At 41.0% G+C, this 57,671-nt stretch carries 43 protein-coding genes, 4 tRNA genes, 1 rRNA gene and 1 other annotated feature (1 of these 49 running past the window's edge); of the genes, 41 read left to right on the top strand and 7 right to left on the bottom strand.

Translation table 11 applies throughout. The annotated features are described in order from the left end of the window. The 5 genes from OCV43_RS10305 to OCV43_RS10285 all read left to right on the top strand — a co-directional run. Nucleotides 1-1,867: ribosomal RNA gene (locus OCV43_RS10305) — 23S ribosomal RNA — on the top strand; it begins 1,030 nt to the left of the window's first position. Nucleotides 1,868-1,955: 88 nt separating this feature from the next. Beyond that, nucleotides 1,956-2,026 (top strand) — tRNA-Trp (locus tag OCV43_RS10300). A gap of 434 nt (nt 2,027-2,460) precedes the next feature. Beyond that, nucleotides 2,461-3,414 (top strand): magnesium transporter CorA family protein, encoded by a 954-nt coding sequence (locus OCV43_RS10295; protein ID WP_262624041.1) that lies wholly within the window; start codon nt 2,461-2,463, stop codon nt 3,412-3,414. 516 nt (nt 3,415-3,930) lie between these two features. After that, a complete protein-coding gene (locus OCV43_RS10290) occupies nt 3,931-4,158 on the top strand; it encodes an HPr family phosphocarrier protein (protein WP_117698613.1) in 228 nt (75 codons plus the stop codon). 251 nt (nt 4,159-4,409) lie between these two features. Continuing rightward, entirely contained in the window at nt 4,410-6,761 is a 2,352-nt protein-coding gene (locus tag OCV43_RS10285) for an ATP-dependent DNA helicase (protein ID WP_262624040.1), read from the top strand. Here OCV43_RS10285 and OCV43_RS10280 read toward each other — a convergent pair. Then, a complete protein-coding gene (locus OCV43_RS10280; protein WP_022243377.1) occupies nt 6,756-7,640 on the bottom strand; it encodes a LysR family transcriptional regulator in 885 nt (294 codons plus the stop codon). The genes OCV43_RS10285 and OCV43_RS10280 overlap by 6 nt on opposite strands. Before the next feature lie 178 nt (nt 7,641-7,818). Between OCV43_RS10280 and OCV43_RS10275 the strand changes: the two genes are divergently transcribed. After that, on the top strand, nt 7,819-11,622 hold the full coding sequence (locus OCV43_RS10275) for a phosphoribosylformylglycinamidine synthase (RefSeq protein WP_262624039.1): 3,804 nt from the start codon (nt 7,819-7,821) through the stop codon (nt 11,620-11,622). Nucleotides 11,623-11,651: 29 nt separating this feature from the next. Here the strand turns inward: OCV43_RS10275 and OCV43_RS10270 are convergent, their stop codons facing one another. Then, nucleotides 11,652-12,491 carry a Cof-type HAD-IIB family hydrolase gene (locus OCV43_RS10270; protein WP_262624038.1) on the bottom strand — a complete coding sequence of 280 codons (840 nt, stop codon included), beginning with the start codon at nt 12,489-12,491 and terminating at the stop codon, nt 11,652-11,654. A 169-nt stretch (nt 12,492-12,660) separates the two neighbouring features. On the opposite strand from OCV43_RS10270, the gene OCV43_RS10265 reads away from it, so the two are divergent. The 5 genes from OCV43_RS10265 (at nt 12,661) to OCV43_RS10245 (ending at nt 18,140) form a co-directional block, all read left to right on the top strand. After that, nucleotides 12,661-14,469 carry a bifunctional homocysteine S-methyltransferase/methylenetetrahydrofolate reductase gene (locus OCV43_RS10265; RefSeq protein ID WP_262624037.1) on the top strand — a complete coding sequence of 603 codons (1,809 nt, stop codon included), beginning with the start codon at nt 12,661-12,663 and terminating at the stop codon, nt 14,467-14,469. Then, nucleotides 14,466-16,886 (top strand): homocysteine S-methyltransferase family protein, encoded by a 2,421-nt coding sequence (locus tag OCV43_RS10260; protein ID WP_262624036.1) that lies wholly within the window; start codon nt 14,466-14,468, stop codon nt 16,884-16,886. Before OCV43_RS10265 ends, OCV43_RS10260 begins: the two co-directional genes overlap by 4 nt. 25 nt (nt 16,887-16,911) lie before the next feature. Then, nucleotides 16,912-17,763 carry a DegV family protein gene (locus OCV43_RS10255; RefSeq protein WP_262624035.1) on the top strand — a complete coding sequence of 284 codons (852 nt, stop codon included), beginning with the start codon at nt 16,912-16,914 and terminating at the stop codon, nt 17,761-17,763. 207 nt (nt 17,764-17,970) lie between these two features. Further along, a tRNA-Val gene (locus OCV43_RS10250) sits at nt 17,971-18,043 on the top strand. 23 nt (nt 18,044-18,066) lie between these two features. Continuing rightward, nucleotides 18,067-18,140 (top strand) — tRNA-Met (locus OCV43_RS10245). Between the two features lie 425 nt (nt 18,141-18,565). Here the strand turns inward: OCV43_RS10245 and OCV43_RS10240 are convergent. Next, nucleotides 18,566-19,060, bottom strand: coding sequence for a DUF6512 family protein (locus OCV43_RS10240; protein WP_262624034.1), 495 nt, complete (start codon nt 19,058-19,060; stop codon nt 18,566-18,568). Nucleotides 19,061-19,380: 320 nt separating this feature from the next. Here OCV43_RS10240 and ispF point away from each other — a divergent pair, with 320 nt between their 5' ends. The 10 genes from ispF (at nt 19,381) to OCV43_RS10190 (ending at nt 29,182) form a co-directional block, all read left to right on the top strand. Further along, entirely contained in the window at nt 19,381-19,920 is a 540-nt protein-coding gene (gene ispF, locus OCV43_RS10235; protein ID WP_117947785.1) for a 2-C-methyl-D-erythritol 2,4-cyclodiphosphate synthase, read from the top strand. Between the two features lie 79 nt (nt 19,921-19,999). Then, nucleotides 20,000-20,218: a binding site (T-box leader), on the top strand. A gap of 131 nt (nt 20,219-20,349) precedes the next feature. Beyond that, entirely contained in the window at nt 20,350-21,027 is a 678-nt protein-coding gene (epsC, locus tag OCV43_RS10230) for a serine O-acetyltransferase EpsC (RefSeq protein ID WP_022242902.1), read from the top strand. Nucleotides 21,028-21,058: 31 nt separating this feature from the next. Beyond that, complete coding sequence (gene cysS, locus OCV43_RS10225; protein ID WP_022242901.1) at nt 21,059-22,477, top strand: cysteine--tRNA ligase; 1,419 nt, start codon at nt 21,059-21,061, stop codon at nt 22,475-22,477. After that, nucleotides 22,462-22,923: a Mini-ribonuclease 3 gene (locus OCV43_RS10220; protein WP_262624033.1), complete on the top strand. Its 462-nt coding sequence runs from the start codon at nt 22,462-22,464 to the stop codon at nt 22,921-22,923. The genes cysS and OCV43_RS10220 overlap by 16 nt, the downstream gene beginning before the upstream one ends. Nucleotides 22,924-22,939: 16 nt before the next feature. After that, nucleotides 22,940-23,689, top strand: coding sequence for a 23S rRNA (guanosine(2251)-2'-O)-methyltransferase RlmB (gene rlmB, locus OCV43_RS10215; RefSeq protein WP_262624043.1), 750 nt, complete (start codon nt 22,940-22,942; stop codon nt 23,687-23,689). Nucleotides 23,690-23,701: 12 nt separating this feature from the next. After that, nucleotides 23,702-24,298, top strand: a complete 597-nt coding sequence (sigH, locus tag OCV43_RS10210; RefSeq protein WP_022242898.1) for an RNA polymerase sporulation sigma factor SigH — start codon at nt 23,702-23,704, stop codon at nt 24,296-24,298. A gap of 4 nt (nt 24,299-24,302) precedes the next feature. Then, entirely contained in the window at nt 24,303-26,474 is a 2,172-nt protein-coding gene (locus OCV43_RS10205) for a YhgE/Pip domain-containing protein (protein WP_262624032.1), read from the top strand. A gap of 19 nt (nt 26,475-26,493) precedes the next feature. Beyond that, the gene (locus tag OCV43_RS10200) at nt 26,494-26,886 is read left to right on the top strand and encodes a hypothetical protein (protein ID WP_199534332.1); all 393 of its coding nucleotides are present in this window, start codon (nt 26,494-26,496) and stop codon (nt 26,884-26,886) included. Between the two features lie 14 nt (nt 26,887-26,900). Next, entirely contained in the window at nt 26,901-29,042 is a 2,142-nt protein-coding gene (locus OCV43_RS10195; RefSeq protein WP_262624031.1) for a YhgE/Pip domain-containing protein, read from the top strand. Nucleotides 29,043-29,109: 67 nt separating this feature from the next. Next, nucleotides 29,110-29,182 (top strand) — tRNA-Thr (locus tag OCV43_RS10190). Between the two features lie 269 nt (nt 29,183-29,451). On the opposite strand, the gene OCV43_RS10185 is transcribed toward OCV43_RS10190, so the two are convergent. Then, a complete protein-coding gene (locus tag OCV43_RS10185; protein ID WP_262624030.1) occupies nt 29,452-30,195 on the bottom strand; it encodes a LytR/AlgR family response regulator transcription factor in 744 nt (247 codons plus the stop codon). Nucleotides 30,196-30,396: 201 nt separating this feature from the next. Between OCV43_RS10185 and OCV43_RS10180 the strand changes: the two genes are divergently transcribed. Both OCV43_RS10180 and OCV43_RS10175 read left to right on the top strand, forming a co-directional pair. Then, entirely contained in the window at nt 30,397-33,168 is a 2,772-nt protein-coding gene (locus tag OCV43_RS10180) for a DUF4097 domain-containing protein (protein ID WP_262624029.1), read from the top strand. A gap of 149 nt (nt 33,169-33,317) precedes the next feature. Next, complete coding sequence (locus OCV43_RS10175) at nt 33,318-34,073, top strand: tRNA threonylcarbamoyladenosine dehydratase (protein ID WP_022242242.1); 756 nt, start codon at nt 33,318-33,320, stop codon at nt 34,071-34,073. 73 nt (nt 34,074-34,146) lie between these two features. Here OCV43_RS10175 and pckA read toward each other — a convergent pair whose 3' ends face one another. Continuing rightward, complete coding sequence (gene pckA / locus OCV43_RS10170) at nt 34,147-35,751, bottom strand: phosphoenolpyruvate carboxykinase (ATP) (RefSeq protein WP_262624028.1); 1,605 nt, start codon at nt 35,749-35,751, stop codon at nt 34,147-34,149. Nucleotides 35,752-36,096: 345 nt separating this feature from the next. Here pckA and OCV43_RS10165 point away from each other — a divergent pair, with 345 nt between their 5' ends. Continuing rightward, nucleotides 36,097-37,254, top strand: a complete 1,158-nt coding sequence (locus tag OCV43_RS10165) for an exonuclease SbcCD subunit D (RefSeq protein WP_262624027.1) — start codon at nt 36,097-36,099, stop codon at nt 37,252-37,254. Then, nucleotides 37,251-40,430, top strand: a complete 3,180-nt coding sequence (locus tag OCV43_RS10160) for an SbcC/MukB-like Walker B domain-containing protein (RefSeq protein ID WP_262624026.1) — start codon at nt 37,251-37,253, stop codon at nt 40,428-40,430. The genes OCV43_RS10165 and OCV43_RS10160 overlap by 4 nt, the downstream gene beginning before the upstream one ends. Here OCV43_RS10160 and OCV43_RS10155 read toward each other — a convergent pair. Further along, on the bottom strand, nt 40,422-40,970 hold the full coding sequence (locus OCV43_RS10155) for a TetR/AcrR family transcriptional regulator (RefSeq protein ID WP_117840685.1): 549 nt from the start codon (nt 40,968-40,970) through the stop codon (nt 40,422-40,424). The genes OCV43_RS10160 and OCV43_RS10155 overlap by 9 nt on opposite strands. 298 nt (nt 40,971-41,268) lie before the next feature. On the opposite strand from OCV43_RS10155, the gene OCV43_RS10150 reads away from it, so the two are divergent. The 16 genes from OCV43_RS10150 (at nt 41,269) to OCV43_RS10075 (ending at nt 55,846) form a co-directional block, all read left to right on the top strand. Beyond that, a complete protein-coding gene (locus OCV43_RS10150; protein WP_262624025.1) occupies nt 41,269-41,454 on the top strand; it encodes a hypothetical protein in 186 nt (61 codons plus the stop codon). A gap of 237 nt (nt 41,455-41,691) precedes the next feature. Then, nucleotides 41,692-42,537, top strand: a complete 846-nt coding sequence (locus OCV43_RS10145) for a DegV family protein (protein WP_262624024.1) — start codon at nt 41,692-41,694, stop codon at nt 42,535-42,537. Between the two features lie 211 nt (nt 42,538-42,748). Next, nucleotides 42,749-43,249, top strand: a complete 501-nt coding sequence (locus tag OCV43_RS10140; RefSeq protein WP_262624023.1) for a hypothetical protein — start codon at nt 42,749-42,751, stop codon at nt 43,247-43,249. Continuing rightward, nucleotides 43,146-43,901, top strand: a complete 756-nt coding sequence (locus OCV43_RS10135) for an FtsX-like permease family protein (RefSeq protein ID WP_262624022.1) — start codon at nt 43,146-43,148, stop codon at nt 43,899-43,901. The genes OCV43_RS10140 and OCV43_RS10135 overlap by 104 nt, the downstream gene beginning before the upstream one ends. An 8-nt stretch (nt 43,902-43,909) precedes the next feature. Beyond that, nucleotides 43,910-44,269 carry a sensor histidine kinase gene (locus OCV43_RS10130; protein WP_117698596.1) on the top strand — a complete coding sequence of 120 codons (360 nt, stop codon included), beginning with the start codon at nt 43,910-43,912 and terminating at the stop codon, nt 44,267-44,269. Nucleotides 44,270-44,299: 30 nt separating this feature from the next. Continuing rightward, nucleotides 44,300-44,947 carry an HAD family hydrolase gene (locus tag OCV43_RS10125; RefSeq protein ID WP_227701414.1) on the top strand — a complete coding sequence of 216 codons (648 nt, stop codon included), beginning with the start codon at nt 44,300-44,302 and terminating at the stop codon, nt 44,945-44,947. 15 nt (nt 44,948-44,962) lie between these two features. Then, nucleotides 44,963-46,012 (top strand): GGDEF domain-containing protein, encoded by a 1,050-nt coding sequence (locus OCV43_RS10120; protein ID WP_262624021.1) that lies wholly within the window; start codon nt 44,963-44,965, stop codon nt 46,010-46,012. A gap of 52 nt (nt 46,013-46,064) precedes the next feature. Continuing rightward, complete coding sequence (locus OCV43_RS10115) at nt 46,065-47,132, top strand: lysozyme inhibitor LprI family protein (protein WP_262624020.1); 1,068 nt, start codon at nt 46,065-46,067, stop codon at nt 47,130-47,132. A 22-nt stretch (nt 47,133-47,154) separates the two neighbouring features. After that, nucleotides 47,155-48,144: a nucleotidyltransferase family protein gene (locus tag OCV43_RS10110; protein WP_262624019.1), complete on the top strand. Its 990-nt coding sequence runs from the start codon at nt 47,155-47,157 to the stop codon at nt 48,142-48,144. 12 nt (nt 48,145-48,156) lie between these two features. Beyond that, a complete protein-coding gene (locus OCV43_RS10105; RefSeq protein WP_262624018.1) occupies nt 48,157-49,527 on the top strand; it encodes a hypothetical protein in 1,371 nt (456 codons plus the stop codon). 463 nt (nt 49,528-49,990) lie between these two features. After that, a complete protein-coding gene (locus tag OCV43_RS10100) occupies nt 49,991-52,372 on the top strand; it encodes an SIR2 family protein (protein ID WP_262624017.1) in 2,382 nt (793 codons plus the stop codon). A 209-nt stretch (nt 52,373-52,581) separates the two neighbouring features. Then, nucleotides 52,582-53,607, top strand: a complete 1,026-nt coding sequence (locus tag OCV43_RS10095; RefSeq protein ID WP_262624016.1) for a hypothetical protein — start codon at nt 52,582-52,584, stop codon at nt 53,605-53,607. A 106-nt stretch (nt 53,608-53,713) separates the two neighbouring features. After that, the gene (locus OCV43_RS10090; protein WP_262624015.1) at nt 53,714-53,878 is read left to right on the top strand and encodes a hypothetical protein; all 165 of its coding nucleotides are present in this window, start codon (nt 53,714-53,716) and stop codon (nt 53,876-53,878) included. A gap of 298 nt (nt 53,879-54,176) precedes the next feature. Continuing rightward, nucleotides 54,177-55,325 carry an AlbA family DNA-binding domain-containing protein gene (locus OCV43_RS10085; protein ID WP_262624014.1) on the top strand — a complete coding sequence of 383 codons (1,149 nt, stop codon included), beginning with the start codon at nt 54,177-54,179 and terminating at the stop codon, nt 55,323-55,325. Nucleotides 55,326-55,475: 150 nt separating this feature from the next. Further along, nucleotides 55,476-55,700, top strand: a complete 225-nt coding sequence (locus OCV43_RS14040) for a tyrosine-type recombinase/integrase (protein WP_317246662.1) — start codon at nt 55,476-55,478, stop codon at nt 55,698-55,700. An 8-nt stretch (nt 55,701-55,708) separates the two neighbouring features. Continuing rightward, on the top strand, nt 55,709-55,846 hold the full coding sequence (locus OCV43_RS10075; protein WP_262624013.1) for a hypothetical protein: 138 nt from the start codon (nt 55,709-55,711) through the stop codon (nt 55,844-55,846). A gap of 594 nt (nt 55,847-56,440) precedes the next feature. Here the strand turns inward: OCV43_RS10075 and OCV43_RS10070 are convergent. Next, entirely contained in the window at nt 56,441-57,598 is a 1,158-nt protein-coding gene (locus tag OCV43_RS10070) for an IS256 family transposase (protein ID WP_262624012.1), read from the bottom strand. Nucleotides 57,599-57,671 lie beyond the last annotated feature (73 nt).

Here is a 57,671-nt window from a genome sequence, read left to right as displayed (position 1 = left end):
AGCTAAGGTCCCAAAGTGTGTGTTAAGTGGAAAAGGATGTGGGGATTCAAAGACAACTAGGATGTTGGCTCAGAAGCAGCCATTCATTCAAAGAGTGCGTAACAGCTCACTAGTCGAGAGTCCCTGCGCCGAAAATGTCCGGGGCTGAAACACAACACCGAAGCTGTGGAATCATACCTAGTATGATTGGTAGAGGAGCATTCTTAAGACCGACGAAGCTGTACCGATAAGGAGCAGTGGAGGGATAAGAAGAGAGAATGCCGGAATGAGTAGCGAGAGGAAGGTGAGAATCCTTCCGGCCGAATATCCAAGGATTCCAGGGTAAAGCTGATCTGCCCTGGGTAAGTCGGGACCTAAGGAGAGGCCGAGAGGCGTATCCGATGGACAACAGGTTTAGATTCCTGTACCACATATGGTCAGAACTGTGGGGACGCAGAAGGAAAGCATGAGCCAGGAATGGAAAGACTGGTACAAGCAGAGGGGATGGTGTGCTGGCAAATCCGCACACGAAAGTCCTTGCTGTGATGTGGAGCGAACTAAAGTAGCGAAGCATGCGGACCGGCTGCCGAGAAAAGCCGCTATTGTGCCATATGTGCCCGTACCGTAAACCGACACAGGTGGATGAGGAGAGAATCCTAAGGCCGACGGAAGAAGTATTGTTAAGGAACTCGGCAAAATGACCCCGTAACTTCGGGAGAAGGGGTGCCTGAGAAATCAGGCCGCAGAGAATAGGCTCAAGCAACTGTTTAGCAAAAACACAGGTCTATGCAAAACCGAAAGGTGAAGTATATGGGCTGACGCCTGCCCGGTGCTGGAAGGTTAAGAGGAGAGGTTAGCGCAAGCGAAGCTTTGAATTTAAGCCCCAGTAAACGGCGGCCGTAACTATAACGGTCCTAAGGTAGCGAAATTCCTTGTCGGGTAAGTTCCGACCCGCACGAAAGGCGTAATGATTTGAGCACTGTCTCGACAATACATCCGGTGAAATTGAAGTACCAGTGAAGATGCTGGTTACCCGCGCCAGGACGGAAAGACCCCATGGAGCTTTACTCCAGTTTGGTACTGGGATTCGGTACTGCATGTACAGGATAGGTGGGAGACGAAGAAGTTAGGACGCCAGTCTTAACAGAGTCGCTGTTGGGATACCACCCTTGCAGTATTGGGTTTCTAACCAGCCGCTGTGAACCAGCGGTGGGACAATGCCAGGCGGGGAGTTTGACTGGGGCGGTCGCCTCCGAAAGGGTATCGGAGGCGCTCAAAGGTTCCCTCAGAATGGTCGGAAACCATTTAAAGAGTGCAAAGGCAGAAGGGAGCTTGACTGCGACACCGACGGGTGGAGCAGGTACGAAAGTAGGACTTAGTGATCCGGTGGCATAAAGTGGGATTGCCATCGCTCAACGGATAAAAGCTACCCTGGGGATAACAGGCTTATCACTCCCAAGAGTTCACATCGACGGAGTGGTTTGGCACCTCGATGTCGGCTCATCGCATCCTGGGGCTGTAGCAGGTCCCAAGGGTTGGGCTGTTCGCCCATTAAAGCGGTACGCGAGCTGGGTTCAGAACGTCGTGAGACAGTTCGGTCCCTATCCGGCGCGGGCGTAGGATATCTGAGGGGAGCTGGCCTTAGTACGAGAGGACCGGGCTGGACGGACCACTGGTGCATCAGCTGGATACCAAATCCATAGCTGGGTAGCCAAGTCCGGAAGGGATAAACGCTGAAGGCATCTAAGCGTGAAGCCCCCCCCAAGATGAGATGTCCCTGTCTATAAGACAGTAAGACCCCTGAAAGAGTATCAGGTAGATAGGGCAGAGGTGGAAGCACGGTAACGTGTGGAGCTGACTGTTACTAATCGGTCGAGGGCTTGACCAAAGCAACTCGGAAACAATCTGTATGAAGTTTTGAAGGTATGTTACAAAACAAACCTATTGTGACGTACTTGTACGTCATTTTAGCATATAGGGGTGTAGTTCATCGGTAGAATAAGAGTCTCCAAAACTCCAGAGGAGGGTTCGATTCCTTCCACCCCTGTTCTTAAACAGAAAGTATATTTTATACTTTCTTTTTTTTACTTTACAGGAAATTGCTTTCCTGTAAAGTAAAAAACGCTCTGCGAGGATGCACACTGCGGCGTATAAGGTAGATGTCGCAAGCGACCGCCGCAGGCGCGAGAATGTGCCAAGGCACATTCTTTGTTATGCGAGTAGCGAGAAACTCGCAAAGCATGTTTCTCGTAGTTGTGTCAAGTATTCGTAAGAAGCTACCGGCAGACTTAGCATGAATTCACAAACAGCTATTAGCAGTAAATTTTGTATAAAAAAGAAAAGTGGTATAAAATAGACAAAGAGTGTTAAAATCTAAGAGAAAGCAATGAAAGAGAAGTTTTATAAAGGGCAGTCTACTGACATAGAAGAAAATATGTGATGAATGAAAACAGGATTGTGAGGAAGGGAGCTGTAAGAGAAATGAACAGGTATTGGTTGCATGCGGCATCAGGAGAACTTTCTTTAGCAAGGGATAATGGGAAAAATATAGAAAAGGAATCAGAACCGCAGATAATACTATTAAATATGGAAGAATTTCAGCAATTAGAAGGAAATTATCCGCATCGAAAGAATCTGATTAGCAGCATGCGTTTTATCCGCTATAGCAAAGTAGAGGCATTTCATGAATGTGTACAGGGGATTATACATGTACCAAAACAGGGAAGTAAAAAGGAAAAAGAGTTTTCCTTTGGCTTTTATCTCTTTGAAAATAAACTATTTTTAATAGAAGAAGATGAGGAATTACAGGAAATATTGGCAAAGGTCAAAAATGATATGTTTGATGGCTGCACACTTCATATGGTGTTGCTCTTTATTTGTAATGCATTAATTGACAATGATATTCTTTATCTGCAAAAGATAGAGGAAAATTTGGAGAAAGTAGAGGATGTTGTAATTAAGAGGATACCGGAGCATTTTAATGAAGTAATTATGCGTTATCGGAAGCAGCTTTCAGAGAGCCGGGCATATTATGAACAGTTGATGAATATGGGAGATTTCATGCAGATGTATATGAACCGGGAGTCTTTAGTAGAAGAGGAACAGGGCTGGGAACGCTATATGAATCGTGTGGAACGGCTGCATAATTACGTAGAGACAATCCGCGAGTATTTACAGCAAATCCGTGAAATGTATCAGACGCAGATTGATATTCACCAGAACCGGATTATGAGTATTCTGACCATTGTAACAACTCTCTTTTTGCCATTGACACTAATTACAGGCTGGTATGGAATGAATTTTCCGGGAATGCCGGAATTTCAATGGAAATATGGTTATCTGGCAGTAATCGGAGTGTCCGTTCTTCTTATTATTATAGAGATAGTATATTTCAAGAAAAAGCGGATCTGGATATCTTCGAAAGACGTAATGTAATGAGTGCAAGCGAGTCAACATACTTGCATGATTGACAATCAGTGAAATTAATGAGTGATACAATCACGTTATAATACACAAAATGTCCACTTATATGGAAAACAGCTGAATGTACGGAAAAAAGTGCAATAGTAAGTATTATGTAAATGTTATGTGTAGAAAGAAGTTTAGGAATAATGATGGAATTTGGAGCTTTTTTGAAGACTTTTGAAGGAATGCGAGGCTTATTACCTTATTTTTTGACACAAAAATTTGTGAAAAACGATAAAAAATATTGACTGAGTAAAAAAAAACTTGTAAATGTGACTAAAGTACCATAAAAAACGACAAAATGTGACAGGCAAACTGATTTTGGTAAGACCAAAATGGAGAAAAACAGAAAAATTTATTGTGTAAAATGCTCATAAAATTCATATACTAAGATGGTAAGCGAAAATTGACAAAAAAAAGAAATGATGTCATAATGCTCAAGAATCAAAAGTAAATCAGTTTATTTTTTTGAGGATGGTGAAAAAAATGAATGAAAAGAAAATCAAATTAGCTGGCACAGAAGAGGTTAGAGACTTTGTACGTGAGGCAGGAAAATGTGATTTTGACATTGATATTTCATACAATAGAGTAATAATTGACGCAAAGTCTTTTCTTGGAGTATTAAGTCTTGATCTGAATCGAGAGCTTACTGTTAAGTATGGCGGACATGATATGAACTTTGAGAATGTATTAAGCAAGTATGCAACTGCTTAAATGATGGCACAGGTTTTCTGGCAGCCAGAAAATACAGGTTCATAAGGTAAGAAGAAATACCGGGTAGCGGACAATTTGGATATTGTCTTTTCTATCTGGTATTTTTTTGTTATTATGAAATGAGAATAAGTTTTAATTCCTTTGAAGTCTGCTAGAAAAATGAGATTTTTCAAAAATTGATAAATAGAAAAAATAGTGAATAGCGTAAATAGAAATAAGTATAAGATGGGATGAAATGAGGTGACAGCGGAATGGAACGTGAGCAGATAAGAATATCGGTACGAAATCTGGTGGAGTTTATCTTGCGTTCCGGAGACATTGATAACCGTAGAGCCAGTCTTGATACGATGGAAGCCATGCAGGCGGGCAGCAGACTCCATCGGAAGATTCAAAAGAAGATGGGAAGCACTTACCATGCCGAGGTTCCTTTAAATATTATCATTGAGGAAGAAAATTATGAGCTTGGAATCTGGGGACGGGCAGACGGCATTATAATAGAAGAAACAGTTACCATTGATGAGATAAAAGGCGTATATTTAAGCCTTGACTTATTGGAAGAACCCGTAAAGGTACATCTGGCACAGGCAAAGTGCTATGCGTACATATATGGAATCCAGAATGATTTACAGAAAATCAATGTTCAGATGACATATGGAAATCTCGATACCGGAGATTTAAAATATTTTTCTTATGAATATAGCATGCAGCAGCTGCAGGAATGGTTTTCAGATTTGATTTTAAAATATAAGAAATGGGCGGATTTTCAGTATGAGTGGCGGAAGAAACGGCAGGCATCCATTAAAGAACTGGCATTTCCGTTTCCGTACCGGGAGGGACAGAAAGAGTTGGCTGCCGGGGTTTACCGTACGATAGCCAGAAAAAAGAATCTGTTTATTCAGGCACCCACCGGAGTAGGCAAGACCATTTCTACATTATATCCGGCAATCAAAGCGGTGGGAGAAGGATTAGGTGATAAGATTTTTTACTTAACTGCCAAGACTGTTACCGCAAATGTGGCAAAAGAGACCCTTGGCATTTTATGTGAAAAGGGTTATCGGGCAAAGAGTGTGCAGATTACAGCGAAAGAAAAATTATGCCCTTGTGAGGAAGTGGACTGTAATCCCGTAAGCTGCCCTTATGCAAAGGGGCATTTTGACCGGGTAAATGATGCGGTTTACGATTTATTACAGAAAGAAAATAATATGACAAGAGAAGTTTTGCTGGCACATGCAAAAGAATATCAGGTCTGCCCGTTTGAAATGTGTCTGGACACGGCAACCTGGGCGGATAATATTATCTGCGATTATAATTATGTCTTTGACCCGAATGTGTATCTAAAGCGTTTTTTCGCAGATGGCATCAAGGGTGATTACATCTTTCTGGTGGATGAGGCACACAATCTTGTGGAACGTGGACGGGAGATGTATAGTGCCGCCCTTGTCAAAGAGGATATTCTTGCGGTGCGGAAAATTATGAAGCCAAGAAGCTCTGCCATTGAGAAAGAACTGGGTAAATGCAATAAGCTGATGTTGGAATATAAGAGAGAATGCGAAACTTATCAGATTTACGAAAGCATTCCGAATCTCATTTTCTCCTGTATGCGTCTTGCAGCAAAAATCGAAGAATATATGCAGAAGAATCCGGAGTTCCCGGGGCGGGATGTGGTTCTTGATTTTTATTTTGAATTGAGAAATTTCTTGAATATCTATGAGCGTGTGGACGAGCATTATGTAATTTACGGGCAGCATGATGAAGAGGGCAGATTTGTCATAAAGCTTTTTTGCGTGGATCCATCCTTTAATCTGCAGGAGTGTCTGGATAAGGGAAATGCTACGATTTTCTTCTCGGCAACGCTGCTGCCGGTTCAGTATTATAAGGAGCTTTTGACGAATAAAACGGATAATTATGCGGTTTATGCAAAGACAACATTTTCTCAGGATAAGAGACTTTTGTTAATCGGAAATGATGTCAGCAGTAAATATACCAGAAGAACACCGGAAGAATACGGAAGGATTGCAGATTATATTTATCGTACAATAAAGAAGAAAAAGGGCAATTATATGGTGTTTTTCCCATCCTATCTTTTCCTGAAAAAAGTGCATGAGGCATTTGAACTGCGGACGGATGAAACAATTACCTGCATCTGTCAGGAATCCGGCATGCGGGAAGAAGAAAGAGAAGCTTTTTTAGAAGCATTTCAGGGAGAAAAAGAGGAGTCACTGGTGGCATTTTGTGTCATGGGCGGAATCTTTGGTGAAGGAATTGACTTAAAGAGGGAGCAGTTGATTGGCGCAATTATCGTAGGAACCGGTCTGCCGCAGATTAGCAATGAGCGGGAAATTTTAAAAGATTATTATGATAAGAAAGAGGGCATGGGATTCGACTATGCCTATCGGTATCCGGGGATGAATAAGGTACTTCAGGCAGCGGGACGTGTTATCCGGACTGCAGAAGATGTGGGAATTATCGAGCTTTTGGATGAACGCTTTCTGCAGAATGATTATCAGCGGCTGTTCCCAAGAGAGTGGGAACAGCGGAGTGTGTGCCAGCTATCTAATTTGGAAGAAAAGCTGGCTACCTTCTGGGAGGAAAAGCATTTATAATGTCGGCAGCAGATTTAAGAATTCTTCTGTGGAAGTAAGAATCGGCAGATTCGGATTTACGGAGACAGCAAGCTGTCTTCGTGGAAGAGGTTCTAAAGTTTTTAAGATAAACAAATCCTTAGATTCATGTTTCAAGCAATAGTCCGGAATGCAGGCGATACCAAGACCGATACGGGCAAGGTCAATCAGAAGGTCATTACTGCTCAGTTCAATTTCCGGAATCAGCTCCAACTGATGGGAAAGGAAGAGATTGTGCATGAATTCGCTGGTGGTACTCTTGTTATCGAGCATCAGCAGAGGATATTTTGTTAAATCCCGGAAACTTAATTCCTGTTGTTTTAAATTAAAGTAGGATGGATTCGCAATAAATACATCCGTAAAATCCAGTACCATTTTGCGGATGTAGGATTGATTTAATCGTACATTCGGGCAGTTGGTAACGGCAATATCGACTTTTCCCTGCTCTAAGAGGTCAACGCAGCCAAGAGAGGTTGCATTGGTAACCTTGATGGGAACGCTGGGAAATTTTTTATGAAATTCTTTTAAATAAGGTACTAAAAAATAGCGGCAGATAGTATCGCTGGCAGCAATATGAAGCTGCCCCAACCCAAGAGTATTGGATTCTAAGAGCTGGTTTTCCCCGCGGGCGATGAGATTCATGGCAGGCTCAATGTGTTTTAACAGAACCTGTCCTGCCGGAGTAAGCTGGACTTTCTTGGTGCTACGGATAAAAAGCGGCTGCTCTAATTTCTTTTCTAAGGTCTTGATGGACTGGCTTACTGCAGACTGGGAAATGTAAAGCTGCTTGCTGGCTTCCGAGAAGCTTAAGGAAGTAGCAACGTGGTAGAATACTTTATATAATTCGTAATTAATATCCATAACGGCTCCTTTGTCATATCAGAATGCATATCTTACATATTTTCCTTTATTATAAGTGACGCTTATAACTGTGTCAACATTAGTAACTCTTATAAATAAAATTAAATATATTAATTGTTCTTATTCATAATGCCGTGCTATAATGAGCATAAGAAAGTAAACATTCAGGAGGTAGAAGATGAGTAAGGTAAGAAGAGTGTATGTAGAGAAAAAAGACGCTTACGCAGTACGCGCCAAAGAGTTACATGCAGAGATTAAGAGTTATCTTGGAATCAGCGCAGTAGATAAGGTACGTGTCCTGATTCGTTATGATATTGAAAACATTTCTGATGATGTATATAAAAGAGCAGTTCAGACTGTATTTTCAGAGCCGCCGGTAGATGATGTCTATGAAGAGAATTTTGAAATGGGGGATGGAAAAGTATTTTCCGTTGAATTCCTTCCGGGACAGTTCGACCAGAGAGCAGATTCTGCAGAGCAGTGTGTGAAGCTTTTAAAAGAGGATGAAGAGCCGGTTATCCGTACCGCAACAACGTATGTTATTTACGGAGATATTAACGCTGAGCAGTTAGAGGCAATCAAGCATCACTGCATCAACCCGGTAGATTCCAGAGAGACCGGCATGGAGAAGCCTGAGACTTTGGTAACAGAGTTTCCGGAGCCTGCAGATGTTAAGATTATGACCGGATTTAAGGATATGCCGGAGCAGGAATTAAAAGCACTCTATGATTCCCTTGGACTGGCTATGACATTCAAGGATTTCTTACATATTCAGAACTATTTCCATGGAGAAGAAGATAGAGACCCATCCATGACCGAGATTCGTGTGCTGGATACCTACTGGTCAGACCATTGCCGTCATACCACATTTTCTACCGAGCTGAAAAATGTTGCATTTGAAGATGGTTTCTACAAAGAGCCAATGGAAAAGACATATGAGGATTATCTTGATACACACAAGAAAATGTATGAAGGCAGAGATGACAAATTTGTCTGCTTAATGGACATTGCATTAATGGCAATGAAGCGTCTGAAAAAAGAAGGAAAATTACAGGATCAGGAAGAGTCCGATGAGATTAATGCCTGCTCTATCGTAGTGCCTGTTGAAGTAGATGGCAAGACAGAAGAATGGCTTGTAAACTTTAAAAATGAGACCCACAACCACCCAACCGAAATCGAGCCGTTTGGTGGAGCTGCAACCTGTCTTGGTGGAGCAATCCGTGACCCGTTGTCAGGACGTACCTATGTATATCAGGCAATGCGTGTAACCGGAGCTGCTGACCCTACCGTATCTGTAAAAGATACCATGGAAGGAAAGCTTCCTCAGAAGAAATTGGTTCGCGGCGCAGCACAGGGATACAGTTCCTATGGTAACCAGATTGGACTTGCTACCGGATATGTCAAAGAAGTATATCATCCGGATTATGTGGCTAAGAGAATGGAAATCGGAGCCGTTATGGGAGCAGCACCTCGTCGTGCCGTTCAGAGACTGACTTCTGATCCGGGAGATATTATTATCCTCTTAGGCGGACGTACCGGACGTGATGGCTGTGGTGGAGCAACCGGTTCCTCCAAAGCACACAATACAGAATCCATTGATACCTGTGGAGCAGAGGTTCAGAAAGGTAACCCACCTACCGAGCGTAAGATTCAGAGACTTTTCCGCAGAGAAGAAGTTGCCCACATTATTAAGAAATGTAATGACTTTGGTGCCGGTGGAGTGTCCGTAGCAATCGGAGAGCTTGCAGACGGATTACAGGTTGATTTGGATAAAGTACCTAAGAAATATGCCGGACTGGACGGAACAGAACTTGCTATTTCCGAGTCTCAGGAGCGTATGGCAGTTGTTGTTGCACCGGAAGATGCACAGCAGTTCTTAGATTATGCAAAAGAAGAAAACTTAGAGGCTGTGAAAGTTGCCATTGTAACCGAAGAGCCAAGATTAGTATTGTCCTGGAGAGGAAAAGAAATTGTAAATCTTTCCAGAGCATTCTTAGACACCAACGGAGCACATCAGGAGACTGATGTAAAGGTAGAGCTTCCGGTAAAAGAAGAGAATTATTTAAATAAAATCGGCACAAAGGCTGTAGAAGAAGCAGTTGCAGCAGGCGATATGAAAGCAGCATGGTTAAATGAATTAAAAGACCTTAACGTATGTTCCCAGAAGGGTCTCGTAGAAATGTTTGACGGTTCCATCGGAGCAGGCAGTGTATACATGCCATATGGTGGAAAATATCAGTTGACCGAGACACAGAGTATGGTTGCAAAACTTCCGGTTATGAATGGAAAATGCGATACAGTAACCATGATGAGTTACGGATTTGATCCATATTTATCTTCATGGAGCCCATACCATGGAGCAGCTTATGCAGTATTAGAGTCTGTTTCCCGTATCGTAACAGCCGGTGGTGATTTCCACAAGATTCGTTTCACATTCCAGGAATACTTCCGCAGAATGTCGGAGGAGCCAAGTCGTTGGAGCCAGCCATTTGCAGCACTGCTTGGTGCTTATAATGCGCAGATTGGTTTCGGACTTCCATCCATCGGTGGAAAGGACTCCATGTCCGGTTCCTTCAATGAAATTGATGTACCGCCAACACTGGTATCCTTTGCAGTTGATGTAGCAAAAGAAAAAGATGTTATCACACCGGAGCTTAAGAAAGAAAATGATAAGCTGATGTTATTTACCATCGAAAAAGATGCTTATGATATGCCGGATTACGCACAGGTTATGAAGCTTTATGATGCAATTCATGAAATGACTGAGACAGGCGTTATCGTAGCAGCTTATGCATTAGACGGAAAAGGTCTTGCAGCAGCAGTCAGCAAGATGGCATTTGGTAATAAACTTGGCGTTACTGTAAATGCAGATGTAACAAAAGAAACATTATTTGCACCGGGCTTTGGAAATATCGTAGCAGAAGTTCCGGAAAATAAAGTTGTAAAAGCACAGGAAATTCTTGCAGCAGCAGGCCTTGCAGCGAACGGAGCTGTTGTGGGTGCAGTAAATGACAGCAAGAACTTTATCTATGGTGATATGAGCATTTCCATGGATGAAGCAATCGAAGCATGGGGACAGACTTTAGAGAAAGTATTCCCAACCAGAGCAACCACCGGAACAGAAGAAGTGAAGAGCGGACTTTACGATACCAAAGACATTTACGTCTGCAAGCACAAGGTTGCCCGCCCACATGTATTTATTCCGGTATTCCCGGGAACCAACTGCGAGTACGACAGTGCGAAAGCATTTGAAAATGCAGGTGCAGATGTAACCGTAAAGGTATTTAAGAACTTAAATGCAGAAGACATCCGTGATTCTGTTGATGTATTTGTAAAAGCAATTGATGAAGCACAGATTATCATGTTCCCTGGTGGATTCTCCGCAGGAGATGAACCGGAAGGCTCAGCAAAATTCTTTGCAACAGCATTCCGTAATGAGAAGATGAAAGAAGCTGTAAACAAGCTTTTAAATGAGCGTGACGGTCTTGCACTTGGTATCTGTAACGGATTCCAGGCACTGATTAAATTAGGTCTGGTTCCTTACGGCAAGATTACACACCAGAGACCGGATTCACCGACTCTGACCTACAATACCATCGGACGTCATATTTCAAAGATGGTATATACCAAGGTAGTGACCAACAAGTCCCCATGGTTAGCACAGGCTGAGCTTGGCGGCGTATACTGTAACCCGGCATCTCATGGAGAAGGTCGTTTCGTTGCTCCAAAGGAGTGGTTAGACAAGCTTTTCGAGAATGGTCAGGTGGCAACCCAGTATGTAAACGAAGCCGGTGTTCCAACCATGGATGAAGAGTGGAACGTAAACGGTTCTTACATGGCAATCGAAGGTATCACCAGTCCGGACGGACGTGTCCTTGGTAAGATGGCACATGCAGAGCGTCGTGGAGAGTCTGTTGCAGTCAACATTTACGGCGAGCAGGATATGAAGCTGTTCGAAAGTGGAGTAGCATACTTTAAATAAAATAGTAAAATAAAAACCGAGCGGTTCTGTTAAAAGCAGAACCGCTCGATTGCGTATGCAACACCATCTTCTTCATTGGAAAGGGAAATGAAATCAGCCGAATCTTTTAAGAGCTGTTGCGCATTTCCCATGGCAACGCCAATGCCGGCAGCTTTGACGATATCAAGATCATTTTCGCTGTCACCTACCGCCATGGTATCTTCCATGGAAATGTGGAGGTAATCACAGAGGAATTTAAGTCCTTTGGATTTGGCAATGCCGCATCTGGTAACTTCTAAGTTATGAAAACCGCCGGACACATAAGTGACTTCCGGGAAGGTGTCTAAGATTTCTTTTGTTTTTTCTCTTGTGGTATAGCTTCCATCTGCATCCGGTGCAAAGTTTAAAGTCAGTTTTGAAACACAAAGTTTATGTTCTTCGATATAAGCAGCTAAGTCAGTAATCGTCTTCCGTGTGGTCTGGATATATTTTTTTAAGGAATCCGGAATATCTAATAAGTTGGTAAGCTCGCTGGTGGAAAACTGGGTATAGCCGTCACCATTGATAAAGGCATCGATATGAAGATACTGCGTATAGAGCTTGCGTAACAGCCGGACACTTAAATCGGTATCCATGCTTTCATCTAAGAGCAGTTCCTTTTCCGGGACGCGGTATACCGCAGAACCGTTGGCAGTAATGGCATATTGGATGCCAAGCTCCTTCATTTCATCCACAGGAAGACCGATATAAGGCCGGCCGGTGGAGATAATAACGGTAATCCCGTTTTCTACGGCTTTTCGAATCATTTCTTTATTATAAGAGGTAATGACACCGTCTTTATTATAGAGGGTGCCATCAATGTCTAAGGCAATTAGCTTTACTGAATTCATCAAGTGTACTCCTTTGTATTTGAAAATATCATTGTCAATGAATAACAGTGTAGCACAGAAAATGAAAAAAGCAAATCACCGGATTAAATTTATATTTTTAAGTTGCAGGAAAAGGAGTTTACATATATAATTAGTAGGAATTCAAATGTGAGATAAACTGGAGCATACTATGAATATAAAGGAATATATCAAAGAACAAAGACTGATAACCGATGGTGCCATGGGCACTTATTATGAGGAAAAATACAGCGAAGATACCGTGATTGCAGAAAAGGAGAATCTTAAGAATCCGGAGCAGATTAAGGAGATTCATTTAGAATATCTGCGTGCGGGAGCAAGGCTGATCCGCACCAATACATTTGCAGCAAATACCATGTTTCTTGCAGATATGCAGGAAGTAAAAGAGACAGTCCGGGCGGGCTATGAGATTGCAAAGGAAGCAGTAACCGCATTTCAGGCAGAAAATGGAAAAGAGATTCCGGTATTTATCGGAGCAGATTTAGGACCGATTTATGATCTTGACCATCAGGACTATGACAATGTGTTACAGGAGTACAAAGAAATTTGTGACACCTTCCTTTCTTGTGGCGCAGACTGTTTTGTATTTGAGACACAGAGTGACTTTACCTATATTGAGCCGGTGACGGCATATATCAAAGAAAAATCAGACGCATTTATTCTGGTGCAGTTTGCGTTTGACAAGAGTGGATACACCCGCTCCGGTCTTTCCATGCAACGTGTGGCAGTAGAAGCTTCCGAGATGGAAAATGTGGATGCCTATGGATTTAACTGTGAACTGGACAGTACCCATATGTATCAGTTTATGAAGAACCTGAAGTTCTCCAGTGACAAATTCGTATCAGCACTTCCAAATGCAGGGTACCCATATACTTTGCGAGGAAAGACAATCTATTCCAATAATGCATCTTATTATGCAGAAAAAATGAAGGATATTGCAGCCCTTGGCACAGATATTTTAGGTGGCTGCTGTGGAACCACACCGGAATATATTGCTTTGCTTTCTGGCGAGTTACAGGATGTGCCGAAGGCAGCAAAGAAAATTGAAAATGTAGTAACGCAGGAGGTTACAAGAACTCCATCTATTTTTGAAGAGAAGCTTTCCCATGGGGAGAAGGCTTATATTGTAGAATTGGACCCGCCATTTTCCGAGGATGCATCCAAGGTTATGAAAGGAGCAGAAGATTTAAGAAAATGTAATGTGGATCTGATTACCCTTTCCGATTCCCCAATGGCGCGGGCGAGAATGGATGCCGGACAGCTGGCAGTGAAAATCCAGCAGAAGACCGGTGTGGCAGTAATGCCACATATCAGCTGCCGTGACCGCAATGTGATTGCGTTGCGTGCAGGTCTTTTAGGCATGCATATGAATGATGTCCGCCATTTCCTGATTGTGACCGGAGACCCGGTTTCAAGGGCAGACCGCGAAAGAGTGACTTCTGTTTTTGATTTCAATTCCATCAAACTGATGCAGTATGTTAAGGAAATGAATTTAGAAGTTTTTGCACAGGAGCCGGTTTATTATGGTGGTGCACTGAATTATCATGGCGCCAATCCGGATGCGATTATTGAACGGATGAAGCGTAAAGCGGAAGCAGGATGCGGTTATTTCCTGACACAGCCGGTATATACCGAGGAAGATGTGGAAAGACTGACTTATATCAAAGAACACATTGACACCAAAATCATGTGCGGTATTATGCCGCTGGTAAGCTATAAGAATGCAATGTTTGTGAAAAATGAGATGCCGGGCATCCATGTTTCCGATGAAATTGTAAACCGGTATCGGGAAGATATGACAAGAGAAGAGGCAGAAGAAGTGGCAATTGAATTATCTGTTGAAATCGCAGCAAAATTATATGATATTGCAGACGGATTTTATTTTATGACACCATTTAACCGGACGGGCTTAATTGCGAGAATTATTGAGGCAATCCGACAGGAGGAAGAACGCAGATGACAAGAGAGGAATTTAAAGAATTAGTAAAAAATGGACCGGTTATCTTAGATGGTGCAACCGGAAGCAATCTTCAGAATGCAGGAATGCCGGTAGGAGTCTGTCCGGAGCAGTGGATTTTAGAGCATCCACAGACCATGATAGATTTGCAGCGGGCTTATGTGGAGGCTGGAACACAGATTCTTTTGGCACCGACCTTTACTGCAAACCGCATTAAATTAGAAGAATATGGACTGGCAGATAAGCTGGTAGAGATGAACCAGCAATTAGTTGCCATTTCCAAAGAGGCAGCAGGCGGAAAAGCGCTGGTAGCTGGTGATATTACCATGACCGGTCAGCAGCTTTATCCGATGGGTGAATTGCAGTTTGAAGAACTGGTAGATATTTATAAAGAACAGGTCAAAGTTGTGGCAGATGCGGGAGTAGACTTGTTTATCATTGAGACCATGATGAGTCTGCAGGAAACAAGAGCCGCTGTGCTGGCAATCCGTGAAACCTGTGATTTGCCGATTATGGCAAGTATGACTTATAACGAGGATGGCAGAAGCTTGTATGGAACAGATCCGGTAACTGCGGTAGTTACGTTGCAGAGTCTGGGTGCTGATGCAGTGGGAATGAACTGCTCCACAGGACCAGAGGAAATGTTAGAGCCGATTCGCCAGACCGTAGAATATGCTTATGTTCCTGTTTTGGCAAAGCCAAATGCCGGATTACCGGAATTAGAGGATGGTGTAACGGTATACAAGACCACACCGGAAGAATTTGCGGAAGTTGGTGCAAAATTAGTCGAAGAAGGCGTTTCGATTATTGGTGGATGCTGTGGAACGACCCCGGCACATATCAAGGCATTGGCAGATAAAGTAAAACCAATGGGAATCCATCATGTGGAAGCACCAAGACGAAGAGTGCTTACTTCCGAGCGTAAGACGGTAGAAATTGATTTGGACGGACCATTTATGGTAATTGGTGAGCGGATTAATCCGACCGGAAAGAAGAAATTGCAGGCAGAGCTTCGGGAAGGCAGCCTTAATATGGTTCGTGATATGGCACGGGCGCAGGAAGAAAATGGTGCAGCCATTCTGGATGTCAATATGGGTATGAATGGAATTGATGAGAAACAGATGATGTTAAATACCATTCATGAGGTTACTTATACGGTGGATTGTCCGCTTTGTATCGATTCATCCCATGTGGATATTATTGAAGCAGCACTTCGTATTTATCCGGGACGAGCTTTGATTAACTCTATTTCCTTAGAAAAAGAGAAATTCGAAAAATTGCTTCCGATTGCAAAGAAATATGGAGCAATGTTTATTTTGCTTCCGCTTTCTGACGAGGGACTTCCAAAAGACGCAGAAGAGAAGCGGCAGATTGTCCGTACCATTTTAGATGCCGCCTTAAAAATCGGTCTTCATAAAGAAGATATTATCGTGGACGGACTGGTAGCAACGGTAGGTGCAAATCCGCTGGCAGCATTGGAATGTTTTGATACCATCCAGTATTGTAAGGATGAATTGAGCCTTGCCACAGCCTGTGGACTTTCCAATATTTCCTTCGGTCTGCCGGAACGTATTTATGTAAACAGTGCATTTCTTACCATGGCAATTGCAAAAGGACTTACGATGGCAATTGCAAATCCATCCCAGGATTTATTAATGAATGCGGCAGTGGCTTCGGATATGCTTTTACATAAAGAAGGTTCCGATATCTGCTATATCAATCGGATGAACCAACGGGCACAGAAGGAAGCTCCGGCAACCGTTAACGCAGCTTCGGCAGGCGCTTTAGAGCCGGCAAATCCGGTATTTGATTGTGTATTAAAGGGAAATAAGGGCAATATTTTAAAAGAAGTAGATAAAGCTTTGGCAGCAGGAGAAGAACCGGGAGCGATTATTAATGGACAGTTGATTCCTGCCATTAATGAAGTAGGTGTTCTTTTTGACAAACAGATTTATTTCCTGCCGCAGCTGATTTCCAGTGCGCAGACTATGCAGCATGCCATTGAATACTTGGAGCCAATGCTTTCCAAAGATAAGGACGCAGAGCCAAAGGCAACCATTATTATTGCAACCGTAGAAGGTGACATACACGATATCGGTAAGAATCTGGTAGCACTGATGCTCCGTAACTATGGTTATCGTGTCTTAGACCTTGGCAAGGATGTGGCAGCGGATATTATTGTGGATACAGCGTTAAAAGAAAATGCCCAGATTATCGGACTTTCTGCCCTGATGACCACTACTATGATGCGTATGAAGGATGTGGTAGAACTGGCAAAAGAGCGCGGCTGCAACAGCAAGATTATCGTCGGTGGCGCAGCAATTACACAGAGCTTTGCAGATGAAATCGGTGCAGATGGCTATTCCCCGGATGCAGCTGATTGTGTAAAACTGGTAGAACGTCTACTGGAAGAAATGTAAATTTTTATTTTGGGAGGTTTTTGATATGGTAAAGATAATTTCAGATAGTACCTGTGATTTATCTGAAGAACTGGTAAAACGTTATGATATTACCATTCTTCCGCTTCACATTTTATTAGGTGACGAAGAATATCTGGATGGAGTAAATATTACTCCGCAGGAGATTTTTGACTGGTCGGATGAACACAAGACCACTCCAAAGACTTCAGCACCATCCGCAGAGCAGGCAGTAGAATTGTTAAAGCCTTATGTAGAAAAAGGTCAGGAGGTTATCTGTTTTGCCATTGCATCCGGGATGTCTTCTTCCATGAATGTGATGCGTCTTGCAGCGGAAGAACTGAATGCGGAAAATCTGGTGACTGTAATCGATTCAGCAAACCTTTCTACCGGTATCGGACTTCTTGTCATAGAAGCAGCCGAAATGGCACAGCAGGGAAAGAGCGCGGCAGAGATTACTGCACGCATTGAAGAATTAAAGCCTCTGGTTCGGGCAAGCTTTGTGGTAGACACCTTAACCTATCTTTATCGTGGTGGCAGATGCAGTGGACTGGCTGCCTTAGCCGGAGGTGCATTAAAGCTTCATCCGCGGATTGGTGTTGAGGATGGTAAGATGGGACCGGGCAAGAAATACCGTGGCAATATGGAAAAGGTTGTTCTCTCTTATGTGAAAGACATGGAAGAAGCAATGAAGAATGCCCGGCCGGAACGTGTATTTATCACTCACGCCGGCAGTGCACCGGAAATTGTAGATAAGGTACGGGCTTATCTCAATGACCTGCATGTCTTTTATGAAATTTTAGAAACAAGAGCCGGTGGTGTAGTATCCAGCCATTGTGGACCGGGAACACTGGGTGTTTTGTTTATTGCGAAGGAGTAGGGAGAAGGAGAGATGTATGATTTGCAAAGGTATCTCATAAGGCAGGTATCCGGCAGCTTGACAGAATTATTGGAGTAATTTTGAATCTTGAAATATTTTCAAAAATTTTAAATATTTCAAAAATATTTTTGAAAAAGTGCTTGACTTCACTATTCCTATATAGTATACTAGCAAAGCGGGTTGCAGATGAGTAACCCGCAGGAATATGGGATCTTAGCTCAGCTGGGAGAGCATCTGCCTTACAAGCAGAGGGTCACAGGTTCGAGCCCTGTAGGTCCCATTCCAAAACAAATAATTGAATATGGCGGAATAGCTCAGTTGGCTAGAGCACACGGTTCATACCCGTGGTGTCGAGAGTTCAAATCTCCCTTCCGCTACTGAAAAAGAATCTTGCAGATGCAGGATTCTTTTTTTGCGAGTAGCAAGAAAAAATCTGGCATCAGGAAAGAACTGCAGGTGGTGAATTCTGTCGGTGCGTGGGCAGCGAAGAGTGCTTCTAGTCTAGTTCCCGTATAGAACAGTTGTGATTGGGCAAAAAAGCTGGAAACAGCCGTTGCTTTGCCCAATCTAGCTCAGCAAAGCTGCGATTTTCAGAAGCGGAAAGCGCCGCACTGTAGCAAATTGGGCAAAAAAAGCTGGAAAAAGCCGTTATTTTACCCAATCTGACTCAGTAAAGTCACAATTCCGGGAAGCCAGAAGCATTGCACCGTAGCAAATTGGGTAAGAAACACTGCAAACAGAGTGTTTCTTACCCAATTTCTTGTAAAGCCCTTACCTACCTGCTTCTATATTTAAAAATAGCTTATGGCTCCTGAAAAAGCCCAATCCCAGGCGGATAGTAGCTGAAGATAAAAAACAGAATTGCAAGAATTACCAGGCAGGTAAGAAGCAGTCCCCTGCGATTGGCAAGTTCGCGGTTATCTTTCAGGAACCATCCGATAAGAAAGGCACCCAGAACACTGATGTAGAAAATAGCAATATCAATTGCCATGACAGAGAAGCCCAGCACACCGGTGTATGTGTAGAAGAGAATTGGAATCAATGCCAACCCAACCAGCGTCCCAATGGAGAGTGCTACTGGAATCGGACTTTGTTCCGGCAGTTTGAAAAAGAGAAAAAGCACAAGAACCAGCATTGGAAAGAAAAGAAGCTTCATGTGCTCCCAGGTGGATTCATTCCATGGTGTAAAAAGCCGTACGATGGAATTGTTACCGGACCATTCATAGACGAAATGTAATAGGGATCCAATCACAGACACAAAGAGAAAACCCCAGATAAAAAGTTTTTTAGAATTCATAAAAATACCTCCTGAAACTATAGTATGATGCAAAACAGGAAATAATATGAAAAAAGAAATCTATAAACAGCTATCAGAAAATACCTCCAGTGTGGTATAATGTCCATAAGCATTGAGCAGTGCCAAAAACAAGAAAAATCCAGATTGGCTGCTTGCAGACAAAACTGGATTTTCCTTGTTTTTGATAGGGCGAAAGCCCGAGAGCGGGAAGGTGCTTTGCAGCTTCCCGCGTGCACTGCGGAGCTGTACCGAGATAGGGCGAAAGCCCGAGGGCGGGAACAGAGGAAAGTTGAAAAGAAAAAAAGAAAGCAGGTAATCACATGCGAGTAGGAATGGGATATGATGTTCATAAATTAGTAGAAGGAAGAAAATTAATCATAGGCGGAGTGGAGATACCGCACAGTCTTGGCTTGCTGGGACATTCGGATGCAGATGTATTGTTACATGCCATCATGGATGCGTTGCTGGGGGCAGCGGCTTTAGGAGATATCGGAAAGCATTTTCCGGATACAGACCAGGCATATGAGGGGATTTCCAGTATAAAATTATTGGAAGAAGTGGGACAGCTTTTAGAGAAAGAGAATTATGTCATTGATAATATCGATGCTACGATTATTGCCCAGAAGCCAAAGATGCGTCCACACATTGAGAAGATGGAAGAAAATATTGCACAGGCATTGAAGATAGACGTCAGTCAGGTAAATGTAAAGGCAACCACAGAGGAAGGGCTTGGCTTTACCGGAAGCGAAGATGGAATCAGCTCCCAGGCAATCTGTGCTATCTCAAGTATCTATGAAAACAGCATAGCAGTGGGAGGCAGTGAACGAAATTGTGCAGGCTGCCCGGGATGCGGAAAATAACTTTTCTATTGACAAAATGGCAATTCGTGCATAAACTAGTAGCGTAAAAAGAATTTAAAAATGATTCAGAAATGAATTGATAAATGCAGTGAACGGAAAGAGTAGTATACATGCGTGAATAAAAGAGAGAGACTGTCATCGGCTGAAAGCAGTCTTGATTCCAAAGTATATGAAGTGCATCCGGAAGCAGTCCCGGTGAAAGCAAGTATCCAGGAACGAATAGCACACGTTACGTGTATTGAGGGAAAGCAGCAATGCTTTACTTAGAGTGGAACCGCGGAATAACTTCGTCTCTATATTTATATAGAGACGATTTTTTACTTTATAGGAAATTGCTTTCCTGTAAAGTAAAAAATCGCTCCGCGAGAAAAATTACAGGCATGCATGCATAAAGGAAAGAATCTATACAGTGAACAGGAGGCTGTAATCATGGGTTTTATAAAAGAATTAAAAGAGGAATTTGAGATTATCAAGGAGCGTGATCCGGCATTAAAATCTCCAATGGAGGTTTTGCTTTATCCGTCATTTCGTGTTATGCTTAGTTATAGGCGTGCACATAAGCATTACCTGAAGGGACATTTCTTCCGGGCAAGATATATTTCACAGAAAGCAGCAAGAAAAACCGGAATTGAGATACATCCGGGCGCAGTAATTGGAAAAGGATTCTTTATCGACCATGGTACCGGCGTTATCATCGGAGAGACATCAATTATCGGAGATAATGTAACCTTATATCAGGGTGTAACCCTGGGCGGAACCGGTAAGGAAACCGGAAAACGTCATCCGACCTTAGAGGATAATGTAATGGTAAGTGCCGGAGCGAAAATCATCGGCTCCTTTACGGTAGGAGAGAATTCGAAAATCGGTGCCGGAAGTGTGGTAATTGAAGAGGTGCCGCCAAATTGTACCGTAGTAGGAGTTCCGGGACGAATCGTAAAACGTAACAATGTAAAAATTCCACGCAGCGATATGGATCAGTGCAATCTGCCGGACCCGGTACAGGAAGACATCAATGTATTGCAGCGGGAAAATTCAGAATTATGCAACCGTATCATTGATATGGAAAAAGAGATAAAAGCATTAAAGCAGGAAGTAGAAAAGAATTAAATAAGTAATTCCAGGAACGATGGAGGATAACATGGAGAACAACGTAAAGATTTTTAATACCCTTACAAGAAAAGTAGAGACCTTTGTGCCAAACGAAGATGGAAAAGTGAAAATGTATACCTGCGGACCAACCGTATATCATTTTGCACATATCGGAAATCTGCGCAGCTATATTATGGAAGATGTATTAGAGAAAACACTTCGCTATGCAGGTTATGATGTAAAGCGTGTCATGAACATAACAGACGTAGGACATCTTTCCAGTGATGCAGATACCGGTGAGGATAAAATGTTAAAGGGCGCAAAGCGTGAGCACAAGACCGTTATGGAGATTGCAAAGTATTATACCGATGCATTCTTTTCCGATTGCTCCAAATTAAATATCAAACGTCCGGATGTGGTAGAGCCGGCAACCAATTGTATCCCGGAATTTATTCATATGATAGAGGTACTTTTAGAGAAAGGCTATGCATATATTGCCGGAGAAAATGTATATTTTGATACATCAAAATTAGATGATTATTATGTATTCTCCAGCCAGAGCGAAAAAGAGCTGATGGTAGGTGTCCGTGATGACGTATCTGAGGATGAAAATAAGCGCAACAAGAGTGATTTTGTATTGTGGTTTACCAAGTCCAAATTCGATAACCAGGAACTGAAATGGGATAGTCCATGGGGCGTTGGTTATCCGGGCTGGCATATCGAGTGCTCCTGCATCAGCATGAAGCATTTAGGCGAATATATGGATATTCACTGTGGTGGTGTGGATAATATTTTCCCACATCATACCAATGAGATTGCACAGAGTGAAGCATATCTTGGACACAAATGGTGTAATTACTGGTTCCATGTGCATCATCTGAATGATAAATCAGGAAAAATGAGTAAATCCAAGGGAGATTTCCTGACCGTTTCCTTATTGGAAGAAAAAGGTTATCTGCCGCTGGTATATCGTATGTTCTGTCTGCAGTCCCATTACAGAAAGCCATTGGAATTCTCTTATGAAGTAATGGATAATATGGAAAATTCCTATGTAAAGCTTCGTAAGACCATTGCAAAACTGGATGCGTCTACAGAAGTAGAGCAGGATAAATTTGATGCATACAAAGAGAAATTCCTGCAGGCATTAGAGGATGATTTAAATACTTCCATGGCACTGACTGTAGTATATGAAGTATTGAAAGCCGATATGACCGATGCAACCAAGCTTGCACTGGTAAAAGATTTTGATTATGTATTATCTCTTGATTTAGCAGCGGGAGAAGTAGCAAATCCTGCCGATGAAATCGATGCAGATTTAGAAGCATATGTATTAGAAAAAATCGAAGAGCGTAAGGCTGCAAAGAAGGAAAAAGATTTTGCCAAAGCAGACGCAATTCGGAATGAACTTTTGGAAAAAGGAATTGTCTTAGAGGATACCAGAGAGGGTGTAAAATGGAAAAAGGCATAGATTCCCATATCAAAGAATATTTTGACCTGCCAAAGGTGGATGTAGCAACCTACTCCCCTTTGGCACTTGCCTACATAGGAGATGGCATTTATGACCTTGTCATAAGAAGCATTGTAGTTGGAAAAGGCAATACCAAGGCATCCCGTCTGCATCAGACCACCAGCCATCTGGTGAAAGCACATGCGCAGGCAACGATGATGGAGACACTGACTCCGATGCTTACGGAAGACGAAACGGAAATTTACCGCAGAGGCAGAAATGCCAAGTCTCCGACCATGGCAAAAAACGCAACTATGTCAGATTATCGCCGTGCCACCGGCTTTGAAGCATTGATGGGCTATTTATATCTGACGGATCAGTTTGAGCGGATTTTGGAATTGTCGAAAGAAGCAATCAGACACTATAATGTGAAGACCGGAAAGAATGATCTGGCAGGAGGAAAGTAGAATGGAAGAAATGCAGATGGAAAACAAACAGGCGGAAAGCACGAAGATAGAAGGAAGAAATGCAGTTTTAGAAGCATTTCGTTCCGGAAAAACCATAGACAAGCTGTTTGTATTAGATGGCTGTAAAGACGGTCCCATTCAGACCATTTTAAGAGAAGCGAAAAAGCATGATACGCTGGTACAGTTTGTGGCAAAAGAGCGTTTAGAGCAGTTGTCAGAGACGAAGAAGCATCAGGGTGTCATTGCCATGGCAGCAGCATTTTCTTATGCAACGGTAGAAGATATTTTAGAAAATGCCAGAAAGAAAAATGAAGCACCATTTGTCATTTTGCTGGATAATATTGAAGATCCGCACAATTTGGGCGCAATTATCCGTACTGCCAATCTGGCAGGTGCCCATGGCGTCATTATTCCAAAGCGCCGTGCAGTGGGACTGACCGCTACCGTAGCAAAGGCTTCTGCAGGAGCCATTTATTATACACCGGTAGCAAAGGTAACCAATCTTACCAATACCATCCGGGAATTAAAGGAGCAGGGCATGTGGTTTGTCTGTGCAGATATGGGTGGCACAACCATGTATGATCTGGATTTAAAAGGTTCTATCGGACTGGTTATCGGAAATGAAGGAGAAGGTGTCAGCAAATTAGTAAAAGAAAACTGTGACTTTGTGGCATCGATTCCAATGAAGGGAGATATTGACTCCTTAAATGCATCGGTAGCAACAGGTGTTTTAGCTTATGAAATTGTAAGACAGAGATTAAGTTAACAGGAGAGAGAGATGCAATCTTATCAGAATATGAGTGATGAGGAATTAATTGCAGCACTTCGTAGTGGTGAAAAAGAAATTACAGATTATCTGATGGACAAATACAAGAGTCTGGTTAAGAAAAAAGCAAAAGCACTTTATCTCATTGGTGGTGAGACGGACGATTTGATTCAGGAGGGAATGATTGGTCTGTTTAAAGCTGTCCGGGATTATCAGCCGGATAAAGACAGCAGCTTTTTTCATTTCGCAGACCTTTGTATTGCAAGGCAGATGTATACAGCGGTGGAGGCTTCCAATCGGAAAAAGCATGCACCGCTCAATTCGTATGTACCACTTTATGCAGATAGTGAGGATTCGGAAGGCAGGAATCTGGCGGATGTGTTAGAGACTATAGATGAGGCGAATCCGGAGAATTTATTTATCAGTCAGGAAGACCGGGAAGATTTCAAGCGGAAAGTAAATGAAACTTTAAGCAAAATGGAACAGGAAGTGTTGTCGTATTATCTGCAGGGCTTTCGCTATGAGCAGATTGCAGAAGCTATGGGAAAAGAGCCGAAGGCTGTGGATAATGCGTTGCAGCGTTTAAAGAAGAAGTTGAAAGGGAAGTAACAGCATGAAAAATATCATTCACATTTTTCGTAGGGACGTAAGAGGACTTTGCAGGAATTTTTTCGCACTGGTCATTGCAATCGGATTGTGTTTTATTCCATCTTTGTATGCATGGTTTAATATTTATTCCAACGAGGATCCTTATGCCAACACCGGAAATATCTATATTGCAGTGGCATCTGAAGATGAAGGAATGAAATTAGAGGATGGCACAACCGTCAACATGGGTGCTCAGGTGATTGACCAGTTGAAGGAGAATAAGTCCATAGGCTGGCAGTTTGTAGACAGCTCTGATGAAGCAATCAACGGAGTAGAAAGTGGAAAATATTATGCGGCAGTAGTTATTGGTGACCGCTTTTCCGAGAGCATGTTCAGCATCTTTTCTAAAGGACTGGAGAATCCGACCATTACATATTATGAGAATGAGAAGAAAAATGCCATTGCAACGAAAATTACCGATACTGCAGTGAGCACATTAAAGTCCAGTATCAATGAGACATTTCTTGAGACAGCGGCAAGTGCCATGTTTGCCCAGATGGATAATCTTTCTGAGAAAATAAGTGAAGATGGCGGTGTGGATGGATTCCGCCAGAAATTAGAGCAGCTCAGCCAGAATTTAAAGGACTATGATGCCATGATAGACAGCTTCCTGTCCGGAAATGAAGAACTGAGCGCAGGGATTGATGAAGCCAATTCCAGTGTGTCAAAGGTGGAAGATAAAATTGATTCAGCTGTAAATTCCCTGAATGGAACAAAGACACAATTAGACAGTACGGATACTACACTTTCAGATTTTTCCAAGAATGTGGAGACAACCTTAACGGATATTGAGAATTCTTTGAATAAGATTTCAACGGATATTACCAATGCCGGACTGGGAGATTCTGCCAAGAAGACAACTGAAAGTATTGAGACAACAACGAATGATATCAAGACTTTAAATGACCAGTTGCAGTTGCTTTATGGAGCAATCAGTGGACTCAAGACAGATGAGAGCTTTACGGACGAGCAGAAAACGGATATGGATGATGTGATGTCACAGATTGATGCGTTGAAGCAGGATGCAGAAGAAATGCAGAAGCTTTTAGAGACACTGATGCCGGACAATGCATCAGATGCAGTAAAAGATGCGGTAGATACTGTGACAGGCGGAATGAATACAGCATTGTCTACCTGCAGCAAGACCATTGAAAATATGAAGAATGTATACACCAATAATCTGGTGCCTGGAGTATCCGGAATATTGGATACGGCATCCCAGATACTGGTCAATGTAACCAATCTTTTGAATAATCTGAATAATACATTAGGTGACATGGAAACCATTTTCGATGGAACCTTAGATATGGTAGATGCTACAGATGAAAGCTTTACACAGATTCAGACATTGCTGCAGACCTGTGATACAAAGATAGAAGAGGCAATCAGCAAGCTGGATGAAGCATCGGAAGATGAACAGATGCAGATTATCATGGAACTTTTGGGCGGCGATCCGGAATCCTATGGTAGATTCTTTGCACAGCCGGTAAAAGTGGAGACAAAGCAGGTTTATGAGATTAAAAACTATGGTTCTGCGGTAGCACCATTTTATACGACACTGGCACTCTGGGTAGGCGGTATTGTACTGGTTTCCCTGATTAAAGTAAAGGCATCCGAAAAGGATTTGACCAATCCGAAGCGTTATCAGCTTTTCCTTGGAAGATATCTCATTTTCTTTGTGATGGGACAGATACAGGCATTGATTATTGTACTGGGCAATATTTATCTGTTGCATTGCCAGGTGAAGAATCCGGTATTGTTCTGGTTTGCGGCGTCGCTGACGAGCTTTACCTTTATCCTTTTAATCTATGCGCTGACACTCTCCTTTGGAGATATCGGAAAAGCACTGGTGGTTGTAATGGTTGTTATCCAGATTGCAGGTTCCGGTGGAACATATCCGATTGAGATATTGCCGGAATTTTACCGGCGGGTATATATTTTCTTCCCATTTCCATATGCTATTAATGCCATGCGTGAAACCATTGGCGGCATGTATGGCGGAGCCTATGAGAAGAATCTGGCAGAGCTTCTGATTTTCGCAGCAGCGGCATTGTTAATCGGACTGCTGATTCGCGTACCATTTATGGGTATCAATCATTTCGTAGAAAAGCGAATGAAAGATACGAAGATGATGTAAGAGAGCAGGTGAAGAGCAGATGGAAAAGAAAGAAGATTATGAAAAGCTTTATGACATGCTTTTAGGCTATGAGCAGGAGATTCATAAGAAGAACCAGAAACGTATCCGCATCGGATTGCGGTGCCTTATCATTATTCCACTGATTTTCCTGGCATTGTTATTCTGGACAGAAAGCTCAAAAATTGTATTTTTGATTCTGTGGATTGTATCGCTGTTTATTCTGGCAGGATATTTAATTTTCGTAGAATATTCGGACTATAAATTACAGGAAAAATTAAATGAGATTTCTAACCGGGAGCAACAGGAGAGAGATGCACTGATTGGCGATGGAATTGCCCAGGTAGAAGAACGGATTCGTACCGTACTTCAGACGGCAGAGCAGGAACTTTTAACGGATAGCACAAAGGAGTAGCAGAGGGATAACACATGAAAAATATTTTTAGAATCTTTTACCGGGATTTTAAGAGAGTCAGCACCAATGTGGTAGCAGTGGTTATTGTAATAGGTCTTTCTATTATTCCGTCACTGTACGCATGGTTTAATATATTGTCCAACTGGGACCCGTATGGACCGGAATCTACATCAAATCTTAAGATAGCAGTATATTCCGCAGATGAGGAAATTGACATGGGAGGTCTGTCTTTAAATATCGGAGACAGCGTCATTGATGCCCTGAAAGCCAATCAGACTATGGGCTGGCAGTTTACTGATACCATGGATGAAGCAACCGACGGTGTATACAGCAGTGAATATTATGCGGCACTGATTATTCCGGAGGATTTCTCCGAGAAAATGATAAGCTTCCTTAACGGAGAAGTACAGAATCCGCAGATTATTTATTATGAAAATGAGAAGAAAAATGCCATTGCACCAAAGATTACATCCAAGGCAAAAACGGCAGTGCAGGAACAGGTAAATGCAACCTTTGTCAGCACTCTGGCAGAAGTCATGTTAAAGGTAAATGATGTCATGGTAGAAAATGGAATGGATTCCGGCTCTATGATAAATCTTTTTCTGACACAGCTTAATGATTTAAGCGGAGATTTGGACGGCTATATTGCATTGCTGAATTCTTTTGTCAGCATTACCAATTCGGCATCCAGCCTGATTGATACGACACAGGTTATGCTGCCGAATCTGAATACGATGGTAGATGATGGTTCAAATACGGTAAATACCATGCAGGGAGCTTTGAATTCCGGCAGCCTTAATGCCAGTGCTTTGGCTGAGGTTATTTCAGCAAATCTTAATACAGCAGCCGACAGCCTTGACAACATCAATACGCTGATACAGAATGCCTTAGATCAGTTGGATAACTATGGTGATTTATCTTCCGGCGGACTACAGAGCGCAATTAATATGATGCCGCTGATCCGTCAGTTATTTGAAAATAGTGTGGCAGACTGGAAGGATGATGAAAGTGTTTCCGGTCAGATTGCAGAAATCGAGGCACAGTTAGATAAAATTGAAGCAGATTTAAACAGTGTCCAGAATAATGTCACAGATTTAAATACTGCAAAGGATACTTTAAACACTGAAATATCTACCGAAATAACTTCCTGTAAGACCAAAATAAAAGCTTTAAAAGATACGTTTGACTATTCGGTAAAAGGTCAGCTGGAGACAACCATTCAGTCCATGCAGGGGTCACTGAATCAGACACAGGCAATTTTAAATGGTGTCGATGGAGATTTTGATGAAGTATCGGAAGTATTGGATGCTTATAGTGAAACCCTCGATAAGGGAAATGAAAGCTTAAGTGATTCATTGGCAGCAGCACAGGAAATGAAGACCGGACTTGACAGTGTGATTACAAGTCTCAGTGCTCTGGAAATCAGTGACCAGTATCAGGCTTTGATGAAAATCTTAGAGACCGACCCGACTTTGTTAGGAGATTTCTTATCTTCTCCGGTCAATATGGAGACGAAAGAGATTTATCCGATTTCCAATTATGGTTCGGCAATGTCACCGTTCTATACGGTACTGGCATTGTGGGTAGGCGCGTTGATTCTGGTGGCAATCATTCATGTAAAGGTACTTCCGGATGAGAAAATACCGGATGCAAAACCTTACCAGAAATTCTTTGGAAGATATATTACATTCTTCCTGATTGGACAGGTGCAGGCATTGATTACTGCACTGGGAGATTTGTTTTATATTAAGATACAATGCCATAACCCATTCTTATTCTGGCTTGCCTGCGCATGCTGCAGCTTTGTATTTACCTTATTTATGTACGCATTAACGGTAGCCTTTGAAAATGTCGGAGAGGCTTTGGCGGTAGTCATTATGGTTATCCAGGTAGCAGGAGCAGGCGGTTCCTTCCCAATTGAAGTACTGCCGGCAATCTATCAGCGGATTTACCGTTTCTTCCCATTCCCTTATGGAATGGATGCACTCCGGGAGACCATCGGTGGTATGTATGGAATGACTTATTGGAAATGCCTCGGCATCTTGGGCATCTATATTATAATCTCACTTCTGATTGGACTTGTAATTGCAATTCCGTTCCGGAAGTTAAATATGAAGATTGAGCATAGCAAAGAAAAATCTGACATTATGCTGTAGAAAAGTATTGACAATCATAGCTCTCTATAGTATAGTATTACAAGTCGGGATTAGTTCCGACAGAATTGCTGGCATGGCTCAGTCGGTAGAGCGTCGCATTGGTAGTGCGGAGGTCACGGGTCCGATTCCCGTTGCCAGCTTAACTGGGAAAAAGGCTGTAACCCTTGAATTTTCAAGGGTTACAGCCTTTTTGGTGATTATGCAAATCGCATAAAACATATTAACATCCGAGTCTGAATAATTTGCAGATTGTGTTAAATAACTCGGAACAGCTATTGAAATTAAAACACATAGTTTCGTCCTCCTTATTTTCTTTGAAATCATGTCTTAGCTAAGTACAAATGAATTGTAACAAGTCTGTAACATTTTCACAATAGGAGTACATTGGAAACATGGGAAATATCTGGCCCTAGGATAAGCCGGGATGAGTTGGCTCTTTCTCAAGCTTTGCAAACCAGCTATTAACGGCCTTGCTTACCTCGTCACGTTTACGGAAAGGAATCTGCACAATGGAGTGGTCTTCCATAATAAGGTCGTGCTGTAGAATTCCGGTGACATGATTTAAGTTTACCAGATAGCTGCGGCCAACCGGAAGAAAACAGGCAACAGAGGCAAAGTCTTCGGTAAGCTGTGTCAGGTTTCCGGGAATCGTAAAAGTCTCTGATATAGCGTGCAGCAGGACATTGTGCTGCCCGGTTTCAAAAAAGAGAATATCTGAGTAAGGAAGAGAATATTCCTTCCTACGGACAGAAAAGGTAAATACTTCATTGGATTCCTCTAAAAGAGTATCGCAGCGGCTCATGGCATTGAGAAAATCTGTGTGTGAGTAAGGCTTTTGCAGATAGTAAAGAGCATTTACCTCATAGCTTGCCATGGCATGTTCCGTAGAAGAAGTGGTGAAAATAATGCCACCCTCATAGCCCAGTGAGCGAAGGATACGTGCTGTTTCCACACCGTCCTGGCTATTCATATAGATATCTAAAAACAGCAGAGCCGGATAACGCTTTTCTTCCTTATAATATTGAATCATCTCTTCGCCCGAAGAAAAAAGTAGAATCTCCATATTACAATGATGTTTCGTGGCATATGTATTCAGATGATGTTTCAGCCGTAAGGCATCGCTTTCAGAATCTTCGCATAAGTAAATCAGCATAATTATTCTCCTGTATATAAAAAGTAAAAAACACCGGATACGAAACAAGTATATCATATTGAAAGAAAATAAAAATCATTTTTTATCGACAATCAGGAAGATAAAATCACAATTTGGAAGAATTGGTTGCAAAATTTTAAGCGTTTTCTTAAAATAGAAACTGTGTGAACAAAAGAAATAGAATAAAAAAGGAGAGGAAATATGGGAAGAAACCGAAAAAAACGATGTCTGGCATTTTTGATGGCATTGACTATGATGACAGGCTTATTTATGGGAGATGCTGCCGGACTACTGGTAAAGGCAGAGGATACGCCGGCATCCGTTCAAATAGGAATTACAACATTAGAGACGGGCTGGTATGTGAAGGCGGTGGATCCTCCTTCTACACCGGGACCATCTGCAACGATTCGTGGCGTCGATAAAGTAGGGGAAGAACCGGAAAGTGGTGGTTATATTTATTTTGATAAAGATACGGCAACCATGACTGTATATAATGATATGGAGATTGCTACTTCCGGACCGAATCCGGTGACAGTAACAGGCGGAAACTTAACAATTTCCGGAGCAGGAAATTTTACTGTAGAAGGAACTTCTCCTGCATTTCTGTTAGCCGGAACCGGTGCTGCCGTTGTCACAAAGGATTTTACCGGAAATTTCAAGGTAACAAGTAATAGTAATGTAATAAACGGTGGCAGCAGATTTGAGATAGATACAACCGGTGATATTACACTGGAAACTGCATCAACGTCTTCAGAGCCAATTGCTTTGAGCAGTGGAGTGGTTGATTTAAGTGGAAAGAAAGTTACGATAACCGCACCATGTGGTATGATTGACAGTGGAGTATCCACACTGAACCTGACACAGACAGAAGGAGACCTTGCATTAAGTTCTGCATCTGATTATTATCCAATTTTCCATGCAGAAAATGTTACCCTGAAAAATACCGGTGGAAAGGTGGAACTGGAAAATACCAGCACAGGGGTGTTGACTGACAGTAATCTTACGATTGAAGCTGCAGGAGATATTTCTTTAAAATCAGCGAAGGGAATAACAAGCAAGAGTAATCCACAGGTGAGCTTAACTTCAACCAATGGGGATGTTACAATAGAACAGACTGCAAACTCTGTCATGCAAGATGGTAAGCTGACGATTCAGGCATTGGCAGGAGCAATAAGCATTTCAACCAATGCGACTGTACCGATGTTTCAGGCAGAACTTGATATAAAGGCAAAGAATGATGTGACACTGAAACAGAATGGAACAACAGATTCATCACTTACCTGGGGCGGAGCCGGTGGAAGTATTGAGAGTACCGATGGGAATATTACAATAGAACAGGAAGGCAGCACATATGTGATTTCAACTTTGAATGCAGTCGATCTGAATGCAGGTGGAACGGTTACGGTAAAGAGAAATACGGAAGGAACAGCATTAACTTCCATGGTGAACGGGATTCCTGCAACAGGTGTAATCCAGCTTGTAGACGGCACAAAGAAAGGAGCCATCGTAGATGGAACCGTATATACTGCCAGCGGATGTACGCATCCAAAGCGTATCAATGGAAAATGTGTTGTTTGTGATGACCAGGAGCCGGTGGCTGCTATTGTAGATGCCAGCGGAAATGTAACAAATTATAACAGTCTGTCCGATGCATTCCATAATGCCAATGAATACAATACCGTAAAACTATTCGTTGATTATAAGAACAGCAGTGAATCAATTGATTTATCCTCTGTATATAACGCTGTAAATCTTGATTTAAATGGGAAGAGTTTAACATTAGATGCATTCAATATCATGAATCACTTAAGCATTTCCAATGGAAAGATTAATCTGAGAATGCTCAATGATGCAAATACTAATCTTTCTGATAAATGTACATTAGAAAATGTGGAAGCGGATATCCATGAGATAAGTTGGACTGCAAATGGTGGTCTGGAATTAAAGAGCAGTAGACTTCATGTAGGTTCACAGGCATCCCCTTGCTCATTCTTTGTAGAAATGATTACAATAGCACCGGATGACGATTCTGTAATTACAGTAGAAAACATGATAAGTGGTCTGGCAAACTATAAAAATGTACCAGCAATGGAACAGGCATTGGACAAATTAATTCCTTTCGGATATTCAGTTTTTGTTGATTCTGATATTACAGTACTGGATGAATCCGGAAATCGTGCCAAAAATCTGGTGCTTCGTAATAAGAAGCTGGCAGAAGCGGACATTACTTTAAGCCCGGCTACCTTTGTCTATGATGGCACAGGAAAAGAGCCGGCTGTAACCGTAACGTATGATGGAATGACGTTAACGGAAGGAAGGGATTTTACGGTTACTTATGGGGACAATATTGAAGTGGGTGATACAGCTGCAGCAATTATCAGAGGTTCCCACTTTTTAGACAGTGTAACAAAATACTTCAGCATTACCAAAGCACATCGTGGAGCACCGACAGGACTTACCGCAGTGGCAGAAACCATTGATGGCAAAAATGATGGAAAGATTCGTGGCGTGAATGCGGAAATGGAATACAGTATTGATGGAACTACCTATACTGCAATTACAGAAAATGAATTGACCGGACTTGCCGATGGAACTTATCTGGTACGTTATCAGGAAACACGCAATTATTATGTGTCTCCTGCAACACAGGTTGTAGTAGAAAAAGGACTTCCTTCTTCCAGCAGCTTAAACCCGTCAAACCCGGGCGGCGAAAATAATCCGGAAAATACACCGAATGGAAGCACACCAAACGGAAATAATAATGGAACTACATTAATCGCCGGAAGTAATGTTGGTACAACATTGCCGGGCGTATCTTCGGTGCAGACACCGACAGCAACAGCATCCGGCAGCACACAGGTTAAAACCGGAGATGACAACCAGATATTCCTGTATCTTCTTGTACTGATTGCGGCAGCAGGAGTGGCTGCGGGAGCATATGGCAGATTAAATGCAGGACGCCGCATGAAATAAGTAAAAAAGATATATTTCGAAAATAGAAAAGGCATGAGATGAAAAATAAAAATGCTGTACTTTCAGAAATGGGAGTGCAGCATTTTTCTGTTGCAAAGAACATAAGGACGCGGTAAAATGTAGCGTAGTCAAAGAAGAGGAGATAGAAGATGCTGACACAGTTTTCAAGAACCGAACTATTGCTTGGAAAAGAAGCAATGGAAAAATTAAAGAATGCAAAGGTTGCAGTATTCGGAATCGGCGGAGTAGGTGGATATGTCTGCGAAGCACTGGTAAGAAGCGGAGTTGGAGCTTTTGATCTGATTGATGATGACAAGGTATGTCTGACGAATCTCAACCGTCAGATTATTGCAACCAGAAAGACCGTTGGAAAATATAAAACAGACGTCATGAAAGACCGTATTTTAGAGATTAATCCGGATGCCAGGGTAGAAGTGCATAAATGCTTTTTCCTGCCGGAAAATGCGGATGAATTTCCTTTTGAAGAGTATGATTATATCGTAGATGCAGTAGATACGGTAACAGCGAAGATTTCACTGGTTATGAAGGCACAGGAGATGAATGTACCGATTATCAGCAGTATGGGAGCTGGAAATAAGTTAGATGCCAGTCAGTTCCGTGTGGCAGATATTTATAAGACAAAGGTATGCCCACTGGCAAAAGTAATGCGCCGTGAGTTAAAGAAACGTGGCGTAAAGAAGCTTAAGGTAGTTTATTCCGAAGAGCAGCCAACCAGACCAGTCGAAGATATGGCAATCAGCTGTAGAACCAACTGTATCTGTCCGCCGGGAGCAGCTCATAAATGTACGGAGCGGCGTGATATTCCGGGCAGTGTGGCATTTGTGCCATCTGTCGCCGGACTGATTATCGCAGGTGAAGTAGTAAAGGATCTGGCAGCAAAATAAGAAACAGATAAAGAAAACCGGATGTGGAATCACATCCGGTTTTCCGTTTCTATTGATTTCCTTATCAGGAAAATTATTTCTGAGGACCAGCAGAAACAAGAGCTTTACCAGCTTCGTTTCCTTCGTATTTAGCAAAGTTCTTGATGAATCTGTCAGCAAGATCTAATGCTTTTGTCTCCCATTCAGAAGCATCTGCGTAAGTATCACGAGGATCTAAGATGCCTGAATCAACACCTGGAAGCTCGGTAGGAACTTCAAAGTTGAAGAATGGAATCTGTTTTGTAGGAGCACTTAAGATAGCTCCGCTTAAGATAGCATCGATGATACCACGGGTATCTTTGATGGAGATACGTTTTCCGGTTCCGTTCCATCCTGTATTTACGAGGTAAGCCTTAGCTCCGCTCTTTTCCATTTTCTTAACAAGCTCTGCAGCGTATTTTGTAGGATGCAGCTCTAAGAAAGCCTGTCCGAAACATGCTGAGAAAGTAGGTGTAGGCTCTGTGATTCCACGCTCTGTACCAGCAAGTTTTGCTGTAAATCCAGACAGGAAGTAGTACTGGGTCTGCTCTGGAGTTAAGATAGATACTGGAGGCAGTACTCCGAATGCATCTGCGGAAAGGAAGATAACATTCTTAGCTGCTGGAGCAGAAGAAATCGGGCGGACGATGTTCTCAATGTGGTTGATTGGGTAAGATACACGGGTGTTTTCTGTTACGCTCTTATCAGCGAAGTCGATTTTTCCGTTAGCATCTAATGTTACGTTCTCAAGAAGAGCGTCACGTCTGATTGCATTGTAGATATCCGGCTCGGAATCTTTGTCAAGGTCGATAACCTTAGCGTAGCATCCACCTTCGAAGTTGAATACGCCGTTGTCATCCCAACCATGCTCGTCATCACCGATTAAGAGACGCTTAGGATCGGTTGAAAGGGTTGTCTTACCTGTTCCGGAAAGTCCGAAGAAGATAGCGGTGTTTTCACCGTTCATATCTGTGTTAGCAGAGCAGTGCATGGAAGCGATGCCCTTTAATGGCAGAAAGTAGTTCATCATAGAGAACATACCTTTTTTCATTTCTCCGCCGTACCATGTATTAACGATAACCTGTTCACGGCTTGTAATGTTGAACATTACTGCTGTCTCAGAGTTTAATCCTAATTCTTTGTAGTTTTCAACTTTTGCTTTAGAAGCATTGTAAACGATGAAGTCCGGCTCAAAGTTCTTTAATTCTTCTTCAGTAGGCTGGATGAACATATTTGTTACGAAATGTGCCTGCCAAGCTACTTCTACGATGAAACGGATAGCCATACGGGTATCTTTGTTAGCACCACAGAAAGCATCTACTACATAAAGTTTTTTGTTAGAAAGTTCTTTGATAGCGATGTCTTTTACAGCACTCCATGCTTCCTCAGATGCTGGATGGTTGTCGTTCTTGTATTCATCAGATGTCCACCATACAGTGTCTTTGGAGTTCTTGTCCATAACGATGAATTTGTCTTTAGGGGAACGACCTGTATAAATACCAGTCATAACATTGACTGCGCCAAGTTCACTTTCCTGACCTTTTTCATAGCCTTCCAGTTCTGGCTTGGTCTCTTCTGCGAATAATGTTTCGTAGGATGGGTTGTAGACAATTTCTGTTGTTCCAGTAATGCCATACTTGCTTAAATTGATTTCTGCCATTTTGTTTTTACCTCTTTCCTTTAAATATAGTAATATGATAATCGCCCGCAAAAAGCAGGTTTTTATGATATCTTGACTGAGAAACTATAAATCCTAGTTACGTCATCATAATTATTATACATAAATAAGTCATAAAATCAATAAAAAAACTGCGAAATTTTTATAAAGTGAAGAAAGTTGAAAGATTTTCCCCCTAAAGAATTAGCCTCCTGCTTAAAAATGCTGCCATATAATTCGGCAGAAGTCCGTTGCGGCAGAACCCCAGACAAGCTATAATACAAAGTAAGAGAAAAATATAATCTTACTTTGTAGGATAATCTTGTATAGAAAAGGAGCACATGGGCTATGAAGATATTTCACTTATCCGACCTTCACATCGGATTGAAATTAATGAATCATGATTTAAGGGAAGACCAGGAATATATCCTGCATCAGATTGTAGAGCGGGCCGGAGAAGAAAAACCGGATGCCATTTTGATTGCAGGAGATATTTATGATAAAGCAGTGCCGGCGGCAGAGGCAGTAGAGGTATTCGATCATTTTATCAATGAACTGACGGAGATGGTGCCGGAGGCTGTCCTTATGATGATTAGCGGAAACCATGACAGCGCACCAAGAGTGAACTGTTTTCGAAGCATTTTATCAAGACAGCATTTATATATGATAGGAAAGCCGCCTGAGACGAAAGAGGAATACATTGAGAAAGTGACATTGACGGATAAGTATGGAAAAGTGAATTTTTATCTTCTGCCATTTGTGAAGCCGTCTATGGTAAAGCAGATTGTGGGAACGGATGAAAATGATAACAATCTTTCTTATGATGCAACTTTGCATAAGCTTCTGGAAAGAGAAAATGTAAATGAAGCAGAGCGGAATGTGCTGGTGAGCCACCAGTTCTATCTGCCGGCAGGAAAAGCGGCGGAGGATGTTGAGCGGATGGATTCCGAAATCCGCACCGTGGGAAATATTGATGAAGTGTCTGCGGATGTGTTGGAGCGGTTTGACTATGCGGCATTGGGACATATTCATAAGCCTATGACCGTGGGAAAAGAGTGTTATCGTTACTGTGGAACACCTCTTGCCTGCTCCGTCAGTGAAGCGGGACAGAAAAAGGGCATTGTTATGGTGGAACTGGAAGAAAAGGGCAGGCTTTCCACCAGAGTAATTCCGTTAAAACCACTGCGTCAGGTGCGTATTGTGGAAGGGGAATTAGAAGAAGTATTAAAGCAGCCATCCGATAATTTTGTAACTGTGATTCTTACCGATAAGGTGGATGTCAATGTCTTTGACATGCAGGACCGGCTGCGTCATGCATTTCCCAATTTGCTGGAAATCCGAAGAGAAACGCTGTACAAAGCCAATTATGAAATGGAAAAATTCCGGCATGAGGCAGAGCTTGATGCCTTTTCGCTATGCTGTGAGTTTATTGGAGAGATGAACGAGGAAGAAAGAGAAATTCTTAAGGAAGTCATCAATAAAGTAGAGGAGGAGAGTGAGTTATGAGACCATTAACCTTGGAAATGCAGGCATTTGGGTCCTATGGAGACCGGACGAAAATTGATTTTCGAAAACCATCCCAGAATTTATTTCTGATTACCGGAGATACCGGTTCCGGCAAGTCCACTATTTTTGATGCCATAGCCTTTGCGTTATATGGAGAAGCCAGTTCTACAGCTAATAAAAAAAGTGGAACAGAGCTGCAGAGTCAGTTTGCCACAGCAGGCGCAGAGCCTTATGTGGAATTGAAATTCTGTGAAGGAACAGAAGAAAGCGGCGTCTATACAGTGCGCCGTGTGCCAAGACATGTCCGCCCATTGAAGCGGGGAAGCGGTGAAAAAGAAGAAAGCGAATCCGTTACCTTAATCATGCCGGATGAAATCGTTTATTCGCAAAAGGAAACGAATCAGAAAATCATTGATATTGTCGGGCTGAACAAGGGGCAGTTTATGCAGGTGGCAATGATTGCCCAGGGAGAATTTATGGAACTGCTCCGGGCAAAATCCGATGAGAAAAAAGTGATTTTCCGAAAATTATTCCACACAGAAAAATATGAAAAGATTGCCAATGAATTAGGAGACCGGAAAAGAAAATTAGATGCAGAGATTGCCACAATCCGTACGAAGTTTCATGCCAAAGCTGAGAATGCGGACATACCGGAAGCCTTTGAAGAAGCCGAAGCCCTGTTGGCATTGAAAAAGAAGATGCAGCAGGCGGATGCAAAAGCACCGGAGATGGAACGCTTTTTAGAATTGATGCAGCAATTGTGCCAGTATCTTAAGGAAGAGGGAAAGAAGAAAAAGAAGGAAGCAAAAGAAGCGGAAAAACTGCGGGAGCATTGCCGGAGTGCGTTGCAGGAAGCGGAAAACCTGCAAAAATCCTTTACCCAGATGGAAGAAGCACAGCGGGAGTTAGCACGCCTTTTTGAAGCGGAAGAGGAGATAAAAGAGACTGCCCGGTTAGAGCAGATGATAAAGCTTGCCTATGATGCAAAGCAGCTCTATCAGCAGTATGAAGAAGCGGTAAAGAGGCTGGAGAATTTAAAGGCAGAACAGCAGAAATTAGAAGAAAAGCTGCCGGAGATAAAGAAAGCTTTAAAAGAGGCAGAAAAGGAAAGAAACTTAGCAGAGGCGGAAAAGGAAACACAGCAGAAGAATTACAGTATTATAGAAGAAAAAGTAAATCGCACGAAAGCGGCATTGAGAGAAATAAGAAAAGCCGCACAGGAAGTAGAGCAGAGTAAAGATGCTTTGCAGCAGGCGGAAGAGACGGAAAAAGAGACAAAAGAAAAAAGCACTGTCTTAGAGCAGAATATCGTGCAGTGGAAGAAAGAAGCGGAAGCCTTCGAAGAAATTGAAGTAAGGCAGTTACAGATTACCGGAAAGAAAAATGCTCTTGCAGAAATCGAAGATGCCGTAGCAGAGATTACAGAATCAAAGCAGCTTCTTGGTAAAGAAAAGAAACAGGAGGAACATGCAAAAGAGATTTATCGGGAAGCATCCGGACAGTATCAGGCAAAGCAGCAGGAATACGAAGCATATCGTAAGCGGTTTTTCGATGCGCAGGCAGGCATTTTAGCAAAGGAATTAAAAGAGGGAGAGCCATGCCCGGTCTGCGGTTCCATGGAACATCCAAAGCCATGCATTGCGGTAGAAATGCAGGAAGAATTAAGCCGGGAAATGTTAGAAGCTTTAGAAAAAACGATTGCAAAGTTACAACAGAAGCAGGAAGCGGCATCTACAGAAGCCGGTGCATGCCACGTAAGAAGAGAGAACCGGGAGAAAGAGTTGGCAGAAAGAAAGGAAAAGTGCCGGAATAAAATAGAAGACTTTGGAAAGGAAGCAAACCCGGCAGCCGATAATGAAATAGAACCGTGGCTTGTCGCACAAAAGAAAAAGCTTGCAAAAGAAGAAGAAACACTTTCTCAGGAGATAAAAAAGAAGAAGGAATTGTCTCATAAATTAGAAGAGGCAGAAGCAAAAAAGATTGCACTTCAAAAAGAAGAGACAGAAGCAACAGAAAAGAAGCTATTGGCAAAAGAGCAGTTTGACCGTTGTCAGGCAGCTTACACAGAGCGGAACCGCACCCTTGACTATACATCTGAAAAAGAAGCGGATGAAGTCTTGGCAGAAGCACAGCAGAAGAAGGCTTCTGCAGAAAGTGCATATGCAAAGGCTGATAAAGAAAAGAGCCGTTTAGAGGAAGAGAAAACCGGTACACAGACAGGCATTGTCCGTTGTGAAAGAGAACTTCCGGAATGGAAAAAGGAAGCAGAAGCCAAGCAGCAAAAATATGATTTATATATAGAAGAAAAAGATATTTCCAAACTGGAATGGCAGACTCTGGTGGAGCAGTATTCGATAGATGCCATGGAAGAGATGCGGCAGAAAAGGGAAGATTATCAGAATCAGAAGACGATGTATCAGAGCCGCTATGAGACAGCGAAAGAAACTGTAGGAGAGAAAGAGAAACCGGACGTAGAGAAGCTTACAGAGGAACTTAAGGCAGCAGAGGAGCAGAGTAAGCTTGCAGGCAGGGCGGCCAATGAGTGGGAGATTTCTAATCAGAAGGATACGGAAATCTTAGAAGCGGTAGAGGAAATATGGAGCGGGCGGCAGCAGGTATTAGAGCAGCACAACCGTATAACACGGCTTTATACTGTCATTTCCGGAAATGTGTCCGGCAGCCGTATGGATTTGGAGACCTTTGTGCAACGCTATTATCTGGAGCGGATTCTTTATGCAGCAAACCGCCGTTTTGAAGAAATGTCAGCAGGACAGTTTGAACTTAGAATGTTTGATGAGAAGAAGGCTGCAATCGGAAAGAACAAGGGACTTGACCTTATGGTATATTCCAATGTAACCGGAAAAGAGCGGGAAGTCCGTACGCTTTCCGGAGGAGAATCTTTTATGGCGGCGTTATCCATGGCATTGGGCATGGCAGATGAGATTCAGGAAAATTCTGCTGCCATACATCTTGATATGATGTTTATTGATGAAGGCTTTGGTTCCCTGGATGAGCATGCAAGAGAGCAGGCAGTCCGGGTATTAAAAGAGATGGCAGGCGGCTCAAAGCTTATTGGAATCATTTCCCATGTAACAGAATTAAAGCAGGAAATGGAAGACCAGCTTCTTATTACAAAAGATGAAGAAGGAAGCCATGTCCGCTGGCAGTTAAGCTAGCGGATAGGCTCCCTGTTCTAACATTTCCGTCACCATGGAAGCCATAGCGGAAGGATGTTCCTTCATTCCGTTTTGCAGCCATTTTAAGAAAACATTATAGAGCGCACCGGAATAGAAGTAGACTTTATACCGGTGAATATCATTATAAGGCATGTCACCCATATGATTTTCTAATTCCTGATCAAAAAGGTCTAAGTAAATGTATGCAAGACCTGCCTTATATACACTTAAAATAAATTTCTTGTAAGTCTTAAAATACCGGAAAATCAGTAAAATTGCCTCATAGCTGAAAAAGTCATTTTCAAGCTTTTCTGCCCTCTTCCGGTATTCTTCCATAATATCGTCCGTAATTTTAATCAACACTTCTTCCTTGGAATGAAAATTCCGGTAATAGGAAGCTCTTGCTACTCCGGCAGTGGTAATAATATCGGTTACGGATATATCGGAAAATGCTTTGGTGTCCATGAGTTTGGTCAGGGCACGGGCAATCTTTAATTTTACCTGGCGGTTCGCTTCGTATCGTTTGTCTGTTTCTTTCATTTAAATGCTCCTGTTCGTATGTGCTATGGATGTGTGCCGGTGGGTGGGACAGTCGCTTTATATTTGTTATTACGATTTGTATTTGATACATACATTGCTTCTAACGTCAAAGAGCGGTTTTTCTTGCACTGCATTTTTCTTTTGCCGATAAAGCCTGTCTTTCCAATGTTTGACAGTATGCCGGACTCTGTTCGCCTGAATGCGGATACGATATATGCAGTCTGTTAGAGACGCTTAGAATTCCGGCAGCAACCGGCAACGCTGGCACAGGGACGTGCCAGCGAGGCACATCTTAAGCATGGATGCGAATATGTGCCGGGTGCTGGAAGATACGGAAACTTTAACGGAATTCTTAGCGTCTCTTTCAGACGGAATGTGGTATCCGCATCAGACGGACAGAGCCGGCATCCGGTCAAAGCAACGGAAAGGACAGCCTGACAGCAAGAAAAATACAGTGCTAAGAAAAATAACGCTCTTTGCGTAATGAACCAATGCACATATCAAATGCAAATCGTAAGAAACGAATATCATATTCTGTCCCACCCACCGGCACCACATCCGTATCATGATACAAAATGATATAAAATGTCTCACATCAAACCGTTGAAAAAAGGGAAAACTATGCTACAATGCTACTTATGCAGCCACAACAATGTGATATAAATTATCTCACATATAGTGTGGCATAGATGTAGACAACAGTCAAGAGATGGAGACGAAAATGAAGATAATTACAGATACAGGATCTGATATATTAGAAACCGAAGCAAAGGCAATGGGCGTGGATCTGGTGCCGATTTCGGCAAACTTTGAAGATGTTATATTTGACCGGAATACAGAAGAGAATTTCAAAGCATTTTATGAGAAACTGCGCAGCGAGGAACAACTTCCGGTATCCAGCCAGCCATCACCGGCAGCATTTTTAGAAAAGTATGAAGCGGCAGAAGAAACGGGGGAAGAAGTGTTGGTGATTCTTATTTCCTCGAAGCTTTCGGGAACTTATAATGGGGCAGTGCTGGCGAAGGAAATGTGCGGATATGAAAAGATATATATCGTGGATTCTCTGCAGGCATCCTTATCCTTGCGGCTTCTGGTAGAGTATGCCGTGAAGTTAAAAGAAGAAGGCAAAAGTGCAGAAGAGATTGCAGGAATCCTGGAAGAAGTAAAGAACCGTACCTATCTTACCGGTGTTCCGTCCACATTATTATATTTGAAAAAGGGCGGACGTATTTCTCCGGTAGTTGCAGCAGTGGGAAATGTAATGGGAATCAAGCCGGTGCTGCTGCTCCGGAATGGAGAGATTGAAGGATATTCCAAAGCCCGCGGTATGAAAGCAGCCAAAAGCGGAATGCAGGCATTTTTGAAAAAAGGAGAAGTGGATAGCTGCATGCCGGTAGAATTTGCTCACAGCAATAACCCGGAAATGGGAGAGGAATTCCGGAAAGAAACCATGGAAGCATTTTCCCTGACAGAAAGCAGCTTATATGAAGTTGGAATGGCAATCGGAACCCATATCGGACCGGATGCACTTCTGATGGCATTTATTTTAAAAGAAAGCATGAAATAAGAATTTTCAGATTTAAGGATTCTTTAATAATTGATTCGTTATAGTAGAACCAGCAAAGGAAATAAAACTTTGCCGGTTCTTTTTTTCTTTACAGGAAATTGTTTTCCTGTAAAGTAAAAAACGCTCCGCGAGGATGCACACTGCGGCACGAAACTTGCAAAGCGTGTTTCGCGTAGTTGAGGTATACTAAGAGGATAGAAAGGAGCAGAAGATGTTTTGGGATATCTTACGCAAAGACTTAAAGCGAAAGAAAACAATTAATATTGTAATTTTGCTGTTTATTATTTTAGCTGCCATGTTTGTGGCAAGCGGGCTGAACAATGTACTGACGGTAGTAAATGGAACCGATTATTATCTTAATCAGGCAGACATTGGAGATTATGTAGTACTGACCCAGCAGGGGGATGGGGGTGTGCCGGAGCTTTTGGATACCTGTCAGTATGTAAAAGACTACCGCATGGATCATATTATGTATGCAACCAAGGGGAATATCAAGGCAGAGGGAAAAGAACTTGATATGGCAAACAAGGCAATGATCATAGAATCCATTTCCGAAAGTGAGATACATTTTTTCACAAAGGATAATAAGGAGCTTACAAAAGTGCCTGATGATTGTATCCTTTGCAGTGTTAAAATTTACGATTACTTTTACGGTGACAGAAGAATACCGGGAAATCGGTGTCATGAAAGCCATCGGAATTACGGACTTTAAGATACGAAGCCTTTATCTTGTAAAATATCTGATGCTGGCTGTTGTGGGAGCAGCAATTGGATTCCTGGCAAGCATCCCATTTGGCAATATGCTGCTGCAGTCTGTGACAGAAAATATGATGTTGGGAAACAGTCATGCCATTACGGTAAATTTCATGGGCGCAGTCATTGTTATTGCAGTTACTATCTGGTTTGCATACCGGTGTACCGGAAAAGTAAAGAAGCTGACACCGGTGGATGCTATTCGAAACGGTCAGTCCGGAGAACGCTTTAAAAAGAAATCCATTTACCGGCTGGGAAAAAGCCGTTTTAACAGTACCTGGTATCTGGCAGTCAATGATATTTTAAGCAGTCCAAGACGGTTCCTTACGATTATATTGTCCTTTTTCCTCTGTTCCGTTTTTATGCTGGGAGTGGTTATTACAACAGATACCATGAAAAGTAAGAATCTGATTACGACATTTGGAAAAGAAAGTGATGTCTACATATCAGATGTATCACAGGCAATGGGGAATATGGCAGGAAAGACCCGGGCTGATTTGGCAAAAGAATTAGATGACCTGGCAGAAGAACTTACGGAAGAAGGCATGCCATCGGAAATGTCTGTTGAGATACAGTATACTATAAAGATAAACTTTCACAGCTTCATATAGGGTTTAACATGGGGGAGTATCAGAATTTTCTGGTGAAAGCAGATACAGAACGTTTGCTGGAAGTATTGCAGAATATCATAGAAAATGCTATAAAATATGGTAGTGGCAAAAAAATTGGTATATCAATTTCAAAAGAAGAAGACTGTGTGCTGATTACCGTGGAAAATACAGGAGAAGTTCTTCCGGCAGAAGAACTTCCGCATCTTTTTGACAGCTTCTATCGTGGCTCCAATGCAGGAAGCCAGGAAGGAAGCGGACTGGGGCTTTATATATGCAGAAAGCTGATGCATAAAATGAACGGGGATGTTTTCCTGAAACAGGAGGAAAATCTTTTTTCGGTAACTGTGGTAGTGGGTATGGCAAATTAGTCAATGAAAAAGGCAGGAAGAAAATGTAATATGATAAAAGCAGTTTTATTTGATATGGACGGAACACTCATTGATACAGAGAAATACTATAGAATCTGCTGGCCTAAGGCAATGGCGCATTTTGGCTATGAAATGAGTGATGAGCAGGCATTGTCCATGCGTTCCTTAGGACAACCCTTTGCACCGGCGCATTTAAAGGAAATGTTTGCAGATGAGAATCTTGACTATCCGGCTATCCGGGCTTACCGGAAGGAATTGATGGAGGAATATCTTGCAAAGAACGGTATTGAGATAAAAAGAGGAGCTGTTGAGTTATTGAATTTCTTAAAAGAAAAGAAAATCCGGCGGGCAGTTGCAACGGCAACCGACATGGAACGGACAGAAAGATATTTAAAGCAGATAGGACTATATCCGTACTTTGATGAAATCATCAGTGCAACCATGGTAGAACACGGAAAGCCGGCACCGGATATCTATACTTTTGCATGTGCACAACTTGGACTTGCTCCGGAAGAATGCCTTGCGGTGGAGGATTCGCCCAATGGGGTTATGAGTGCTTGTCAGGCAGGCTGTCAGGTGGCAATGGTTCCGGATCAGACACAGCCGGATGATGAATTAAAAAAGAAACTTACGATATGTGCAAATACACTGGATGAATTGAAAATTTTATTTTCATAAAATGGGAGAGGTAAGATGAATTTTTTATTTGATACTTCAATTGATGTGAACCGCAGACAGTTTTATGTGCTGGCAATGGGAAGCTGTATCGGAAATCTGGCAGGATTTATTGGAAATGCATTGATTTTCGGATGGAACGGAACAACGATTTTCTGTGGAATCTGTATGTTACTTATGGCCGCAGGAAGTTTCATTGGAATTAAAAAAGGTCAGATACGTTATGCGTCTTATTTGATGATAGCAGTATTAAGCCTTGTGGAATTTCCAATACTATATTATATATATCAGACGGGAACGATTGTATACATGGTACTTGCGATGGTAGCAATTGCGATTTTTATTCCAACCGGAAATGCAATCCGGTTTGCCGGCATAGTAATTGTAGCCGATGTGGCAGCAGTTATTTTAGCCTATATGAGACCGCTGGAAAGTGAAAAATTGTCAAAAGAAGTCGTGCTGCAGAGCACACTTTGTTCCCTGCTGATCGTTTTACTTTGTGTCTTTTTGATTTCTATCCTGCTTCAGATGCAGAGACAGAGGCAGGAAGAAGAAGTAAAGAAGTTGAATGAACAGTTGAAAGATGCCGCAGATAAAGATGCACTGACCGGACTCTATAATCGTCGTTATTTAAATCAGTATCTGGGAGAACTTATTCTGGATGAGAAGGAAGAATTTGATGCGGTACTGATTGATCTTGACTTCTTTAAACATGTGAATGACAATTACGGACATGGGTTTGGAGACATTATTCTGGTGGAATTTGCAAGACTTTTAACGAAGCATGTAAAGAATAAAGGGATTGCAGTACGCTTTGGCGGAGAAGAATTTATGCTGGTTTTAAAGGGGATGAACACGGATGAAATCGGTAAAATGCTAGAGCATATAAGACGGGAATATAAAGAATATACAAAGCATGAAAAGAATATCGAATGCTCTTTCAGCAGCGGAGTACAGCATTATACAGAAGGAATTGCTGTTACGGTATTATATCGCTTAGCGGATGAGAAACTCTATACGGCAAAGGAGCGGGGAAGAAACCAGGATGTCTTTGATTTAGAATCATAGAAAGATAAAAAAGGGGGAGAGAAATGAAAAGGAACATCAGGAGGATTCGTTTATGAAAGGGAAAAAGTTTTTAGCAATGATATTAAGTGCAGCGTTGGGAATGTCAACGTTTGCGGCTTGCGGAAGAAGAGTCGTGGAGCCGGAGAAAAAGACCACAGAAACAGAGGCTGAGACTGAGACGGAAGAAACGGAAAACTCAGAAGAGGTGACAGAGGAGACAGAAACGGAAAATGTGGATGAAGATGACATTTTTGCACAGCTTGCAGAAGAAAGCTTTATGTTTACCAGCGGAGCCGGTGCATGGGATTCTACATTGATTTTATCTGAGGATGGCTCTTTTGTGGGAAATTATCATGATGCAGATGCAGGAGATAGCGGGGATGGATATCCAAATGGAACCCTTTACTATTGTGATTTCTATGGAAAATTCACCCAGCCGGAAAAGATAAATGATTATACCTATGAGATGCAGTTGGAGAATATTGCAACGAAGGAAACAGAAGGCGACACGGAAATTAAAGGCGGCGTGAAATATATTTACACGGGACCGGCTGGTTTGGAAGAGGTTTATGATTTATATATTTATCTGCCGGGTGCACCGTTAGATGAATTGCCGGAAAGATTCCTGGACTGGGCATCCATTGGTCTTACCGATGAGGATACGACGCTTCCATTCTATGTAATTTTTAATACGCTGACCTTTGATACCTTTTTAGGACCGAGTGGAGATAAGGTTACGGTAAATGATAAAACCACAACTTCCGATGTATCCATAGAGAGTGAATTGCAGAAAATCGAGGAGAAAGCAGCAGCCATGCAGGAAGACCTTTCCAGTGGAGAACTGACACAGCAGGAAATGAATACCCTGTCTCTGCAGTTGTATCAGTTGTGGGATAATGAGCTGAATTCTATCTGGAGCCGTTTAAAAGAGACTTTGGATGAGGACACTATGACGACTCTTACCCAGGAAGAGCGTGACTGGATTAAGACAAAAGACAGTGCAGTAGAGGAAGCCGGCAAAGATACTGAGGGTGGAAGCCTGCAGCCATTATTGGAAAATGATAAGGCGGCAGAATTAACAAGAAACAGGGTATATGAACTGGCAGAGTATTTGAAATAAAAAGATATTTTAGCGAGGAAAAATGGTTACATTAAATGATTACTTATACTCCGGAGCAACGGTGTTCCGGATATTGAAAAAGTATACGCAGGACCTCCGGGCATCCGCAAAAGTATCAAAAAATGAAGTGGATCTGGTGCACTGCAATTTCCTGATTCAGATTATGGAACTGTTAGAGCACAATGATTTCCTGACAGCGCAGTCCCAGAAAATACGTGAGTTCTACAAATATATGGCAATGGAATATCCTTATCTTTCCTTTACTTTTAAAGGAAGAATCAAGTCACTGATTCGTGCGGAGGGCAAATTCAACGGCTATATTGTAGAGTACATTTATGATTATTATAAAAAGCATAAAAGCTATCCGGACATTGCAGAATTAAAGGAAAAGCTGAACTGCTTCCGTGATCTGATTGCATACCGGATTGTGATTTCCATGCCACGGTGTCATTTGAAAAATCATGAGAACCGCGAAGAAGAGGAATTAAAGCACCTTTATCAGATTGCAAATGTGCTGCCACAGTTTTTAGAGGAGCGTGGATTTACGGCAGAGTCGACAGGCGGTGTCTTAAGAAGCAGTTCCCCGCTTTTGGATGATGCTGTAAAACCATATTACAGGGATTATATCACCAGCGAAAAGGAGGACGATTACAAATCCTTACATATTACTTTTTATGATAACAGTGCGAGATGTTATGTGGAAATGCAGCTTCGCACAAAGCAGATGGACGATATTGCAGAAATCGGTTCCGCCAATCATATTAATTATGAGAAAAAGCAGGAAGCATCCAGAGCACGCCGGGATACCATCCCGGAGGGAGAATGCATTTATTTTGATGAAGCTTATGAACGGTGCAGGCGTTTGCAGGAACTGGAGCTTTCCGGTGTGGATGTCGACATGTTTACAGCAGTAAGCAACAGCCTGATGAATGACGGCTGCGGCTTATACCGGGGAAGACTGATTCTTCCTTATGAGCATTTGTCGAGATTTCAGAATGATTTGATTGATTAGAAATAGAACAGAATGGAAGCGTACGAAACGGAGAAGGCAGCTATGGGTGAAAATATGGAAAAGGAACAATGGATGAAAGAGAGTCTCCAGATGCAGAAGGCAAGCTGGATTCAGGATGAAATCACAAAGCGAAGAGAGCGGGAAGATGAGTTGCTGCAGCAGATTTTTATGGAACAGAAAATGTTGCAGGAACTGGACGAAGACATGGACGAAAATATGGCACATGCCAGAGAAGGCCGCAAATACCGGGAGGACATGAAGGAGCGGGTCAATGACCGGGTATATGAAATCCATGACCTGAGTGCAGATAAGCGAGAGGGAATGCGGGAATATAAATATGCATACCGCAGAGGCTACGCTCTTGCCATGTTTTTCTTTTCATTGGCATTGTGCGTCTTTGTAGGCTTTTTACATGGAATCACATCACAAATCTGTCTGATGCTGATGTTCTTTACCGGCGTGCAGGCTGCCATTTTTGTACATCAGAAGCAGTGCTTCTTTCTCTGGAGACTCATCTGCGACATTTTCTCAGCAGTAGTTTTCCCGGTGATGCTGGTTCTCTTTATCGGTTATGAATTAAAGTACGGCTTCTATGATTTTCTGCTTCCAATCTGCCTTATCATAGGACTGGTGCTGTTGGCACTTACCACAGCATCCTATTTCCTCTACGATCCATACCGCAGTGCCCGCCGCAGAGTCGGTGATGCCAAGAGCATGATCCGTTCTATCGAGCGTTCCGCCAAAAAGCAGGTCAAGAAGAGCCAGAAGCAGCAGGCGAAAGACGAGCTTCGCCAGAACCGCCTGCTGCAGAAGGAGCAGGATAAAGCCGAGAAGCTTCGCATCAAAGAAGAGCAGCACCAGGAAAAAGAGCTTAAGAAAGTCGCGCAGCGCGAAGAACAGCAAAAACTCCGTGACGCAAAGAAGCAGGAAGCCTTAGAAAACCGCGAAGAGAAGAAGCTTGCCCTTAAGGACGCTGTGGCAGCCAAGAAAGAGCAGTTCCGGGAGAAGTTCCGGAAGGATGGGGGAGTGGAAGAAACGGAAGAAAAGGAGAAGGAGAAAGAGGAAGAGGGCGTTTTGGCTTCGGATGAAGGTGTGGAAGATACAGAAAATACAGAGCAGGGAGAGGCAGTAGTTGTGGAAGATGCGGTGCAGGAAGAAGAGGCGTTAGAAGAAGAGGCTGTGCCGGAGGATGCAGCGCAGAAAGAAGAAGTGTTAGAAGAGGAAAATGTGCTGGAGAATGTGGTGGCATCGGAAGATACTGCGGATTCGGGGGAAGATAAGATGGTTTCGAATTCAGAAGAGGAAGAAATCGTGATGAGGATGGAAGAAGAGTCCGGGGATAAGGATTCTGAGAAAGAGGAAGTTCAGCCGGAAGATAATTAGATAGATGAAAGTTGTAAGATAAGAGCATGGAAGAAATTCTGTGCTCTTTTTATGCTGGGAAAATAATTAGATAAGGATAGAGATATAAGTATAAAATAGAAATCATAGAAAGTATTGTCGAATTGGGGCGTGAAGCAGATTGATAAGAGGGAAGATTTTGACGATTTTTATTAAAAAAGGTTGCAATTTGGAAAAAGGAGTTGCATAATATTTATATAGAATTTTTGGGGGAGAGAAAAGTTATGAAAAAGCTAAGTAAATATGATAAAAAGAAATTAGAAGTTCACAAAAGATATGATGCGTAAGGGCATTGGTCGTTTGTGAATTTTTTTGTTGGGAAAGAAAATATTATGGCTCATGAAAAAATGTTGGTCATGATTGGAAAATAAGCAAATGTTTTATTAGAGTGAGACACAAGTAGAAAAGTAATTTGGAATAACATTATATACAAAGGAGAAGTAATATGGAGTTTGAAAAAGAAGCATTATTTAAACAATTGGTATCAAATAGTGGAATGAATTTGTATCTTGGCGCAGGATTTTCTGCATATGCATATAATTCGGATAAAGAGTCATTACCATTAGGGAATATTATTAATGAAAGATTGATAGAAATGTTTTCACTAGATAAGTCAAGAAACTTTAATCTAAGTAAGTCTTGCCAAAAAATTAAGAAAGATAATAAGGATGCGTTGAACCGAGTCCTTAAGGAAATATATATGGTTAAATCATATGATGACAGATATGCGTATTTAGTGGATTTGCCTATAAATAATATTATTACGCTTAATATTGATAACTTGATAGAAAAAATATATGAGGAAAAAACAGATACAATAAGTTTGATTGATTCTAAAGTGTATGGTTCTTTAGAAAAGAGTAATTCTGTGAATTTATATAAAATTCATGGCTCTGTGACGTATCCAATGACTGAGGACATGTCTTTTACAGAAAAAGAACTTACAGATTTATTCTTGCGAGAGAAGATGCTATTTGAAACAGTATCATTTAAATTATCTACTGCGCCAACAATATTCTGGGGAATAGGGATAATGGACAATAATACATTAGATTTAATCTGCAATAGTGAAGCATATTCAAAATCAAAAAATCCTAAATGGATAGTGATTTATCCAACAAAAGAAAATCTTCAGTATGTAGATGATTTTCAAGAACAAGGATTTAATGTAATAAAAGCTGATACAATGGAGTTAATAGAATACTTGCATGATATGGACTTGACTAAAAAGGCAATAAATAAGACTAAAAGAAATTATGCAGACATTTTTCCTAAAAATTTCATATCAGATAAATTGCGTAAGATAAGTGTAAGAAGACCGGTTATAGATTTTTTTGCTGGCTCGGAGCCACAGATATCAGATGTTTTGTCGAATAATGTGACAAGGATTTCATATTTTAATAATGTGGCAAATATGATTCTTTCAAAAAATACAGTGTTGATTACGGGAATACCAGGCTGTGGAAAATCTACATTATTACTTCAGCTTGCTTTTTCGGAAGAAATATCAGGGATTAAGTTTTGGTTTAATAGCATTACATGTCAAGAGGCTGAAAATTTGCGAAAACTTCTTATGCATGAGCAACAAGTTGTTACGGTATTTATTGATAATCTATATAACAACATGGAGGCTTTTAAGGTTTTAAGAGAAATGACAAACGTTAATTTGGTATTGGCTGAGCGTGCTTTAAATTTTGATTACATAAAAAGGTCAATTAATATTGAATCGCAGGATATTATTGATATTAGTAATCTTTGTTCAGAGGATGTTCAACGTATATGCAAAGGGATGAATAAATCGGGTGAAGACGCAGTAAGTCTTTTATCATCAAATAATAATGTTTCACTATTAGAAATTGTATTTTATGCATCTACAAATACATTGATTAGTGAACGAATTCGTGGTTATATTAATGATTTACGTGCATTTGAAGATCCGAATTTGAAAATCAACTTGTTGGAATTATTTGCACTTATTAATTATACAAGTTATTGTGGAGTACCATGTTCAATGGATATGCTATTGTTTTACTTTCATGAGGATATTGATGATTACAAGGATTTGCTATATGCACTTAATAAAATGACTAAGATTATTGTACAGTATGAAGAGGTCATAGAGGAAATAGAGGATCAAGATTATCTGATTATGAGAAGTAAACTTTTTGCAGAACGTTCATTAAAACTGATTGATAAGATTACTATGGGGAAAGTTTTAAAAGAGTTTTGGAATAGAATTAATCCTCACATTATATATCGCTATGATGTTATGAAACGAAGAGCTTATGACGCAGATATCATTACTAATGTTTATAATGTTAAAGACGGACAAGATTTTTATGAGAAGATGTTCTTGATAAACAAATCTCCATTTGTTAAGCATCAATATGCAATCTTTTTATTAAGAAAAAAACAATTTGATTTAGCATGGAAACAGATTGATCAAGCATATACAGAGAGTGAAAAGAAAGTGTTTACGATAGCTAATACGCATGCGGTTATTATGTTTGAGATGAACATAGGTGCAGAAGCAAATAGCGATAAAGAACTATACTTACTTAAGGAAACTATGCAGAAGTCTTTTTCGACTCTAGAATATTGTATAACTCAAGATGTGAGAATTAATTATCATGCATTAATATATGCAAGAAATACAATTAGATATTATGAACGTTTTGGAGATGATCAGTATTCAGAAAAATATATTGATAGCTCAATTTCTCAACTTGAAGAGATATTGCATAGAGATGAATATATGTATTATAAGATTAAGATGGAACTAAAACAACTTTTGATGAAATTAAAACAAATTAAAGGAATTTTATAAAAATAGTTGAGGCTTTATAGCAGTTAACAATAAAATTGGTTCAGAAGTAATTTGGGGATAGAGATTTGCTTTGTAACGGTTATAAAAAGTATTTTTTCAGAATAATGGTGTTGTTTAAGAAGTATATTGGCTGTATTTTTTTAGCATCCGATATGTTTAATTGTATATGGTAGGTAATATTTTAGCGAGAAAAGGTAAGGACAACAAATATGAGTAAACGAAGAAGAAATGGAAAAGAAGAAAGTAATGTTTCAATATGTGATATACCAAGTAGGCGTGATTCGAGATTGGGATCAATTATCGGGATAATTGCAATTATGGTAACATTATGTTCGGTGTTATTTCGATGCACAAAGGCAGTTATGTCTGCAGTTCCAGAGAGTGGATATGCATATTATATTATAATGTGGAGTGTTTTCTTGACTTCTTTATCAAGTGCTATTTTTATAGTTTTAGACATTATTCTTTATGTTATGGCTGATTTAAAAAGATATAATGTGCTAGATGAAAAATATGAGGATTATGATAAAGAGTCTGATATAAAATACGCTACTATGATAAAAGATTTTAAAATAGTACTTGGAACCATTTTGAGCGAATTGTATTTATTGTTTTTAATAAGTGGTTTTTCACAAAAAAATATAGAAGGGTTATTTGGTTTTATTGTGGGGCTAGTATTGCTTGTCATTGTTATTGTAGTATTTATAGAAAAACTTATAAAAAGGAAAATTGGTTGGAAAAAAATATGGGATATTACGAAAAGGTTAGCTATTTTAGGAGTAATATTAGCTATTACATTATATATTGAACTTGTACTAATTTGTAGCAGATGTGGTAAAGTGGATGTAATATTTGATGAGCAAGGAAACATAGTAATTCAAAATTCTATTGATGAAGAATTTGGAAAGGGAACTTTGCGTATTTATGATGAAAATGGAGGTGTTGTAACAGAAATAGACATTACGGAAGATGTTATTTTACAGGCTAAGACTTCAACAGGACAAACATTGAAAAATAATAAAGGTGACGAAATTGGAAAGACTCAGAAAATACCTGGGGAAATGCTTTATTGGAAGTATCAATATAATATAAATAATCTCAAATTAGAAGATGGAAAATACAGTGTTCGGATAGAGATTGTTCAAAAACAAAGAGATGTGTGTATAATTAATATGTTTGAAATCAATAATTCAAAGTATTATTTCGGAACAAATAGCATCGAAAAGGAATATTGATTTACGTATTCCACAAAGAAGGGAAAGGATATTTATACCTTTAAGATGTCTTACAGATATATCCTAGATTTATAGACATACTGACTATCTGTAAAAGTGGTTATATTTGGAAGAAATAGAGATAGAGGGACTCCTTGGAAGTGGAGTTTTTAGAGTGAAAAAAGAGAATGTCAGGGAAGTGTTATGCCAAGCAACATTATTTGAAAATGTGAAATTTGGAGATGGAAAGTTGTATGTAGAACTTGTAAGCATTTTGGGCTTAATACAGTGAACTTTGATAAAAGATAGATGAGAAAATATTTGTATTTGCAAAATGCTCTTATGAAGAATTGTAGACAATTCGTGAAAGAAAAAATCGGATTTTGGGCGGGCAGATGAACTTTAATTGAAAAGGATATAGGTTATCGAAGTAGGAGGTTAGACAAGCGAATTATAGTGCAGTTAAAAGACTATCATGGAGAAGTGGAGTTATTGCTTTTAAATGAAGAAAGAGAATGTTGTTGGAAAAAGTACAGCCTTGAAGATGAGGCTATTAGGAAGTGAGACTGTAAGATAGAGGAGAGAATGATTTGAAAATAAATAATAAAGAATTTAAAGACTGGACAGAAGGCGATTTGCAGGAAATTGTAGAGAATGATGCATTTAGAGAGAATGATTATTTAGATTACAAGCAAACTTTTGCTGTATTAGAATGTCAGGATAAGGAAAGTAAACGTAAAAAACAGAATGAATTTCGCCATGACATTTGTTCATTTGCTAATGCTGAAGGTGGGTATCTTATTGTAGGAGTAATGGAAGAAAAAGGAATACCATTAGTAATAGATGGAATTGCCATTTCTAACATAGATAAGTTTGAGCTAGATCGAAGAAATGAGTTATCAGGAATACTTCCAGTTGTACCTAAAGTAGATTTTTCTTTTATAAAATTATTAAATGGAAATTATGTGGTAGTAATAAAAATTTACAGAGGTGTTTATAAGCCATATTTATACAGAGAAAATGAAGATAATTATAGGTTCTATGTTAGAAGAGGAAGTAGAAAGCAGGCAATGAGTTACATGGAAATTAGAGATGATTTTTTACATTCCCATCTTTTGGCAGAGGAAGTTAAAAGATTTCGTAAGGATAGATTACTCTCTTATATTGAAGAATATCCTAATACACCATTTGCTATTATCCAAGTTATTCCCGCAGAATTTGTAAATGTTGATTCTAGGATCCTTTTATATAATGAGTATAAGGAGAAAAATATAAAATTTCATGATATTTTTAATGGGCTCTGTTATGGACACATATATCCTAATGTAGATGGAATTTGTTTTCCTAACTATGGTTATGATAATGGAGTATATTTACAACTTTATAATAATGGAATATCAGAACTCTTTTATAAAATGGATATTAGAGAACGGAATGGGGACAAATGGCTTTGGATGCCAGGCGTTATAGAACAAATGAAAATATTGGTGGAAGGAACAAAGGAATTGTTTGTTCTACAAGAGAAACATATAATAGCATATATATGTGTCACAATTTCTGGTTGCAAAGGAGTGTGGAGCGATTGTGATTTTGAAATTAATTATTGTGCACAAGTTGATAGGCAAGAAATTAATTGTATGCCTGTTGAAATCCTTGATATTACAGATGATGATATGGTAGAGCAAGCAATCAATACTTGTGCAATGATTATGAACTATTCTGTGGGAAGAAAAAAATGATAGAAAGCATGGTGATGGAGTTTGGTTAATAATGAATAATATTTTTTCTCTTATGGAGACTAAAAGTATAATCAAAACAGAAAAACATATAGTAGAGTGGTGGAGTTCTGGAAGCGTGTTGCTTCAAGCAGGAAAAAACCAAAAATAGAAATGATGATAGATGGGGTCAGTGGTTTCCTTTTCTTGGATGGCAGAGGGAAACCAATGTTAGCATATCAATGGGAAAAGAAGTTCCAAAGATCTGTTGAGAAATACAATAAAATCTATAAAGTGGAACTGCCAAAGATTACACCTCATATATGCAGACATACCTATTGCACCAACATGGCAAAATCGGGAACATCAGTAAAGACTTTACAAGACACGCAGACATAGCGACTACCATGAACGTATACACGCATCTCAAATTGGAAGATACGAAGGACGAACTGGAGCAGATGAAAAGTAAGGGAGCAGTAAAAAAAGGAGATGACTTTGGTGGACATGGAGTATGCCAAAAAGGAAATAAAGAGAGTGAGTAGTATATAGGAATAGCCTAAAGAAAGAAGAGTATGAAGGAGTAAATTTACTTCTGTTTTTACTCTTTTTACCTACCAGGAAAGAGTAAAATGTGCTAAGATAAGGTTCTATGAGAAAATGGCTAGAACCCTAGTAAATATAAGGAAAATCGAGGTTATACTAATATATGCAAAGAAAAATTAAAGTCCTCATAATCTGCCACGGCACTCCAGTTTTATGATAATGCATATCTTTGCAGACTGGGGCAACACAGGGCAGAATATGGCAGAAAGCATTGAAAATACTACGTTTTCGACTACTAAGGCTCATGGGCAAAATCGGGATAAAGGCAAAGGTGTGGGGAGAAATCCTTAGTAGTAATGGACTACTAAGCGATGGCACACATACAAAACTTTGAACACAAAAAGCCACAATCGTTGGGAACAAGAACACAGGGATTGGAGACCGTTTCAAGTTTTGTGTAAACGTTAAAAACTGATATAAGATTTGTGAATAGTTACAAATGGGCAGACCCGCTTTTTCAGGTTCTGCCCATATCTGCATTATACAGAAGTTTTTAGGCATGTCAATAAGACCTGCCTAAAACAAGCTGTTTTTTACAGGTTTCGTCCGGTCAGACGTTCTTCAAAATAGATTTCCAGNGACGGAAAAACCGTCTTGCTTTTGGTCACTTTCCGAAGCTGACGGTTGAATCCTTCAATGGCATTTGTGGTATAAATCAGGCGTCTTACTGCCTCCGGATACTTGAAATAAGTGGACAGGGTTGTCCAGTTATCATGCCAGGATTTATAGATTTTCGGGTACTTGGACTCCCATTTATCTTTGAACAACTCTAATTCATTTAAAGCTGTTTCTTCTGTTGGAGCCGCATATACAAGCTTCAGATCAGCCATCAGTTTTTTGATGTCTTTGTATGAAACAAACTTTGTTGAATTACGGATTTGATGGATAATACACTGCTGGATTTCTGTTTTTGGGTAAACAGCCTCGATTGCCTGTGGAAATCCATTCAAACCATCAACGCATGCAATCAGGATATCCTCAACTCCCCGGTTTTTTAATCCATTCATGATAGAAAGCCAGAACTTCGCACTTTCGTTTTCTCCAACATACATTCCAAGGACGTCCTTTTTTCCATTCATATCGATACCAAGAGCAATGTAAACCGCACGTTTTACAATACGTCCTTCACTGCGGACGTGATAGTGGATGGCATCCATAAATACTACAGCATACACTTCTTCCAGAGGGCGTTCCTGCCATTCTTTTACAATAGGCAGGATTTTGTCTGTGATTCTGCTGATTGTGCTGTCTGAAATATCAATATCATACAGTTCACGCATATGAGACTCGATATCTCCAGTCGTCATTCCTTTGGCATACATGGAAAGTATTTTTTCCTCCATGTCCTGGGTTACTGTATTCTGATACTTTCTAATCAACTGAGGCTCATAGTCACCATTGCGATCTCTTGGGATAGCTACATCCATGTCTCCATAGCTGGTGTGCATGGTTTTGTTAGAATGTCCATTTCTACTGTTGTCTGTTTCTTTGTTTCGGTAGTCATACTTGGAATATCCTAATTCCTCATCCAGTTCTTCATCCAAAGCACCTTCCAAAAGAACAGACATCATGTCACGCATGATGCTGTTCACATCCGTACCATCTTTGATGTTGATATCATTATTTTTCAAATAATCACGCATCATTTCTCTCATTGCTGCTTTTTGTGGACTGTCTTTTCTTCTTGCCATAAAAATAACCTCCAAACTGAGTAATTTTATCTTACATCAGTTTGGAGGTTTACACAAACTTTGGGATGCTCCC

The organism is Roseburia amylophila, assembly GCF_025567465.1.
GTDB lineage: Bacteria > Bacillota > Clostridia > Lachnospirales > Lachnospiraceae > Roseburia_C > Roseburia_C amylophila.
This window is presented reverse-complemented; position numbering and strand designations above follow the sequence as displayed.

Bases quoted from the DNA above. Each gene is read 5' to 3' on its own strand.
- OCV43_RS10275 (WP_262624039.1), top strand. From the start codon at position 7,819: ATGAGTAAGGTAAGAAGAGTGTATGTAGAGAAAAAAGACGCTTACGCA.
- OCV43_RS10095 (WP_262624016.1), top strand. From the start codon at position 52,582: ATGAGTAAACGAAGAAGAAATGGAAAAGAAGAAAGTAATGTTTCAATA.
- OCV43_RS10255 (WP_262624035.1), top strand. From the start codon at position 16,912: ATGGTAAAGATAATTTCAGATAGTACCTGTGATTTATCTGAAGAACTG.
- OCV43_RS10165 (WP_262624027.1), top strand. From the start codon at position 36,097: ATGAAGATATTTCACTTATCCGACCTTCACATCGGATTGAAATTAATG.
- ispF (WP_117947785.1), top strand. From the start codon at position 19,381: ATGCGAGTAGGAATGGGATATGATGTTCATAAATTAGTAGAAGGAAGA.
- OCV43_RS10140 (WP_262624023.1), top strand. From the start codon at position 42,749: ATGTTTTGGGATATCTTACGCAAAGACTTAAAGCGAAAGAAAACAATT.
- OCV43_RS10110 (WP_262624019.1), top strand. From the start codon at position 47,155: ATGGTTACATTAAATGATTACTTATACTCCGGAGCAACGGTGTTCCGG.
- rlmB (WP_262624043.1), top strand. From the start codon at position 22,940: ATGGAAAACAAACAGGCGGAAAGCACGAAGATAGAAGGAAGAAATGCA.
- OCV43_RS10270 (WP_262624038.1), bottom strand. From the start codon at position 12,491: ATGAATTCAGTAAAGCTAATTGCCTTAGACATTGATGGCACCCTCTAT.
- OCV43_RS10130 (WP_117698596.1), top strand. From the start codon at position 43,910: ATGGGGGAGTATCAGAATTTTCTGGTGAAAGCAGATACAGAACGTTTG.
- OCV43_RS10285 (WP_262624040.1), top strand. From the start codon at position 4,410: ATGGAACGTGAGCAGATAAGAATATCGGTACGAAATCTGGTGGAGTTT.
- OCV43_RS10280 (WP_022243377.1), bottom strand. From the start codon at position 7,640: ATGGATATTAATTACGAATTATATAAAGTATTCTACCACGTTGCTACT.
- OCV43_RS10100 (WP_262624017.1), top strand. From the start codon at position 49,991: ATGGAGTTTGAAAAAGAAGCATTATTTAAACAATTGGTATCAAATAGT.
- OCV43_RS10075 (WP_262624013.1), top strand. From the start codon at position 55,709: ATGAACGTATACACGCATCTCAAATTGGAAGATACGAAGGACGAACTG.
- OCV43_RS10105 (WP_262624018.1), top strand. From the start codon at position 48,157: ATGGAAGCGTACGAAACGGAGAAGGCAGCTATGGGTGAAAATATGGAA.
- OCV43_RS10175 (WP_022242242.1), top strand. From the start codon at position 33,318: ATGCTGACACAGTTTTCAAGAACCGAACTATTGCTTGGAAAAGAAGCA.
- OCV43_RS10125 (WP_227701414.1), top strand. From the start codon at position 44,300: ATGATAAAAGCAGTTTTATTTGATATGGACGGAACACTCATTGATACA.
- OCV43_RS10115 (WP_262624020.1), top strand. From the start codon at position 46,065: ATGAAAGGGAAAAAGTTTTTAGCAATGATATTAAGTGCAGCGTTGGGA.
- OCV43_RS10290 (WP_117698613.1), top strand. From the start codon at position 3,931: ATGAATGAAAAGAAAATCAAATTAGCTGGCACAGAAGAGGTTAGAGAC.
- OCV43_RS10120 (WP_262624021.1), top strand. From the start codon at position 44,963: ATGAATTTTTTATTTGATACTTCAATTGATGTGAACCGCAGACAGTTT.
- OCV43_RS10150 (WP_262624025.1), top strand. From the start codon at position 41,269: ATGGATGCGAATATGTGCCGGGTGCTGGAAGATACGGAAACTTTAACG.
- epsC (WP_022242902.1), top strand. From the start codon at position 20,350: ATGGGTTTTATAAAAGAATTAAAAGAGGAATTTGAGATTATCAAGGAG.
- OCV43_RS10155 (WP_117840685.1), bottom strand. From the start codon at position 40,970: ATGAAAGAAACAGACAAACGATACGAAGCGAACCGCCAGGTAAAATTA.
- OCV43_RS10185 (WP_262624030.1), bottom strand. From the start codon at position 30,195: ATGCTGATTTACTTATGCGAAGATTCTGAAAGCGATGCCTTACGGCTG.
- OCV43_RS10295 (WP_262624041.1), top strand. From the start codon at position 2,461: ATGAACAGGTATTGGTTGCATGCGGCATCAGGAGAACTTTCTTTAGCA.
- OCV43_RS10205 (WP_262624032.1), top strand. From the start codon at position 24,303: ATGAAAAATATCATTCACATTTTTCGTAGGGACGTAAGAGGACTTTGC.
- pckA (WP_262624028.1), bottom strand. From the start codon at position 35,751: ATGGCAGAAATCAATTTAAGCAAGTATGGCATTACTGGAACAACAGAA.
- OCV43_RS14040 (WP_317246662.1), top strand. From the start codon at position 55,476: ATGATGATAGATGGGGTCAGTGGTTTCCTTTTCTTGGATGGCAGAGGG.
- OCV43_RS10240 (WP_262624034.1), bottom strand. From the start codon at position 19,060: ATGAATTCTAAAAAACTTTTTATCTGGGGTTTTCTCTTTGTGTCTGTG.
- cysS (WP_022242901.1), top strand. From the start codon at position 21,059: ATGGAGAACAACGTAAAGATTTTTAATACCCTTACAAGAAAAGTAGAG.
- OCV43_RS10265 (WP_262624037.1), top strand. From the start codon at position 12,661: ATGAATATAAAGGAATATATCAAAGAACAAAGACTGATAACCGATGGT.
- OCV43_RS10195 (WP_262624031.1), top strand. From the start codon at position 26,901: ATGAAAAATATTTTTAGAATCTTTTACCGGGATTTTAAGAGAGTCAGC.
- OCV43_RS10260 (WP_262624036.1), top strand. From the start codon at position 14,466: ATGACAAGAGAGGAATTTAAAGAATTAGTAAAAAATGGACCGGTTATC.
- OCV43_RS10220 (WP_262624033.1), top strand. From the start codon at position 22,462: ATGGAAAAAGGCATAGATTCCCATATCAAAGAATATTTTGACCTGCCA.
- OCV43_RS10160 (WP_262624026.1), top strand. From the start codon at position 37,251: ATGAGACCATTAACCTTGGAAATGCAGGCATTTGGGTCCTATGGAGAC.
- OCV43_RS10145 (WP_262624024.1), top strand. From the start codon at position 41,692: ATGAAGATAATTACAGATACAGGATCTGATATATTAGAAACCGAAGCA.
- OCV43_RS10135 (WP_262624022.1), top strand. From the start codon at position 43,146: ATGATTGTATCCTTTGCAGTGTTAAAATTTACGATTACTTTTACGGTG.
- OCV43_RS10200 (WP_199534332.1), top strand. From the start codon at position 26,494: ATGGAAAAGAAAGAAGATTATGAAAAGCTTTATGACATGCTTTTAGGC.
- OCV43_RS10180 (WP_262624029.1), top strand. From the start codon at position 30,397: ATGGGAAGAAACCGAAAAAAACGATGTCTGGCATTTTTGATGGCATTG.
- sigH (WP_022242898.1), top strand. From the start codon at position 23,702: ATGCAATCTTATCAGAATATGAGTGATGAGGAATTAATTGCAGCACTT.